This window comes from Lysinibacillus sp. NPDC095746, from assembly GCF_044763535.1.
Lineage (GTDB): Bacteria > Bacillota > Bacilli > Bacillales_A > Planococcaceae > Lysinibacillus.
Window position 1 is genome coordinate 57,672 of sequence record NZ_JBIWGL010000015.1, and the last position, 57,671, is coordinate 115,342.

Here is a 57,671-nt window from a genome sequence, read left to right on the forward strand (position 1 = left end):
TTTACTATGAGCGTTTCCTGAATATAAAAATTTGAGTTTTGCATTGTTAGGCTTTGACTATAACGTAAGGTTGATTTCCGTTCCGGCTGCGCGCTTTGTAGCTGTCGCTTCACTTTCGCTACAGAGCAAAGCTTTCTGGGGGCGTCCGATGAGCCGCTTCACTCGCGATGTGATCTGACCCCGAGGAGCCGCCCAACCTCCACTCCAATCAACTTACATACAAGACATATGCTTTAAATAAATGCCATCCTCAACTTTCAGCGACCATATTTAAACTATATTTCAACACCGTATTGATAAACCCTAGTTAAACATGCTTATTTTTAATCTTTCTTCATTGTTATAAATTCAGTTGAAGCTGTAAATTCCATAACTTTTGTAAAGCCTAATTTTTCATACAGGTGAATTGCTCTAGTATTAAATGTAGCTACTGTTAAACGAAGAGGACTTTGATTTTCTTGTTGTAGCTGATTTAAAATAAATGAAAAAAATTCTGAACCATAACCTTTTCCTGTTAGCTCAGGCTTCATCCCAATCCCCACATCAATGTACTCGTCTAAATACGCACCATAATTACACCCTATAGGTACTTGTGCTGATGTTCCTATACAGAAAAAACCAACTAGCTCTTCTTTATCATTAACAATTGCATAATACGGACTTTCAAGAATTTCTTTTAAAGATTCATCGCATAGATCATTGTTATAAAAATCATATGGTTCCTCATATTTCCAACCTAAAATATCAGTCGCAAAAATTTCATTCATTTCCCGAATATAAAATTGCATTTGAAACACCTCTAATAGCTTTTAATCAATATCGTAGTGAGACAGCATGTCAAGCTTCCCGTTCCATTTCTTATTAAAATTGAATGCGTAGCTTCCTCAAACGTTCCAAATATGTTTATTGAAATTTGCACCTTTATAACAAAACTGTCTAAAAAGTATTAACTATACCTTTTAGACAGCTGATGTAATTCTTTATTATACTTGACTATTTTGATGCGTTTCTTCTGCTACGAGTTCTTGAATTCGCTTTAAAGCACCTGGCTCCATTTCTTCAACTGCCGTTCCAGCCTCTTCTAATGCCTTGGAATAACGGAATTGATTAAAGGATTTTTCTGCTTCTCTTAAACAACTATGCAATTTAGGATTTGTGGCACGATGACGATTACCGTACTGAATAATACGCTCAATCAGCATTACATTTTCAATCAATTCATGCGCCTTCGCTTTTACATCCTCTACACAAAGTGTTGCAGCATTTAAATTGTTATGAACTGTTCCCATATTGAGCGGGACTTCTTGAAGGCTTTGCATAACTACATAAATATGCTCTGCCGCCTCATCTAGACGAGCGTCCATCTCTTCGGGGATACCTGGAATATTCGCCTTATTCAATAGACGATCTGTTTCTTGTAATGTTTTCTTTAAGTTTTCTACTTGTGCACGGGCCTTGTTTTCATCAATTCGGAGCTTCTTCATCGTATTTGATAAGTGACCTTGCTCCTCATGAATACGTTCAAGTTCCTCGTTAATTTCAATCAATTCTTCCTGCAAACTTGAGTATGCAGATTTTTCCTCCCTAACACGCATCGCTAATAAATCATAGCGACGTTGTAAAGCCTCTAATTGCTTTAATGCAGCTTTTGGAATTTCGGCATCTTTTTCATTTAAACGATAGCTTTGCTGCACAAACGTTGCTTCATCACTTACTAATCTTGTTGAACTTATAACATTAGTAATTGAGCTTAATAAACGATCACAATTTTGGTCAACGTAATTTTTAGCAATAACTTCTTTTTCAAGTAGATCGTAAAAGTGATCAATCTCTTCATTTATTTCAGCTACACGTGGTTTAACAACGCTTAAATTAAGCTCTGCTAATTCATTTTTTAATGTTTCAAATTCTTCATCAAATTTATCGAGCCCCTTAGTTAGCTCTAAATGCTGTAAATAGTAGGATTGCTCCTCCATTTCACGCTGGCCACTACGCAATTCTTGTACCGCTCCTGGTAGCTTTACTTGCAATTCAGTCAAAATTGTTGGGACATCATTAATATATTCAAATGTCTGTTGTGATTCTTGGTTCAATCCAATAACAATTTCTCGTGCCTGCAAATAATTCCCTTCGCTAGTAAGGACATCGAATTCCTCAAACTTTTGAACAAACATCTCCAGCTTTTTCTCCAGAGCCGGTAATGCTACACCAAATGAATGTTGGTGAGCTAACAATGTTTTACGTGCAGAGCGATAGTATTCTTTTAATTGTTCAATTTCAATACGATTTTTTTCTTCGCTGCCAATTAATTCATTTAGTTCTTCTAAGATTTTATCTTTATCTTGTTCACATTTTTGAATATAATCTTCTATCTCACGTTCAATTAATGTTGCTTTCTTAAAACGAAGTCTATTGATTTGATCCTCTGCATCAAATAAAAGTGAATCAATTTTTGTCATATGTACATCGATGACTTCATCCCAGCTATTACGCCATCGTTCAAACATCTCTTCCGTTTCACCGTTCATGTTCAAAGATTTAACTTTTGAAATTTCCTCATTTATGGGATTGTTTTGTATTTGTGATTTTTCATTTTCAAGTTTAGCAATGATTGTTGTATGTTTTCGTCGCATCATAAATCCTACTATCGCTAAAATTAATAGTAGGATAACCGGAATGATGATATACTCCATCGTAAGCCTCCTATTCTACAATAAACGAATTGGCTAGTTGTATTTATTATATACTATGTTATCGCCTTTTGTACTAAAATTTGAGTGTTTTTTATGTATTTACGCCTTTCTAGAATAACATCTGCTTAAATTTTGAACAATTTGCGCAAATAAAAGTGTTTGGTCCAAAATCTAAAGGAGTGGTAATTTTATGAAATGTGACGGCCATGTTCATAGTCCTTATTGTCCACACGGTACTTCTAATTCATTTAAGCAATACATTGAAAAAGCAATTTCTCACAACTTTACTGATATCACCTTTGCAGAACATGCACCATTACCATTGAATTTTACTGACCCTACACCTCAGCAAGATAGTGGTATGAATCCGGAATTTTTAATGCCTTATTTTGAAGATTTACAACGCCTTCAAGAGGAGTATGCGCAAGACATTCGCATTCATATCGGTCTTGAGGTGGACTATATTCAAGGCTTTGAACAAGAAACTCGTCAATTTCTTGATACATATGGACACTTTTTAGATGACTCTATTTTATCCGTCCATTTTTTACAATGGCAAAATACCTTTGCATGCATAGACTTTTCTCCAGAAAGCTTTATGTCTTTTTCAAAAAAAGTGGGTTCTATTGAACAAGTGTATAATTTATATTATGATACCGTCCTACAATCCATTAAAGCAGATTTAGGGCAATACAAGCCTAAGCGCATTGGACATCCTTCACTTATTCACAAATTTCAATTAGCACATAAGATGAAAATTGATGATTCTACGCGAATTCGGGAAGTTTTAGATTTAATGAAGGAAGAAGGCTATGAGCTAGATTTAAATAGTGCTGGTTTAAGTAAAACATATTGTCAGGAACCTTATCCACCTTTACCCTTTATCGATTATAGTAAATCGATTGGGCTACCAATTGTTTTTGGTTCAGATGCTCATTGTGTTGCTGATTTACATCAACACTATAATGTTATATTTCCAAAATAAATAACTTTCAAACGAGGTGTTATTATGTTTACACAAATTAATTATGAAGGACCCATTGCCGAGCAATATAATACATTAGCCAAACAGTTAGATGCCTTACTTACGGGAGAAAGCGATCGCATTGCCAATTTAAGCAACGCCTCTGCTTTACTAAATCAATTCCTACCAAACATTAACTGGGTTGGTTTTTATGTATTACAGGGGGATGAACTTGTATTAGGGCCATTCCAAGGCTTACCTGCCTGCGTCAGAATACCAATTGGACGCGGAGTTTGTGGAACAGCTGTAGACAAAGCAGAAACAATAGTAGTAAAAGACGTACATGACTTTCCTGGACATATTGCCTGTGATGCTGCATCCCAATCCGAAATTGTTATTCCCTTAATAAAAGAAGAACAGGTCATCGGTGTTCTTGATATCGATAGTCCAATCGTAAACCGCTTTTCAAAGGAAGATCAAGAAGGGTTAGAGATATTCGTTAAAACCTTACTTCTCCATTTATAAAAAAATACCCTGAAATGATGTATTGTCATTTCAGGGCATTTCAGCACATAAGGCTGACGTTTTCTTTATTTCACATTATAAATTGTTTTGATAAGATCGATCATGAACACAAAATCGATTTTTGCCACTGTTTTTCGCTTCATATAGCGCTGTATCTGCATGGAGGAAAACAGACTGAAAAGCTGGATGGTACTGTTCGTCCCATGTTATGAGACCTGCTGAAATAGTCACCTGAGGATCTGTTGTATCTGGAATTTTTGCAACGATTGTGGCTGCTAATTCGATTGCTTCTTTCTCATCAATATTTGGGATATACACAGACATTTCTTCTCCACCCCAGCGTGCACAGATACCACGAGCTCCAATCGTTTCTTTTAACTGTACCGCAATTTGCATAAGAATCTTATCACCAATTTGGTGACCATACGTATCATTAATACGTTTGAAATTATCAATATCAATAAGTAAAAACATCCCTGATTGATCATTTTTAAGAGATTTTTCTACATACTGATCTAAATAACTTCTTGCATATAATTTTGTTAAATGGTCCAAATCTACCATTTCTTGAAGTTGATTACGTAGTATAGAGTTTGCAATTGCTAAAGAAGAGTGATGGATTAATGATTGCATTAGTTTAAAGCTATCGAATGAAAAGAAATATGGCTCCTTGTGTAACACAATACTAAAGCCGTTAATTTTTTCTTCCATTAAAATCGGGATTGCCATAATTGAACGATATTCAATTTGATTAGGGGTTAATCGACTGAAATCGGCAATAAATAGTGGATCGTTAGTATGTTCAAAATGATGCTCAACATGTTTGATATATGTTTGACCCTTCTCTGCATTGAATAAGGCTGTACTAGCATCCGTCACTTTAAAGGTATCATTATGTTTAAAAGCGAAACCAACTTCCATTGGTTGAAAAGATTTCATTAACTGTTTTTGAAGGAAAAGTAACATTTCATTTATGTCAATCCTCATATTTAAACGATGCGATGTTTCATTGATGAGTTGTAAATCACTTACAAGGCGATGTGATTGATGATATAATTTCGCATTTTCTAGCGCATTTCCAGATGTTTGTGCTAGCATTCGTACAAAATCTTTTTCAGTCGTTGAAAAAAGATATGTTGTAGGTGCACTTACTTGTAAAATACCATAAATTGCTTGTCTTCCTTTTATAGGGGCGTTTAATAATCGACAATTCAAATCGCTTGCTAGCTCCGTCGTCAGCTCTCCTGAGACAAAAGCCTCAATTGTTGCAGGTCTTTCAGATAAGTAATCAAATAGCTTAATATCGATCGTCGTATGGCGGTCTTGATCATTCGATAGTATAAGCTCCACATTAAACTCTGGAAAATTATCCTTAATATTTTTCAAGACATTTTCTAAAATTAAATCAATATCCATAGTGGAATGAAATAAATCTGTCATATTGTACAATTTTCTATATTGATCTTCATTCACTTTTACTTGAAGATTTTCTCTAATTATCTGAAAGAACTTCGTGAGCGTTTCAACAAACTCTTCCCCATAATCCGAAGCCATAAAGTCTGTCCAGGCATCGGTTGCCTCAACGAGCAGCACACCAATTGGATTTTTGCCATCTGCTTGGAAAAGCACCATATCTGTCATCATCATATATGCTTCTTTTTCTTTTAATATATAAGGGACTTTTACCAACTTCTGTTGATAAAAGTTAGCTTCAATCATTAACCATGACACAGCATTTAGTTTTGTTTCAATTGTTAAAGTTGCCATTTCTTCAACAGGTATTAAAGAATTACCTTCAAAACCAAGAAATGCCATTTTTACAATTCCAAAGCGCTTCTTTAGACACTGTTTTAATGAGCAAAAATACTCATTAAAACCGGCTTGTTCCTTAGAACTCACCCAAATGCTCAAAACATCTGATTTTATATATTTTAGCGTTTGTAAATGGTCTGTCATGAAATCACCTTTTCTATATAACGTCCAAATCAATACTATTAACTTATAGTATAGTATACATAATTTGTGTCATTTTGACTATGTTATTCTATTTTACTTTTACATTTCACATTCCACACTGTACCATTAACTACTCTTGTGTTCAGAAATATGTATAAAGAGGAAATTTATACTATTACCCTTTTTTCGAAAATAGTTAGTCTAATAATTGACGTCTATGTAATAAGCCGTTACAATGGAGTTTGTGTAAAATAAACGCAGCAGTGGTATGAGCTTATTACTGTATTTTATTCCTCTATTCTATTTAGTATAACTAAACAGATTCTAAACAAATAGATGGTGTATTGCGTAACCTAAAGGCTGCATAGGCGAAAATACATGAAAATAAAATGCGTATAAGAATGGGTACTACTGGTTTTTGTTTTACAACAAAAAAACCAAATTTAAAGGAGGAGACAACAATATGTCTCGTTATACAGGTCCATCTTGGAAATTATCACGTCGTCTTGGTATCTCACTAAGCGGTACAGGTAAAGAAATCGAAAAACGCCCTTACGCACCAGGTCAACACGGTCCAAACCAACGTAAAAAATTATCAGAATACGGTTTACAACTTCAAGAAAAACAAAAACTTCGTCACATGTACGGCATGAACGAACGTCAATTCCGTACTCTATTTGACCGCGCTGGTAAAATGAAAGGTGTACACGGTGAAAACTTCATGATCCTTCTTGAAACTCGCCTTGACAACCTAGTTTACCGTTTAGGTTTATCTCGTACTCGTCGTGGATCTCGTCAATTAGTAAACCACGGCCACATCTTAGTAGATGGCAAACGCGTTGATATTCCTTCATACAGCGTAAAACCAGGTCAAACGATTTCTCTTCGTGAAAAATCTCAAAACCTTGCTGTAGTAGCAGAAGCAATCGAAGTAAACAACTTCGTACCTGACTACTTAACATTTGATGCTGACAAAAAAGAAGGTACATTCACTCGTCTTCCAGAGCGTTCTGAATTATCAGCTGAAATCAACGAAGCATTCATCGTAGAGTACTACTCACGTTAATTAAATTGCTCTGCAAAGAGTAGTTTAGAAAACCCTAGAAAGCCTTTTATATTAAGGTTCTCTAGGGTTTTTGCTTTTTATCGACGATGCTAAATATTATGGTTGCTCCTTTATAAACAACTTATATTCATCCACAAATCTCTCAGATTCCTCCAAGAACGGATAATGGTTACTTTTTCCAAAAATAACTAATTTTGAGTTCGGTATTTTATCATTCATTTCAATAGAATATATTACAGGACACTGTACATCATATCTACCACACATTATTAAAGTTGGCGTTACTATAAATCCTAACTTTTTCGACACATCATATACTTGCAATTCTCGACTAAAAAAGTTCAAACGAATTGCGGATATTTCCTTCCTTATACTTTGAGAAAAAAGTTCATCATATTTATCAGGCTCAAATAAAGATAGCTTCGTCCTTTCTGCTTTTAGTTTATTTCTTTTTTCTGTTAGTAAATCTGGGCGTTTTAAAATTTCAATCAGTTCTTGCATTCTGTTGAATTTTGGGTGTTCAGGATTATAAATACAATCTTTTGAAAATGTCATATATTCTCTTGCAGCTGCTCCGACAATTACATTGAAATCTAGACTATTTGAAAAATATATTCCGTAAATTATTCCTAACATACCTCCAGTTGAATGCCCCGCAAATCCCCATTTAACAAATCCTAATTTTTCACGTATAGCTTCTAAATCGAATATCGATTCCAACATACTCAGTTGATAAGGCTCTACTGCTTTTTCTGAATGTCCTGCCTCTCTTAAATTTACTAAAAATACTTTGTTTGTTTTTGTAAATGTCTCCGCAAAATAATCTCCTGTCTGATTAAATACAGAGTAATGATGGGTCATACAAAGTGGTTTCCCTTCTCCCTTGATAAATATTTCAAAGGTCCCACGTGATGTATTAAGTAATTCCTTTTCCCAATATCCCACTGTTATCTCCCTTTCTTATTAACTCACCTGCATCTGCATCGTTAGTTTAATAATAATCATATTAAACCAATTTGGAAATTTTTATCTGTTTCACCATTTCAACAGCTCTGAGCGAAAACGTAGTTCTAACGTAGTGGTAGCAACAATAAATTCAAATTTTCACGATAACAGCCGTAGTTGATTTTGATACAATTTCCCTCTCCAGCTTTTTTCGTTTAATTCGCAATAAAAGCCCTACCATTAGGTAAAGAATTGTAGTAATAATGCCTGCCGTTGGAGAAACAAGGAATTCTTTCCCTTGAGCAATTTTAATATAGCCATCAAGAATAAGCGGATTTACAAGCGCATCTTCTGTCATATGCATAAGGACAAGTGGCCATATACTTTTCGTCATTAAATAAATTTCTGTATACATTACTGTCCAGCAAATCATCGTCACAATACCTATTAACGCAAATAGCCATCTATCTACAGGAAGTACACTGAAGATATCACTTTCTGATAGGAACACTAAAAAGTACGGAATATGCCACGCTCCCCAAACACCACCAACAATACAATATAACCGAAAATCACTTACTTTTAACGTTAAAAGTTTACTTGTCAAATACCCTCTCCAAACGGATTCCTCAAAAAAGTTTTTAATAAATTGAATAAGTAAACCACCAACGAAAACTGAAACTAGTGCATCTAAATTAAAATCCGAAAAATCCATCCAGCCAAATAGATCGCTTACTAACAATACTATAGAAGTGACGCCAGGAAAGACTAGGAGCGAGACAATATACCATTTTATGTTACCTTTCAAATTAGGTAATAAGCCAATATCTCGCCAACCATCTCCCGCAAAGGCACGTAATAGTATAATTGTCAGCAGCGGAAACACTAGCCAAATGCCCATTCCAAGCGTGTCACCTCTAGGCTGTTCAGGGATGAAGCGATCTACAAAAACACCAAGCCAACCACATAGCAAAACAACAACTATAAAAATTATTAAGTTGCGTTTTATTTTCATTTTTCAATCCACCTCCCTGTTTTCAAGGATTGAAATAACCCACATCGTATTTGGACAAGGAGTTTCGGGATGCAGCGCAATGTATTGAGCGATTCCTTGAATAGAACACCAAAATGCTACGGCAAGGGCTTCAGCTTTACCCTGTTTAATTTCACCTAGCATTTGCCCTTTCTCTATTAATGGAACACTCTTTCTTATTACTTTATCTGCCTCCATAAGCATTTCTTTTAAATCTTCCGACAAGGAATCAAGATGTTGTGCATTTTCCATTAGGACAAACATTTTTGCTGCAGATGGGTTTGTACGAATCATGTCAAACAATTCCTCAGCAGCAGCTGTAAAAATAGCTAATGGGGATTCATTCATAAAATTAAAATCCATTTGAAGTCTTTCACACCCTGTGCGAATTAGCTCTTCATAAAGCTTTTCCTTAGAGTCAAAATAATGAAAAAGCAACCCCATGCTCATATTAGCAGCTTTAGCAATATCAGCAACTTTCGTTTCACCATACCCCTTCCGAATAAACAAATCTAATGCAGATTGTAAAATCAATGCCCTTCGTTGTTCTTTTTGTTTATGTCTAATTGACATCTCCCCCACCCCTTTATTGAATATACTTTCATTGAAATAATATTCAATAAAATGGCAAATATTCCTAAAAAGTGCCCAGAAAATAAAAACTTTAATAAGATTAATTAATATATACCAATGTAAAAGGAATTCTTTTATCTTTACGGAAGTCTAAATAGGAAAGATTAAAAATTCAAAGGAGGAAATATTGGGGGTTTCTGAACTTACTGTGCTCGTTTTAGTTTATGATTTTTTTCCTAGAAAAGCATTAAAGCATCCAATTAAGCTATTTGGTTCGGTTATAAGCAGGAGGTTATCTTTTAATAATCACAGCGGTTATCCTCCTATCAGTTTAGATTCAACGGCAATTTTCTATATATGCACATTACTCGGATATACGGTTTATTCTTTATGTAACTCTCGCATTATGGATTTCCTTAAACAATTTAAAAAGGAGGGTCAAATAATTTTGAATATACCTATAAATTATGACCATTTTATGTACTTTAAAATAGTAATTACACAATAAAAAACAACTTAACCACTACTATTATAGTAAAAACAAATTATCAATTATTTACTATTCTATTCTCCTTTAAAATAGAACACATTTCCAAAAAATATATTTTATTTTCATAGGAAAACAATTTTCGATCCTTTTTAAAATCAACACTTCTAGGCAATTAAACCTTCTGTCACCCCAAAAATAAAGATAACTTTTTTGTAAAATAATAACACAATCAAAATTAACAATTTTAATAAAAATACGAGTTGAACTTTTACAAATAATAGAATACTATGAATTTCGAAAGGTGGTTCGCCATCATTCAAGCAATAACAATTTTTTTAAAGGGGTTGGAAATATGTCAGACGTTCTAAAGCAATTTGTTATGCCGAAAACAAACTTATTTGGACCTGGAGCAATTCAAGAAGTTGGTAAACGCTTAAATGATTTAGAAGTGAAAAAGACATTAATCGTAACAGATGAGGGCTTACACAAACTAGGTCTCTCTGAACAAATTGCTAACATTATTATAGCTGCTGGAATTGATGTAGCAATTTTCCCGAAAGCAGAACCAAATCCAACAGATCAAAACATTGAAGATGGGATTACAGTGTATCACGCTGAAAACTGTGACTCGATCGTTTCTCTTGGAGGAGGTAGCGCACACGATGCAGCGAAAGGTATCGGACTTATTGCTTCGAATGGTGGACGCATTCATGATTACGAGGGCGTTGACAAATCACAAAACCCATTAGTGCCATTAATCGCTATTAACACAACTGCTGGTACAGCAAGTGAAATGACTCGCTTCACGATTATCACGGATACAGCTCGTAAAGTGAAGATGGCTATTGTGGACAAACATGTTACACCACTACTATCAATTAATGACCCAGAGCTAATGATTGGCTTACCTCCTACTCTAACAGCGGCAACTGGTTTAGATGCATTAACACATGCAATCGAATCATTTGTATCGACAAACGCAACACCAATTACTGACGCTTGCGCTGAAAAGGTACTTCAGTTAGTTCCTGAATATTTACCACGTGCCTATGCAAACGGTGCTGATTTAGAAGCACGTGAGCAAATGGTTTACGCACAATTTTTAGCAGGCATGGCGTTTAATAACGCTTCACTTGGCTACGTACATGCAATTGCTCATCAATTAGGTGGCTTCTATAATCTACCACATGGTGTATGTAATGCTATTTTATTGCCTCATGTTTGCCGCTTTAACTTAACAGCACGTACTGAGCGTTTTGCAAAAATTGCTGAATTGTTAGGTGAAAACGTTGAAGGATTAAGTAAACGTGATGCTGCGGAGAAGGCAATTGTAGCAATCGAAAAACTTTCTAGCGATTTGAACATTCCAAGCGGCTTCCGCGAACTAGGTGCGAAGGATGAGGATATTGAAATCTTAGCGAAAAATGCAATGTTAGATGTATGTGCTGCAACAAACCCACGTAAAGCAATTTTAGAAGACATTAAACAAATTATTACAAATGCGATGGGCCCTGTAGCGAAAGAAGAAAAATCACTCGAAGCTATCGCACTTACTTAATAAGTCAGAAGGCATGTCTCTTGGCATGCCTTTTTTTATTGAGAAAAACATTCTGTCATTGTATGTGATTCCAACACTAGCTATACTTTTCTTAAAAAGAATTGGAGATAAGAAGATGCGTTTAATATCAATTTGTCCTAGTAATACCGAGCTTGTTGCTTATTTAGGCCTGACTGATCAGCTTGTTGGAGTCGATGATTTTTCGGATTGGCCAATAGCAGCAAAAAACTTACCTCAGCTTGGCCCAGATTTATCAATTGATATGGATGCATTAGAGGCGTTGCAGCCTGATCTTGTACTCGCATCCTTAAGTGTCCCTGGCATGGAAAAAAATATTGAAGCGTTACAAGCTAGAAATATTCCCCATATTGTTTTTAATGCTAATTCATTAGAGGAAATCGCACAGGATCTCCATACTTTAGGTAAAGCCTGCGGAGTTGAAGGACGTGCACAAGAAATTTCTGAGGAATATTTACAATGTATCGATTGTCTTCGCACAGTTGCTCAAACGATTCCTAAAAAACCAACTCTCTATTGGGAGTGGTGGCCAAACCCTATCTTTACACCAGGTAACGTAAATTGGCTAACTGAAATAAGTGCCATTGCAGGTGGGCAAAATCTGTTTCAAGATGTAGAGCTAACAAGCGTGCAAACTGATTGGGCTGATGTTGTAAGGCTCGACCCAGACTATATTATGATGGCTTGGGTAGGGGTTGCATTTGAGCGTATTCAACCGGCTAATTTATTAAAGCGTGCACAAGCGCAGGAGCTGCAAGCTGTTAAAATGAAACAGCTTCACGTAATGGAGGAATGGCTTTATTGTCGCCCATCACCACGCCTCCTAGAGGGTGCATTAAAGCTAGCGAATATGCTCCACCCCGAAGAATATAAGCACGTAAAGCTTCCTAGTTTTTTTAATAGCTAAAACTAACAATTTGTCAGTGGCATTGTCTTACTAAATACAGTGTGGCTGTTCAGCAAAGTAAGGGGGTTATTTAGCGTGTATTTTCTGGCATGTTACTTATTTAAGTGAGAAAACGCAGCATCAGCGCATGCAAAGCTAAGATAGCAGCTAAATGTTCGCCATAGGAGAGCGCTCCTTGACCATTTTTCAACAAAAAGAAAGAAACATCCCCTCAAATTTCGAGGGGATGTTTGACATGTTTGTTCGGATTAAACAAATTTCACCATATGGTATTTTTTCTTGCCGCGACGAACAATGCTGAATGCATCTTCTAAACGATCTTTGCCGTCAATTACATATTCTAATGCAGTGACTTTTTCACCATTCACGCTAATCGCACCATTTGTTACGTCTTCACGAGCTTGACGTTTGGAAGGTGAAATACCCGCTTCCACTAATAATTCCACAATGTTTTTATCTTCTTTCGCCAATTCAATAGAAGGAACATCTTTAAACGCATCCTTCATTTCATCAGCAGAAAGTGCTTTTAAGTCTCCAGAGAATAAAGCAGCTGTAATGCGGATTGCTTGGTCTAAAGCTTCTTGACCATGAATTAAGCGAGTCATTTCTTCGGCTAGTGCTTTTTGCGCCTTACGTAAATGTGGTTCCTCTTCTACAGATACTGCTAAAGCTTCAATTTCTTCACGAGAAAGGAATGTGAAGATTTTTAAGTATTTTACAACGTCAGCATCTGCAGCATTAATCCAGAATTGGTAGAACTCGTATGGAGATGTTTTCTTACTATCTAACCATACAGCACCACCTGCTGTTTTACCAAATTTCGTACCGTCTGCTTTCGTTACTAAAGGAATTGTTATACCAAAAGCTTTCGTTTCTTCCTCATGTGTTTTACGAATAACTTCTAAACCTGTTGTAATATTCCCCCACTGGTCAGAGCCACCTACTTGAATACGACAGTTGTAATGGTTGTATAAATGATTGTAATCAATACCTTGAATTAAAGTATACGCAAACTCAGTAAATGAAATCCCTGTATCAAGGCGTGATGCAATCGTATCCTTTGCTAACATGTAATTCACGTTAATTAATTTCCCATAATCACGTAAAAACTCAATCGTATTTATATTGCCAATCCAGTCACGGTTATTCACTAATTGTGCACCATTACCATCTTCTGCAAAGTCAAAAATACGCTCTAATTGACTACGGATACCTTGAACATTTTTATCAATTTGCTCAACAGTTTGTAATTGGCGTTCTTCCGAGCGACCAGATGGATCTCCAATCATACCAGTCGCACCACCAACTAACAAAATCGGACGGTGGCCTGCTTTTTGGAATCGGCGTAGCGTTAAAAGAGGCACAATATGCCCAATATGCATAGAATCCGCAGTTGGATCAACACCGCAGTATAAAGATACAGATTGTTCATCTAATATTTTTTTCATACCTTCAGCATCAGTTTGTTGGTATAACAATCCGCGCCATTCTAAGTCTTGTAATAATTCGTTCGTCATTTTTATTCCTCCTAAGTGTTTAATATTCCGTGTAGGGAGAAACAAAAAAGTCCCTACACGCAAAAACATTGCATGCAGGGACGTTAATAACTAACGCGGTACCACCCGGCTTGAAGATGTCATCCATCTTCCTCTTCATTCAACCGCCTTTATCGCAGGCGCGCACGTCTAAGCTCCAAGCACGTAATTCGTTTCTACATTATGACCAGCTTTCACCAACCGCTGGCTCTCTAAACAGGGAATGTAGACACTACTGCAAGCTCTTCATCACTAGAAAACTATAAGCATTATTCTAAACGATTCTTTTTCATTGTCAATAACTATGTTCGACCTAAATCAATATGTGCTATAATAGACAAGATTTTAGGAGGTCGATACATTGAAAGATTGGATTGAGAAAATCAATGCAAAGATCGATGATTTAATTCAACAAAAATGGATGAAGAAATTACGTATTTCAGGAAGTGTTACCTGGAACTTATTTTTACTATTTTTAGTCTTTGCATTGGTTGGCACTGTATTTGCCGGGTCAGTGGGCGCTGGATATTTTGCTTCACTTGTAAAAGAAGAGCCACTTCGCTCAAAGGAAGAATTAAGGAATGAAATTTTCAACTATGATTCAACAAGTGAGATTTATTTTGCCAATGATATTTATATCGGAAAATTACGGACAGATTTAGACCGTCGAGTAACAACATTAGACCAGGTCGCACCTAATGTTATTAATGCAGTTTTAGCAACAGAGGACGAGTATTTCCGTGAACATAACGGAATAGTTCCAAAGGCTGTTGTCCGTGGGCTACTTCAAGACGTCACAAACTCTTCTACTCAAACTGGTGGTTCTACACTAACACAACAGCTTATTAAAAACCAAGTATTAACAAACGAAGTATCTTATGAACGAAAAGCAAAAGAAATTTTACTTGCTATGCGTTTAGAGCATTTTATGAAAAAGGAAGAAATTTTAGAGGCCTATTTAAACATAATACCTTATGGCCGTAACGCTTCCGGTCGAAACATTGCAGGGGTTGAAACAGCTGCTGAAGGTATTTTCAATGTAAAAGCAAAGGACTTATCGCTTCCTCAAGCAGCATATATAGCTGGTATACCCCAATCACCTTTTGCTTACACCCCATTTACAAATACAGGTGTACTTAAAAGTAAAGAAGCTCTTCAACCGGGTATTGATCGTATGAAAACTGTACTTTATCGTATGAAAGACGCAGGGTATATTAACGAAGCTCAATATAAAGAAGCACTTGCTTACGATATCACTGCTGACTTCCGTTCACCGGAAATGCGCGCAGAAGATCGCTACCCTTGGCTAACGTATGAGCTTGAAAGTCGGGCGAAAGACATTATTGCGGAAAAACTAGCAGAAGAAGATGGTATTGATCCAGAACGCTTAAAAAGTGAGAAAAAATTAAAAGATAAGTATACGATTCTAGCAGATCGCGATGTTCGCTCAAAAGGTTATCGTATCTATTCAACTATTAATAAAGATATGTACGATTCAATGCAAAAAGCAGCGGACAACTTTAAAAATTACGGTCATACTTATACCGTTAAAGACAAGGACCCTGCAACAGGTGAAGAAGTGGATACTGAAATGCCTGTACAGGTCGGCAGTATTTTAATTGAAAATAATACTGGACGTATTTTAAGCTTTGTCGGTGGTCGTGATTTTGAATTAAAAAGTTATAACTACGCTACACAGGCAAAACGCTCAAATGGCTCAACAATGAAGCCTTTACTCGTATATGCACCTGCAATAGAATACGGTGTAATCGGTGCAGGTAGCCCATTAGTTGACGTAAAATTCTCTGTTGGCAGTTGGAGTCCGAGCAACTATATTACTAGTGATGAACGAGGACTTATACCTGCACGTGAAGCTTTAGCTAGTTCACAAAACTTATCTGCTTTACGTCTATATTATGATATTCTTAACAGACGTCCTGCCGATTATTTAGTAAAAATGGGTATTTCAACTTTACAACCTGATGACTTTACAAACCTTGCAGCTGGGATTGGGGGAGTAAAAGATGGTATTACTGTTGAAGAGAACACCAATGCCTATGCAACCTTCGCAAACGGCGGTCAATTCATTGACGCTTATATGATTGATAGAATTGAAGACCAAAATGGAAATATCATCTATAAACACGAAGTTAAACCTGAACAAGTGTTTAGTCCTGAAACTTCTTATATCGTTACAGATATGTTACGAGATGTGTTAACAAAAGGAACAGGTACAGTTGCAAGAAATTCACTTAAATTCTCTGCTGACTTTGCTGCTAAGACAGGTACTTCACAAAATTATAAAGACGTTTGGCTAGTTGGCTATAACCCGAATGTTTCTCTTGGTGTATGGATGGGTTATGATAACAATCAATCACTGTATACTTTTAATAATACGTATCAACAGCCTAGTGTGCGAATTAACAAGCTGTGGGGAACATTAATGAATTCTGTGTATGATGTCGATCCACAATTAATTGCCCCTAAAACTAGATTTAAGCAACCGAAAAACGTTGTCACTGCATCATTCTGTGGTATTTCTGGTTTAGCACCTTCAGCAGCATGCGCTAATGCTGGTCTCGTACGCTCTGATTTGTTTAACGCGAAAGTATTTTTACCTTCGCAGCCTGATGATAGCTTAGCTTCCTCAAAGGTTGTGACGATTAAAGGTAAAACGTATAATGCACTCCCTAACACACCACCAGAATTTGTAAAACCAGGTGGCGCAGGTATTAATCAAGCATTTATTAAACGAATGTTAGGCAGACTTGGCGGTAACCCAGCAAGCCTATTACCAAAAAATTCGACATTATCGAATTCATCGGTATCAGCTGTTGATTTCCCGGCAGATCACAATTCGCCAGCAGCAGTAACTGCTTCAGTTAATGGCAATACATTATCTTGGACAGGCTCTTCAAATGATGTTGTCGGTTATCGAATATATAAAGTAACAAACGGTGGTAAAACACTTGTCGGATCAGTGCTTGAGTCATCACAAAGTATGACAGTAGCAAGTGGTCAAGCCTATGTTGTTGTCGCTGTCGATATTACAGGTTTAACTTCAGCGCAATCTAATGTCGTTTCTACTGGTGGTAGTGCGAATGAAAACCAGCCTGAAAAAGACAAGGAAGAAAAAGATCCCTCAACGACCCCACCTACTAACGGGAATGACCCGAACCAAAATGGAAACGGTTCGGAAAATGGCAATGGGTCAGATGGTAGTAACAGCAACGGCTCAAACAACGGCAACAGCTCGAATAACGGCAATGGTTCTGGAAATACCGGAAACGGCTCGAATAACGGCAGTGGTTCCGGAAATAACGGCAATGGCTCAAATAACGGCAGTGGTTCCGGAAATAACGGTAATGGCTCAAATAACGGGAATGGTTCCGGAAACACCGGGAATGGCTCAAATAACGGGAATGGCTCTAACGGAGGAGACAACGGAAAACCAACTCCACCGACTAATCCACCAACTACCCAATAATCATCTTACACGGCATACTACAATTAAAAGTAATTGTAGTATGCCTGTTTTTTTGTCATTATAAAGGGGACTACTAATTTGAAGGGGTGGAAATAATTGAACATTTTAGTTTTAGGAGGCACTCGTTTTTTTGGTAAAAAGCTTGTTGAACTCTTTATTCAAAACGGTCATAGCGTAACTATTTTAACACGTGGACAAAGCGGGAATCCTTTTGGCACAAAGGTGAAGCAGCTAATCGTTAATCGAGATGATGCCGATTCGTTGTCACAGGCACTATCCAATACAACATGGGATATTGTCTATGATAATATTTGCTATTCTCCTAACGAAGCTCATAAAATATGTAAAATTTTAGAAAGTAAAACAAAAAAGTTCGTTTTTACATCTACTCTATCAACCTACGAAATAGACGGCATTGTCAAAACAGAAGAAGATTTTAATCCATATGATTATGAAGTTCGGATGGGGAACCGTGAAGATTTCTCATATGGAGAAGGTAAGCGTCAAGCAGAGGCAGTGCTTTTCAAAGAAGCCACATTCCCTGTTGTCGCTGTACGTTTCCCGATTGTTATGGGGGAGAACGACTATACACGCCGTTTACATTTTCATGTTGAACGAGTTTTACAGGAACAGCCTATTTCATTACCAAATATCGAAGCAAAAATGAGCTTTATCACGGATGATGAAGCAGCTGCATTTTTATATTTTGCTGGCATTACACCAATTGAAGGACCTTATAATGCCACAGCTGCAGGTGCAATTTCGTTAAAGGATTTGCTTGGGCTTATTGAAGAAACGACTGGAAAGTCTGCGAAAATTTCTCTGGTAGGTAACGATGAAATGTCGCAGTCACCATATGGAGTTCCGGCAGATTGGTATATGTCAACTACAAAGGCAGAAGCTGCAGGCTTTACATTTAGTCAACTTCATGATTGGCTCCCTACCCTAGTGAAAACTTTAGTAAAAGAGCTACAATAGGATTTTACTAAACTACCCAAAAGTTGCGGATGCCATTTTTAAAAACGTATTCTGATTGGAGTGGAGGCTGGGCGACTCCTTGGGGATTAGCTGAGACTTTGGAGCGATGAAGCGCCCCAGGAAGCGTTGCTCTGTGTGAAAGCGCAGCGGCAGCAACAACAAAGCGCCCAGCCAGAACGGAAATCAACCTCATGTTATGATGTTAAGTCTTTTTTGATAAGCATTAAAACAATCTGCTAGAATTCTTACAAAGAAATTCTAGCAGATTCATTTCCATCGTATTCCAGATACTAAAACAGTATCGTTTTTAAAATCGCAATTGCCTCATCTATTTCCTCTGTTGAAACGGTCAATGGTGGTAGTAGACGAATAACATTTGGTCCTGCCCCTACTAATAATAAGCCATTTTTCTCTGCTGCAGCTATATACGGGGTTACCTCATTATCGCCACAACCAATGCCAAGAAGTAAACCTTGGCCTTGTACCGTATATGTAGACGGTAGATTCTCCTTCAACTGCTTAACAAAATACGAAGATCGCTCCTGCACATTTTGTAAAAAAGCAGGCTCAAAAACATGATTAAGCACGGTTTCAGCAACACTCATCGCAAGTGGGTTTCCACCGAATGTTGTCCCATGTGTGCCAGGACTAAATGTATCAAATAGCTCGGCTGTTCCTAGCATTCCACCAACCGGGAATCCTCCACCTAGCCCTTTTGCCAATGTCACGATATTTGGCTTTAAAATCGTTTGCTCATAGGCATATCTTGTCCCTGTTCGTCCAATACCTGTTTGAACTTCATCGATAATTAGTAATATTCCTTTGTCGTCACAGGCTTTAGCGATTGCTGCAGCAAATTCTGGTGATACACTATTAACTCCGCCCTCACCTTGAATCATTTCAAGCATAATTGCTGCCACAGACTCGTCAATCGTTGCTTCAAGTGCTGCCACATCATTAAAAGGAAGAATCGTAAATTTTTCAACAAGCGGTCCGAAGCCATTATGTACACTGTCCTGACCTGTTGCGGACATCGCTCCAAAAGTTCGCCCATGAAAGGATTTTTCAAAAGTAATAATATGATTTTTTCCGGTATGCTTGCGTGCGAGTTTGATGGCAGCTTCATTTGCTTCCGCCCCACTATTACAGAAAAATGCATAAGAAAAGTGTGTATCTGCTATTAATTTTTGTGCAACCTTTTCCTGACCGGGAATATCAAATAAATTAGAAATATGCCAAAGTTTTTTACTTTGATCATGAATAGCCTTCACGATTGCAGGATGTGCATGACCAAGACTTACTACAGCGATTCCACTTGTAAAATCTAAATATTTTTTCCCAGCCGAATCTTCTACAACAGTTCCTTGCCCTTTGACAATTTGGGCGCGGCGCTTGCCATAGTTTCCAAATAAAGCACTCATTTTATCAACTCCTACTAAGTTTGCTATAACAATCATTTTCCCTAAACAACTATATTGTTCCTTTTATACCATTAGAATGCCCACCCTATCTATGAAGAAGAAGAATGACTGTTACTGGTGAGGATGAAGGGAAACTTTACTTATTCGAGTTTTCTTCAACTCCCGGATAAAATCGTCGTACCCACTAAGGATTCTCCAACAATTTGCACGGATGGAATACCTGCACTTAAGCATTCGAGAGCTCCTTGAACTTTAGGTATCATCCCACCATAAATATGCCCCTCCTCAATCCATTGATTGATAGAGGAGCGTGTTGCTTTCGGTTGATATTCATCATTAATTCGAATACCACTTACATCGGTTACTAGTAATAGGCTATCCGCATCTATCGCTAATGCTATTTCACTTGCTATCGTATCTCCATTAATATTTAATGCCTGACCATGTTCATCTGATCCCACGCAAGCAATAACCGGTACAACCCCGGCACTCATTATTGCTTCTAGCAAAGATGTATTGATGGCTTTCACTTCACCAACAAAGCCGTATACATCTTTATCAAGAAAATCTGCTAAAATTAACTGACCATCAAAGCCGTTTAATCCAATTGCAGCAATGCCAGAAGTTGTTAATTCATGAACAAGCGCAGGATTGACCTTCCCTATTAACGTTGACTGTACAATATCCATTGCAGCTTTGCTCGTGACACGAATACCATTTAATGCATGTGATTCTATTCCGCGCACCGCTAGTTCACGGTTAATGGCTGGGCCACCACCATGGGTAATAATAAGCTCTATGCCGCTTTCTTGGAGTTTTTTAAAATTCTCAAAAAACGACTCATTTAAGCCATCTAACGTACTTCCACCAAGCTTAATGACCATTCGTTTACGAGCGGTATGAGGCATTGATTTGAACGTAGTCATAAGTGAGATCACATCCCCAAGCATGCCCTTTGCCTTCCCCAATATCAAGAGACACATAAATTTTCACTTCATGCATTTTTAAAATTTGAATTAACTCATCTTCCGAAAATGGCACTGGTTCACCATTTTCAACCATTGTTACACCGCCAATTTGAATCGTAATTTTTTCCGAATCAACCGTTGCACCACTATAGCCTACAGCGGCAATAATACGTCCCCAGTTTGCATCACAGCCAAATACAGCCGTTTTCACAAGTGGTGAACCAACTACTGTTTTAGCAATTTTACGTCCTTCTTCATCCGAAAATGCCCCTTCAACTTCAACCTCAATCAGCTTCGTAGCACCCTCACCATCTTTAGCAATCATTTTCGCTAAGTCCTCAGCTACTGTTTTCAATGTATAGTAGAAGTTTTGCCAATCTGGATGGTCAGGAGTTAAAGCAGCGTTTCCTGCTAAGCCGTTTGCCATGACAACTACTGTGTCATTTGTAGATGTATCCCCATCCACTGTAATTGCATTAAACGTCATATTTGTTATATCAGCTAATGTAGCCTGTAGAACATCTGATTCAATATTTGCATCTGTCGTAATAAAACCTAGCATTGTTGCCATATTCGGTTCAATCATACCTGACCCTTTTGCTACACCAGCGATAATAATCTCTTTATCATCAACAATAGTACTGTAACTTGTGTTTTTCATAACCGTATCTGTTGTCATAATCGCTTGTGCAAAATCAATAGCACTTTCTAAATTATCCTTTGGCTCTAACTGATTAATCCCATTTGCCAGTGGCTCCATATTCATCATTTCACCGATGACACCAGTTGAGCAAACACCCACTAAATTTGCCCCAATACCTAGCTTTTCTGCTATGAGGGCCTGCATTGTTTGGGCGTCTTTTACACCTTGCTTTCCTGTACATGCATTAGCATTTCCGGAGTTGACAATCATCGCCTGCATTTTCTTCGTTGTGTAGACAACCTCTTTCGTTACTTTTAATGGTGCTGCCTGTACAGCGTTCGTTGTAAAGACACCTGCTACACTTGCGGGTACTTTACTAACTAACACAGCTAAATCTTTTTTCTTATGCTTTAAACCACAATGTAAACCCGCAGCTTTAAAGCCCTTTGGTGAAACAATATTTTTACTCGATAATTTTTTCATAATACTTGTGGATGCTACTAATGTCATAAAATCTCCCCCTTAGTTAATCAATTTTACAAAAATTCACTCCAAATAAGTTACAAAAAGAACGGCACCACATCTAATCCTGTTGTTTGTGGTAAATCAAATTGTACGTTCATATTTTGAATGGCTTGCCCTGCAGCACCTTTGACTAAATTATCGATGACGCCAACAATTGTGGCACGATTCGTACGGCTATCAACCTTCACCAAAATGTCGCAATAGTTCGAACCTTTTACACGGTTTGTTCCTAGACTATTTACATCTGTAACGATCCGTACAAACGGATGCTTTTCATAGGCATGCTGTAAACAAGCTACTAGCTGATGCTCTGTAACACCAGACATAACAGGTGCATAAGAAGTAGATAAAATCCCCCTAGTCATTGGCACTAAATGAGTATTAAAAGAAATAGTTGTATTAACCCCTGCAAACATCGAAATGGCCAGCTCGATTTCCGGTATATGCTGATGTGTATTCATTTTATAGATTGAAAAGTTTTCGTTTACCTCACTAAAATGCGTTGTTTGCGATGGTTTATTTCCAGCCCCTGAAATCCCACTTTTCGCATCAATCACTAAAAAGCTTGAATCAATCAATCGTTCTTTTAGCAATGGTAACAACGAAAGTAAAACGGCTGTTGGATAACATCCTGGATTTGCGATAAGAAGAGCATGTTGAATATTTTCTGCATTCCATTCAGTTAAGCCATAAACACTTTGTTGAATAAATTTTAATGGCGCCGCTTTTTTACCGTACCATGCTTCATAGCATGCTGGATCTTGTAAACGAAAGTCACCAGACAAGTCTATTAATTTAGGACCTTTCCCCACCAATGGCGGTAATAGCTCACTTGTTACTCCTGAAGGTGTACTTGTAAAAACAACATCAAATTCCTCCAAAGTCCTATAATCAATTTTTTGTAAAGGTGTATCGGCAATATGGACGAGATGACCAAACTTAGAAGAAAAAATAACGCCTTCTTCTGAAGATGTGAATAAATCGATCCGTTCCACCGCTTTATGATTATGTAAAAATCGAATAAGCTCTAATCCACCGTATCCGGTTGCACCAACAATCCCTACTTTCAATGCACTCACCTCTGAATTAAGTTAAAATTAGTATACGTCTGCATATTTATTAAGTCAACTGAATTTTTATTTATTTATTTAATTTTCACAAACTTCATTCAATGAATGATTTTAAAAAAGTTTGGATAACTACACGCTATAAAACAAAGAGAATACTCAAAAAAAAGCTTATCTTTTATAAAGTATTGGGGGCGTCCGATGAGCCGCTTCACTCACGTTGTGATCGCTCCAAGGTCTCGGGCAAACACGATGTTGGTCACGAAGGCGTTATCACAGGATGTGATGCTTTTAGCCTTCGTTCCTCTATTGCTGATCCCCAAGGAGTCGCCCAGCCTCCACTCCAATCAACTAATATACAAGGCATACGATTTAACAAATGTGATTTCCTACTTTTGATGATATGCTCCAAGTAAATTTACTTACTTGAATCAATTTCATAAATCATATTTTCCAAGAGTTTAGACTACTCCTATTAAGAAAACTTACGTTTATAAAAATTATGCTGCTTGAGTTTGTGTCTGTAATAAAGCATTCAGACGATCTACTGCCAACTTGCAGGCATTATAGATAAAAGTCACCAGATTGAAGTGAAGTTTCGCCTTTCTTCTTGTTCTTTGACGGACATTGTTTAACTGAAAATATTGCTTTAGGTATGCATTTACACGTTCAACGGCTGTGCGCTCTTTATACAGTTGTTTCCATAGTTCAGGGCCACGTGCTGGATACGTAAATTTCCGTAAATCATTGTTACACTTGATTTTGAAAACCTTCTGACAGAGTGAATCATCACGTAACGGACAGGTTGCACATTCCTTTGGCATTGTGAATTTTAATGTTCAGTACTTTTCATCGAAGTTGTGGTAACAGTAGCTGTGTTTACGTACACATGTCGGTCTGAAATGCTCATCAAATCCAAGATACTCGCCTTCGTTGCGGATATTCCGTCGCTCTGGCTCTACTTTCCGTCACTTCGCCTATTCCTTCCGTCGCTTTGACTCTTCCTTCCGTCGCTTTGACTCTTCCTTCCGTCGCTTCGACTAAAAACTATTCTTAAAAAAGATCCTCAAGCAGATATTTTACAAAATGATCAATTAATCTATATAAAAGCATCCGATCAAGAATCTCTAAAAAAGGGTGATTTTATAAAAGAAGACAAAATTGGAGAAATAAAAAAACGAGGACATCCACTCTATTTTTCAAAGATTTTTATGCTACTAAACTGCCAGTTGGATCTGAAATTTTCGCTACAAATGCTCATGACACTTACACGATTATTGTCGAAATAGATGGTAAGTAAACATTATATACGGCGCTAGTAGAGGGCTAATGCTCCCCTACATATAACTGGCAGTAAAAAAAACAAAGCAGGAATTTTTCGTCGGCCGAACAAATTCCTGCTTCTTATAATTAATCTTCCATCGTAGATAAATCACCAGTTGGTAAATTTAACTCCCACGCCTTTAACACACGACGCATAATCTTACCACTGCGTGTTTTTGGTAGCTTATCCTTAAATTCAATTTCACGTGGTGCTGCATGTGCAGATAAACCTTTCTTAACAAAATTACGAATATCCTCTATCAATGTATCTGAAGGTTCAACACCTTCACGTAATGATACAAAAGCTTTAATAATTTCACCTCGGACAGGATCTGGCTTTCCAATCACCCCTGCCTCTACTATATCGGGATGCTCTAGTAGCTTACTTTCTACCTCGAAAGGACCTACCCGCTCACCAGCTGTCATAATCACATCATCAACACGCCCCTGGAACCAGAAGTAACCATCATCATCCATATAGGCAGAGTCCCCAGACACATACCATTCACCTTTTAAGAAATAGGATTCATAACGCTCTGGATTTCCCCAAATTTGACGCATCATTGCAGGCCAACCACGTCGAACGGCTAAATTCCCCATTGTAAAAGGTGGTACTTCATTACCAGCATCATCAACAATTGTCGCATGAACACCTGGTAATGGTTTACCCATTGAGCCTGGCTTAATATCCATAGAAGGATAGTTACAAATCATATGCGCACCGGTTTCTGTCATCCACCACGTATCATGTATACGGTGACCTAGCTCATCTGTCCCCCAACGAATTACCTCTGGATTTAACGGCTCACCAACAGATAAAATATGGCGTACCGAAGATAGATCATAATTCTCAAGCATACCACTACCAGCACCCATTAACATTCTGAAAGCAGTTGGTGCACTATACCAAACTGTTACACTATAATCTTCAATAGCTTGGTACCAAGCTTGTGGTGAAAATCTCCCACCAACAATTAGCATTGTGACACCATTTAACCATGGACCAAAAATGCCATATGCTGTACCTGTCACCCATCCTGGATCGGCCGTACACCAGTAAATATCATCCTCACGCAAATCTAATACCCATTGTGTAGATTGATATTGTTGAAGCATTGCATTATGAACATGCAATACGCCCTTTGGAGCTCCAGTTGATCCAGAAGTATAATGAAGAATCATACCGTCCTCTCTGTCCACCCATTCAATATCAAATTGAGAAGGTGCTTCTTTCAAGCGTCTATTGAAATCTAAAATTTGTGGTGTTTCCTCTACATCAGATCCTACTAAAAAGACGTACTGCAAATGCGGTAGCTTCGCTAAAGGTACACGTTCAAGTAACTCTGGTGTTGTCACTAATACTTTAGCTTCGCTATCTACAAGTCTGTCATAAACTGCACCTTCCATAAATGCCTCGAATAGTGGACCTACAATTACACCCATTTTCAATGCGCCTAATAAAGAAAAATAAAGCTCCGGTGAACGCGGCATAAAAATAAATAATCGATCACCTTTTTCTAAATTTGTTGCTGCTTTAAAAACATTGGCTGCTTTATTCGTCAGCTTTTTCATTTCATTGAAAGAATAAGTCTCTTTACGCTTTCCATCATTAAAATAAAGTGCAACTTTGTTTTTTCGATGTGTTTCTGTATGACGATCAATTGCCTCATATGCCATATTTACAAGCCCTGTTTCATACCAACTAAATCCCTTTTCTGTCTCTTTCCAATCATGAGTTGCCGCAGCTTTCTCATAATCAAGTAAATTATATTGCCCAGGTAAAGCATTCAACTTCTCCAACATTTTCATCCCCATGAAAATACCCCTCTCTTTGCTATTGCCTTAGTACATTAGTAAGCAAATTTCAAATCGTCGTAATGTCATTATTTTTCCCTTCAAAATTCACCACCTTCTCCAAAGACAACTACGTTATGTAGCATTTGTTATACAACAGTTTAAGCAGTGTAAAAATAGTGAATGCCTATTCACACTATATTCATCTGTTGAATAACAGATGCGATATACAACTATTTTACACGAATTCATTAATAATGTCTTAATATTTATATTTTTCCGAAAATGCAGGTATATTTTGCAAAAGATAGCGTTTTTCCGCAGGAAATCAGCTATAATGAAACTATTAAACTCAGGTGGTGTCATTATGGAACACAAAAAAACTTTTTTTTCTGTCACAAAGGAAACAAAGCATGGTACTGTGTATGTGGAAGGACCTGTTCCTCCAGAAAAATTAGCTACATATTCATTCCACGAAGGCTTGGTTGCTTTTAGACCTCCAAAGCAACAGCAGCAAGCCATTATAGAAATTGCAGGACTTCCTGAAGGACGAATTATTATTATTCGAAATGAAAACATTATTGTAGGCTACGTCACTTATCTATATCCCGATCCACTCGAACGTTGGGCGGAGGATCGAATTGATAACATGATTGAACTAGGTGCTATTGAAGTCATTCCAGACTATCGTGGTACAGGTGCTGGTAAAGCACTACTAGCCGTATCTTTTATGGGAGATGAAATGGAAGACTATCTTGTTATCACTACCGAGTATTATTGGCATTGGGACTTAAAAGGGACTGGTTTAAACGTTTGGGATTATCGAAAAATGATGGAGAAAATGATGGGCTCTGCCAACTTCGAATATTTTGCGACAGATGACCCTGAAATTACATCACATCCCGCTAACTGCCTGATGGCACGTGAAGGCAAACGCGTGCCTCCTGAGACAATGGAAAGATTCGATAGACTTCGCTTTAGAAATCGCTTCATGTATTAAAACCAACACAAAGGGGATGAGTATATGATCGTAGAAGAAATTATGAATGATGAGCCATACACGCTGGCTCCGACAAACACAGTGGTTGAAGCGCTGAAGTTCATGCGTGAGAAAAAAGTACGTCATTTACCAGTTGTAGATGAGGAGTATCATGTTCTTGGGGTGATCACTGAAAGAGATATTAAAGAGGCATTGCCTTCCTCGTTACGGGATGAGCCTAATTCTCCAGTTTTTAATGCAAAAGTGGAAGAGATTATGATTAAAAATCCAATTGTCGGTCATCCACTTGATTTCGTGGAGGAAGTAGCTCTTACTTTTTATGAATCTAAAATAGGCTGTTTACCAATTGTCTCCGGAGGAAAATTAGTTGGGATTGTCACTACTACCGATTTACTCTATACATACTTAGAGTTAACAGGTGCCACTGAACCTGGCTCAAAAATAGAAATTCGTGTATCCGATACACCAGGAATATTATTTGAGATTACTAAAATTTTTCGTAAACACCATGCAAATGTCCAAAGCGTCTTAGTTTATCCCGACTCTGAAAATACGCAAAATAAAATTTTAAGTATCCGAGTAAAAACTCTCAATCCATTAGCTATGATTGAAGAACTTCGTAAAGAGGGCTTTGATGTATTATGGCCTAATTTGCCAGGTGTTTCATTACAATGAAAAAAGCAGTATTTATATACTCACCAGAGCAACTCGGATATAAATTTTCAGATACCCATCCTTTCAATCATAAACGCTTGACGCTTACAATGGATTTGTTAAAGAATATTGATGCTCTTGATGATTTAAATATCGTGCCAGCTCGTGTCGCAACAGAGGAAGAACTTTTACTTGCACATGATCCAAAATATATTGAAATCGTTAAAAGAGCAGGACATGGTGAGCTTTCAGAGGCACAATGTGAAAGCTATGGCATAGGCACCGAAGATACACCCATTTTTGAAAATATGCACGAAGCAAGTGCACAGCTTGTCGGTGGAACATTAACAGCTGTCGATTATGTTATGGAAGGAAAAGCCGAGCACGCTCTCAATTTAGGGGGAGGGCTACACCACGGCTTCCGTGGCCGTGCATCAGGTTTTTGTATTTATAACGATAGTACAGTAGCTATTCGCTATTTGCAGGAAAAATACAATGCTCGTGTACTTTATGTAGATACCGATGCCCATCATGGAGATGGGGTGCAATGGAGTTTTTACGAGGATCCAGATGTTTGTACATTATCTATTCATGAAACAGGGCGCTACCTTTTCCCCGGAACTGGGAATATTACGGAACGCGGAAATGGACAGGGCTATGGCACTTCTTTTAATTTTCCAATTGATGCTTTTACAGAAGATGAGAGTTTTCTAGAAATCTATGAAAAAGCTATGCGAGAAGTCTTTGAATTTTTCAAGCCGGATGTTGTGTTAACGCAAAACGGCGCAGATGCACATTATTTTGATCCACTAACACATTTATATGGAACAATGAACATTTATAGAGAAATTCCAAAACTTGCGCATAAATTAGCACATGAATATTGTGGGGGGAAATGGATTGCCGTTGGCGGTGGAGGCTATGACATTTGGCGTGTTGTGCCTCGAGCATGGTCGATGCTATGGCTTGAAATGACAGATCAGCAATTACCAACAGGGCCTCTACCTCAAGCTTGGTTAGATCGTTGGCAGCCTGAAGCACCAGTGCCTTTTATTCCAACTTGGGAGGATCCAAATCCATTGTATGAGCCAATCCCTCGAAAGGCCGAGATTGAAGAGAAAAATGCGCAAATGCTAACCAAAGCGCTTCATGTTATTCGCAATGAAAAACACGGTTAACACTATGCCTCACGACAATCGTGAGGCTTTTTATTTTTACTTTAGTCCTCTATCTTCTGGCGTTCTAGCCATCATTTTCGGCTTTCAATCCGTCTATAAAAAAACACGCAAATCCATTATCAGATTTACGTGTTAATTACTGTTATTTACTTTTGACAGACTGTCGATGTTCAATACGATGAGGCAAAATAACCGCTTCGTCCTCAACAGGCTCTTTGTTCATCAATTTAGTCAGCAAACGCATTGCAACAGCTCCGATATCGTACAGTGGTAATGCGACACTTGTTAGCTGTGGACGAACCATGCGTGCTAATTTTGAATTTTCAAAGCTGATTACTTCGATATCCTCAGGTACATCTTTACCTGCATCCTGTGCACCATGAATCAAGCCAATTGCTAATTCATCACTACCTGCAAAATAAGCAGTTGGAGGATTTTCAAGTGAGGATAATGATTCCCACGCCTCTAAGCCCATATCATAGCTCGATTCTTCAGCAGCGATAAGTGATTCATCTATAGGTAAACCTGCGTCTTGTAAAGCTTTTTTATAAGCTTCAAGTTTGAATTTTCCATTAATAGTATACGTAAGTGGACCTGTTACGAAAGCGATTCGCTTATGGCCATTTTGAATAAGTAATGTAATCGCCTCATAAGCTGCTTGGAAATAATCAATGTTAACAGTCGCAATTGTTTGCGATTCATCTACTGAACCTGCAAGCACAATTGGTACAGGTGAATGATCCATAGTTTGTTGCATTTTTTCAGTTACTTCATCACTCATCATAACAATACCGTCAACCTGTTTTCCTAGCATTGTATCCAGTAACTGAAGCTCTTTATCTTCATGTTGGTCTGAGTTGGCTAAAATAATATTGTAACGATACATTGTTGCAATATCCTCTACACCACGTGCCAGCTCCGCATAAACATTGTTTGCAATATCCGGGATAATCACGCCAACTGTTGTTGTTTTCTTACTTGCTAATCCACGCGCTACTGCGTTTGGACGGTACTCTAATCGTTCAATTACTTCTAATACTTTTTTCCGTGTTGCCGGTTTTACGTTTTGATTACCATTGACTACACGAGAGACCGTTGCCATCGAAACATTTGCTTCTCTTGCAACATCATAAATTGTAACAGTCATCGTACGTGCCTCCCTTTTTTCCTTTTATAGCCTTATCATACGATAATTTTCATATTCTTTTCAAGAAGCAGTATGTACATGAAAAGAAAAACCAAGTACAAATAGTACTTTTCTAGTCATTATTTTGTCACTATATAGTAAACACCGCCTGCCGATTAAGGCAAGCGGTGTTTATCAACACATCAATTATGCCCCGGCATAATTGCGTCTGACATCGGCTTTGTGCTTAAGCCTGCTGATGTTTTTTGCGCGAAAGCGTAGTGCTAACGCAGCGGCACAGCAACGTGTTTTTTTCCTGCGCGAAAGCGAAGCGGCAGCGACAACAACACCGATGTTGGTCACTCAGTCGTTGCCACAGGACGTGGCGTTGTTAGACTGAGTTTCTCTATTTCAGCGAGTGTGTTTGGACACCCGCTGAAAGAAGTTAAGCATTGATTTCATGGCTCTTCATGAATTTTTGTAATGTTTCGTAGAAAGCATCAAATGTTGGGATATCCATTTGTTGTTGTGAATCAGAAAGTGCTACAGATGGATCTGGATGCACCTCTGCCATTACGCCATCAGCTCCAATAGCAATTGCTGCCTTAGCACATGGTAATAGTAAATCACGACGACCTGTTGAATGTGTTACGTCTACAAGTACTGGTAAATGCGTTTCTTGTTTTAAAATTGGTACAGCAGAAATATCTAATGTGTTACGAGTTGCTTTTTCGTAAGTACGAATACCACGCTCACAAAGAATGATGTTCTCATTTCCTTTAGACATAATATATTCTGCTGCGTGAATGAATTCATCAATTGTCGCCGCTAAGCCTCTTTTTAAAAGTACAGGTTTATTTGTTGCACCCGCTGCTTTTAATAATTCGAAGTTTTGCATATTACGTGCTCCAATTTGGATAACATCAATGTAATCTAAAGCTTCCTCTAAATGACCTGGTGTAACGATTTCCGTAATAACGCCTAAACCATATTCCTCTGACACACGTTTCAAAATTTTAAGTCCTTCTAATCCAAGACCTTGGAAGTCATATGGGGAAGTACGTGGTTTATAAGCGCCGCCACGAATTAACTTTTCACCTTTTGCTTTAATAGATGCTGCTACTGCTGCTACTTGCTCGTATGATTCTACAGCACAAGGTCCAAATACGAAAGATGGTTTTCCTTGGCCAATTAGCTCACCATTCACATTAATGACAGTATCTTCTGATTTTTTCTTACGAGAAACAAGTAATTCTTTTTTCTTATCCGCTTCAAGTTGTTTTAAAGCAGTTTTAAAGATTTGCTTAAATATATAGTCAACCGTCATTTGGTTTAACGGACCTTGATTGTGCTCTTTAATAAGATCAAGCATATGGCGTTCACGTAATGGATCATAGCGATTTACACCTTGTTTTTCTTTAATCTTACCGATTTCATCAACTACTGCTGCACGTTCGTTAATTAGACGAAGAATTTCTAAGTTTAAACCGTCTATTTGACTACGTAAGCTTTCTAAATCTTTTTGGCTCATGTTTCTTGCTCCTCTCCTCACGACAGACACTTTCAGAACTCTGAAATGTATGTTACATTTTTAGATATTAGCAACATTATAATCAATGTTGCACTGAATGTCACGCATTTTTAATTTAGCGCTTCAACTCGCTAAATTATATTAACATATTACGAGAAAGGAAGCGAGTACAAAGACTCCTTTCCGCTTCGTGACATCCACCGGAGGCTTTATGCCAACAAGATATTGGTCACTCAGGCGTTTTCACAGGATGTGTTTTTAGCCTGAGTTCCTCTATGCCAGCTGTATTTGCTGAAAGCAAGTTAATATATTACGAGAAAGGAAGCGAGTACATTGTGTTCAAAATTATTTGCACTTGATATCGGTACACGTTCTGTAGTAGGCATTATTTTAGCTGAAGATAATGACCGTTTTCACGTGGAAGACATCTTGGTAAAAGAACATAAAGAACGGGCCATGGTTGATGGTCAAATACATAATGTCATGTATGTGGCAGATTTAATCAATGAAATTAAACATGAACTTGAAGAGAAGCATGGTCCTTTAAAAAAAGTGAGCGTCGCTGCGGCTGGTCGCTCCTTAAAAACAGAACAAGCAAGCGTGACGATCAATATACGTAATCGACCAATCTTTACGGAGGAAGATATAAGTCGTTTAGAACTGCAAGCTGTTCAACAGGCACAGCAACAGCTTCTTCAACATAAAGAAGACGCTAAAATAAGCCACTATTATTGCGTTGGTTATTCAGTTTTATACTACCGTTTAGATGGCGAAGAAATTGGTAGCCTACTCGATCAGCAAGGTGATGAAGCACAAATTGAAGTTATTGCTACGTTCTTGCCACGAGTTGTCGTAGAATCACTTATCGCGGCTCTTAAACGCGCGGAATTAGAGATGGATGCACTAACTTTAGAACCTATTGCAGCTATTAATGTACTTATTCCCCCAACAATGCGTCGTTTAAATGTGGCACTTGTTGATATTGGTGCTGGTACATCTGATATTGCCATTACCGATAAAAGCACTGTTGTCGCATATGGCATGGTACCAACAGCTGGTGATGAAATAACAGAGGCTTTAAGTGACCATTACTTACTCGACTTCCCTGTTGCTGAAGAAGCGAAGCGTCAACTGCAAACAGAAGAAAACATTTTAATTCAAGATATTTTAGGCTTTGATCAATATTATCCGAAACAAGAGGTTCTTCAAGCAATCGAACCTGCTGTTAAGCAACTCGCAAAAGCTATTGGAGAAGAAATTTTACGCCTGAATAATCAGACTGCTCCTAAGGCGGTAATGCTAGTCGGTGGAGGTAGCTTAACGCCAAATCTTACAACTGAACTTGGACTAGTACTAGATTTACCTGCCAATCGCATTGCCGTTCGAGGGATTGACGCCATTCAAAACTTAACGAGGGAAGATCATATTAAAGCATCTCCTGAATTGGTGACCCCAATCGGTATTGCCATTGCAGCAAAAAAAATGCCTATTCAATATATGAGTCTAACTGTCAATGAACAAGTAGTTCGCCTTTTTGAATTAAAGGAAATGACCGTTGCAGATGCATTTTTAGCAGCCAATATTCGAGCAAAGCAATTATATGGAAAACCCGGTCATGGATTATCAGTGAATGTTAATGGACAAGATATTTTCATCCCTGGCGGTCACGGTCAACCGGCAGAAATTTTAGTGAATAGTCATCCGGCATCCACAAAAACGATGATTAAAACAGGCGATGCCATCCAGCTAATTGAAGGCCAAGACGGTCAGCCAGCTAATGCTACGGTGAGAGATATTGTAGATGATGCTGCCATTAAAACAATTACAATTCAACATACGAAATATGTCATCGAACCACAAATAACTGTTAATGGTTCTCCGACATCACTCGATAGCGCATTAAATGATCGAGATGTTGTGATGTTTGAAATAGCTGAAACAGTCGAGGATGTATTTAAGCTCACAAATAATTTGGAGTTATTAAAACAATTTGAGTCATTTTATATTCAAGTGGACGGAAAACCACTGTATTTACCAGAGTTTTCAGCTCAATTAATGATTAATGGTAAACCAGCTAAAATGTCATATGCTGTCCAAGACGGTGATGTACTTACATTTCAGCAACAAACATTCCCTACTGTTCAACGGATTGCTGACCAAATGAATGTTTTACTTGAGGATAAAATTGTCATCCATTTTCAAAACGAGGTGTTAGAGCTGAAAAGGATGGCCAACGAAGTTCTCGTTAATCATGTAGTGGTTTCACCTCTTTCAACTGTTCCAAATGGAGCAATAATTTCGTTTAAAGAAAAAGATCGAAGTCGTTGGATATACCAGGATGTGTTCCGTTTTTCTAATTGGCAACTACCTACTACATTTAAAGGTAATTTTACAATTTTACGAAATGGCCAACCGGCAAGCTTTGATATGGAGATTTTCGGCGGGGATAAATTAGAGATTTTACTAGAAAATGCGCCAATATCTTAAAAAAAGGGATACGTTACATCTTATCTACGATGTAACGTATCCCTTTTAGCTATTAAGCGCGAACTTCTTCACTTTTTTCTTCAGCTTGTTCCTTTTTTTCACTAGCATCCTCTGCTTTAGGTTCTTCACTAGAAATGAAATCTTCCAGTGGTTCTTCACCCTCAAAAGAAACAGTACCATCGTCAAAAACAGTTGGTGCTTTTGCTGATTTTAATGTTTTTACTTTCTCTACTAATTGTGTAGATTGTTCTTGAATTTGTTTAGATAATTGAACCGTTTTATCTTTAGCAGTTGTCGAGAAATCTGCACTCTTATCTTTTAAGTTAACAGCTTGTACTGCTACATCGCTACGTAAATCTTTTCCTGATTTTGGAGCTAGCAATAAGCCTGCAGCTGCCCCTACTATACCCCCAACTAATGCGCCAATAACAAAATCCTTCATGTTCACTCGCTCCTCTTCATAGATCGACTCTTGCGGTTGATAAAGCTGTGGCAATGAACTTTCAAGTTGTTGTTCCTTCACTTCATTATAATTTGGCTTTTGAGTTGTCATGCAACAATTCCTCCCCATCTTATTATCTAATTTGTTTAGACTAGTTGTCCATCTGCTTTCGCGGATGCATTCTACAACATATGCCTAAATTTTATTTTTATTCCGGTGACATGTAATGCCTACCGAATAATTATTATTTTTTACGGCCCCATTTTCTTCTCGATTTTTCCGACTGCTCTGATTCAGAAGAATAAACATCTTCTTGAATCACCTCATTGGCCTGATCAATAATTTTGCGTTTCTTCCACTTATCTGCAATGCCCATTGCAACATTACTCCATTGAACAACTTGTGCAATTTTTTCTTCATTTTGTTCCACAGTTTTAGAAATTGAAGAAGTAATTTGCTGTACAGATGTATTTAATCCATTCACAGAGTCGCCAATTCCTTTAACTGCATGAACAACGGAATTTAACTGTTCAGATTTTTCTTGAATATCCTCTGCCAAGCTATTTGTTTTGGATAGTAAGGAAGTTGTTTCACGTGTAATACCTTCCATTTGTCCTTCAATACCTGATAATGTTCCAGCTAAACTGTTAAGAATTGGTTTGAGCGAAAATAATGTCATCCCAACGCTCACACAAAAAATTAAAAAACCAATTGCTGCAATGATTGCTGCAATATACAAAATAACTTCCATAACTAGACCTCCTGCAAGTAAAAATTCTTTTTACTATTACTTTCCTTATATTCGACAAAAAAAACTGAATTCCTCCTCATTTTGAGAAAAACAGCTTATTCCTTGCGGATTAAGCTGTTTCGTTATTCTTTAGCACGTCTTCAAAAGCATCTTGGAATTTGTGAACATCGCCAGCGCCCATAAATAAAAATACTGCGTCCTTATGCTTTGTTAACACTTCAATTCCTTCAGTGGTAATCACTGCACTGCCTTCAATTAAAGACGCTAAATCTTGGATTGAAAGTGCGCCTTGTGTTTCCCTTGCAGAGCCAAAAATATCACATAAATATGCTGTATCCGCAAGACTTAGACTATCTGCAAAATCCTGTAAAAAAGCTTGTGTACGTGTAAATGTATGTGGTTGGAAAATAGCTACTAGCTCACGATCCGGAAACTTTTGTCGTGCTGATTGAATCGTTGCACGGATTTCAGTTGGATGATGCGCATAGTCATCTATTAAAACATTATTCCCAATATTCGTTTCTGTAAAACGTCTTTTTACACCTTTGTATGTGTTTAAACGTTCTTGAACGATGTCTGGTGAAATACCTTCATATTGGCAAAGTGTAATAACAGATAACGTATTTAATACCGCATGATCCCCAAATAATGGGATAAAGAATGTGCTATAAAATTCATTGCGGACAAATACATCAAATTTTGTACCCTTAGTTGTTTTTTCAACATTACGAGCCTCAAAATCATTTTCAGCCCCAAAACCGTAATAAACAACAGGCACCTTCGCTTGAATACGTTGTAGATGTTCATCATCACCGCAAGCAATAATTGCTTTTTTAACCTGTAGTGCTAATGATTGAAATGCTGAATAAACATCCTCTATGTTTGCAAAGTAGTCTGGATGGTCAAAATCAATATTTGTCATTACAGCGTAATCGGGATTATACGCTAAAAAGTGTCGACGGTATTCACATGCTTCCATCACAAAGAAGTCAGCATTTTCATGTCCAGCTCCTGTTCCATCACCGATTAAATAAGAAGTTGGTTTATACCCACCTACAACATGAGCCATCAAGCCTGTTGTAGATGTTTTACCATGTGCACCAGTAATAGCAATCGACGTATAATTACCGATATATTCACCTAAAAATTTATGGTAGCGAATAACCTCTACACCGATTTCACGAGCACGCTCTAATTCAGGATGGTCATCAGGAAATGCGTTCCCTGCAATAACTGTCATACCTTCTTTAATATTATCTGCATTAAATATAAAAATTGGAATATTACGATCACGTAACGGCTGTTCCGTGAAAAAATATTTATCAACATCTGAGCCCTGTACTTGTTCACCAGCATCAAATAAGATTTGTGCAAGTGAACTCATGCCAGAACCTTTAATGCCTGTGAAATGAAAAACTGTCATCAATTAAACCCCCCGGGAATTCAATATCCCTTCTATCATCTATTAGGTGTATCGTATTTTCCACCAATTATTAGGTATTAATACCTTTGTAAGTACTAAAAAATACGTACTAATCTTCATATCTCGTCTATTATAGCACTATTTATGCATAAGGATAAATGTGTAACTTTTCTAAAAATACTAATTTCGACGTGAATAAGATAATCTATACGAAAACAATGTAATTCTTATTCAAACATAGCAATTAAATCTTCTTCTGTAATATAACTTTCTCGTGGTTTACTGCCCCGTGCCTCGGACACAAAGCCATGTGATTCCAACATATCGATTAAACGAGCAGCACGATTATAGCCAATATGGTATTTACGCTGAATTAAGGAAGTAGAGGCTCCTCCTTGCTCATAAACAAATCTACATACATCCTCGAACAGTTCATCTTGCTCAGCGGAAACCTCAGTCTTCTTTAAAAGTTCCTCTTGATCGAATATATAATCAGGCTCTCCTTGCTCACGAACATGCTCAATAATTGCTTCAATTTCATCATCTGTCACAAATGTCCCCTGCAAACGAACAGGAGCAGACATACCATTACCTAAATATAACATATCGCCTCGTCCAAGCAATCTTTCTGCACCTTGTGCATCTAAAATTGTACGTGAATCGATTTGTGAAGATACCGCAAAAGCAATACGTGTAGGAATATTTGATTTAATAAGCCCTGTAATAACGTCAACAGACGGTCTTTGCGTTGCAACTATTAAATGGATACCACAAGCACGTGCCTTTTGGGCAATACGACAAATCGCCTCCTCTACATCTGCAGGAGACATCATCATTAAATCTGCTAATTCATCAATGACAATTAGAATATACGGTAATTTTAAGCTATGTTCATTATTTTTATCCGCAATTGCATTATAACGTGTAATATCACGTGCGCCCGCATGCGCAAATAACTGATAACGACGTTCCATTTCCTCCACTGCCCATTTCAGTGCAGCAGTAGCAGCCTTTACATCAGTGATAACCGGGCTAACTAAATGCGGAATATGATTAAAAGGTGCTAATTCTACCATTTTAGGATCGATAAGCATCAGCTTTAATTCATGTGGTGCAGCTTTATATAATAAACTAACCAAAATGGAATTGATACAAACCGATTTACCAGAACCTGTGGCTCCGGCAATTAATCCATGTGGCATTTTTCGTAAATCAATAGTTACAGGCTTCCCTGTTAAATCCAGACCCAATGCTGCTTCTAACGGTGAATCTGATTCGAGGAAAGAAGCACTATTTGTCACTTCCGATAATCGAACAGCGCGAGATACACGGTTCGGTATCTCAATGCCAATTGAGCTCTTCCCAGGAATCGGTGCTTGGATGCGGATGTCTTTCGCTGCCAATGCAAGCTTCAAATCATCTGAAAGATTGCGGATTTTGCTAACCTTTGTACCATGACTCACAGTTATTTCAAATTGTGTCACGGCAGGCCCTTGCATAATGGATTCTATTTGAGCAGAGACTTGGAAATAAGACAAAGCTTCGACCAATGTATCTCCCTGTTGCTCCATCCACTCAGTATCTTGTGTTTTTTCCTCAGGTGGCTCTAAAAACTCATCATCTGGCTTTTGATACACATGAACAGGCTTCCGAGGCGTTTCCTGTACTTGATCTTCCACAAATGTTTCAGCTAAAATGGAAGGTTGCTCTAAATACTTCTCATTATCAATAGAATGTTCCTCAGGAATATCTAAATTCTCAGTAGTAACCTTCTGTTCAGTAGCCGTTGCTACTTCCATTTCGGTAGTCGCTGAAATTTCATCGAAGCTCTCTACATCAATCACTGTTTTTTCTAATGTCGAAACGTTAGACATTGATGTGACTGGTGCCATTGTAATGACTGATACACTCTCTGTTGCAGCATTGAATGGAACAGTATTTTCAATAGAAACCTCGTTTTCTTCTGTCGACTGTGTAGCTGTTTTTTTGTCCATCTCTAACTCACTAATTTCTAAACCTATAGATTGTGAATTTTGTGCTTTTTCGGATGCAATAATATTTTCAATAGAAACCTCGTGTTCCTTCGTCAACTGTGTAGCTGTTTTATTGTCCATCTCTACCTCGCTAATCCCTAAATCTATAGATTGTGGAATTTGTGCTTTTTCGGATGGAGTAGTATTTTCAATAGAAACCTCGTGTTCCTTCGTCAACTGTGTAGCTGTATTATTGTCCATCTCTAACTCACTAATTTCTAAACCTATAGATTGTGGATTTTGTGCTTTTTCGGATGTCACTATGTGCTGTTCTACTTCCGAATGATTAAGCTCAGATGAAGGCTCCTGTTTTTCTTGATTTTTGTCAACAATTGTTGATGTCGACTTCATATTTTTAAATTGCTGTTGGATTCTCCATTTCTCTTTATCAGTTTTTAGCATTAAAACATTAAATGGAATGCCACTTTTTTCTTTCTTTTCTACCGATTGCTCTTCTAAAGGTAGTTCTTCTATAGACTGTTCTTGCAACACGTCTTGCTTTTCATCTTCCTTCATTGGTGGCTGGACTACTGTAACTTCACCAATGTGGATGGTCGAATTTTCGATTTGTACTTGTTCTACAACTACTTCTTTCACATGGATTTCTGATTGGTCAGATGAAAGTTGTTCAATATTCAGCTCCTGTTGAACGGCTTCTTTCATTTGATTTTCAAATTCTACAGCAAAAGAAGTTGTTTGCGGTACAGGTAATTCCGTCGTCGTTTTATTATGATGATTTGTTTCGTCTGTTAATTTATCTTCAAAAGTAATCGGTTGCTTAGCAGGTACTTCGATTTTTTCATTGATGTCAAGCTGTTCAGATTCATCTTTCAGAACTGCGCTAATAGGCTCTTTTTCTTCTAGTATATTTTCAATAGCCTCATTTGTTGTCGTTTCTTTTAAAGCCTTAGAAGCTGTAGGTATTGCTAACTCCTTCTTGTCGTGCTCTTCCTTCCGTTTCTCTAATAATTGCTCAATTGGACTTGGCCTAGAAAAACCATAAACCGGTGACGGAACATCACTTGGTACAAAACGCTTGCGATTTTCAATTAAAGCACTTTCATCTGCTTTTTCTAATTGATAATTCGTAACTTTAGGTGAAGTCGGTAAATCATTTTGCGCATCTCGAAAAACAAGACTTGCTTTTGAACGATTCTCCTGTTCAGGCCGACTTCGTGTAATCGTTGTTCTACCAGTTCTCTTCGTCCGATTTGCTAATAAATCTCGAATACCTGAAACCTCAACATCGTAAACACTCGAATCCACAATATGATTATTTAAATGCTTCGGTAGCGATAAATCTTCAATTTGTCCGGAGTAAGCATCATCCATTTGATTAAATGCTGCCTTTGATGATGGTGAAGGTGAAGCTGAAAATTCCTCATCCTCAATTAACGGAAAACGAAAAGTTTTTTGTTTTGCTATGGGTGTTTCTTTATATGAATCCAACTGCTGTGATTGTTCTTCTTCATAGTCTTCATAAAACTCTTCATATTCGTAATCATTGTCATCTTTATTTAAAAATTTATTCATTTGTTTTTTTAACCAATTCACATTGTTCACTCATTTCTCTTACACTTCATTTATAGCATTAACTAAATCAATTATGCCTCGGCATAATTGCGGCCGGAGGCTTTGTTGCGCGAAAGCGTAGTGTTAACGTTTAGCGTCTGCCGCATGATGTTTGTCACTCGGTCGTTGCCACAGGACGTGGCGTTCCTAGACTGAGGTCTTCTATTTCAGCGGATATTTAGACCCCTGCTGAAAAGTAGCCTAAATCTGCTTCATCTCACCACCTATAAAGGTAGAAGACTTCTGTAGCTGACGCTTTGCTTTCGGTATAAAAAAACAATTGTTGCTGTCGCTACAGAAAATACTTGCTGAAAAAAGTTAAATGTCTATAACAAAAAGCATACCATAAAAGTGTAATAGAAACTTGCATTAAGAGGCTCATTCTAGATAAAAAAATCGTTATGTTACTAGCATAATAGTAGCATAACGATTTTAAGTACATATAATCAATTTTCACTTAGCAAATTGTTGCTGTCGCTGCGCTTTCGCACAGAAAACATTTGTTGCTGTCGCACAGCTAAACAGCTTTCGAAGGCTTTATCTTGTTGGTGCCTCAAACGCACTACCAGTTATCGCATCTTCCGGTAATACTAAAATTCCTTTTTCAGAAGGTGCATTTGGTATTGCTAATTCGCGTGCTGAACATAACATACCGTATGATTCAACACCACGTAAATTACCTTCTTTAATAAGCATTCCAGAAGGCATTACTGCACCAATTTTTGCAACAACAACCTTTTGACCTGCTTCCACATTTGGCGCGCCACATACAATTTGTAATGTTTCTTCACCTACGTTTACAGAACAAATACTTAATTTATCAGCATTTGGATGCTTGTCCTTCGTTTCTACATAACCTACAACAAATTTTGGAGAAAAATCTACATCAAGGCTGATTACAGCTCCATTTTTTGATATAGCTGCCTCTAGTTGCTCTACTAATTCTGGCGTAACTTCAACTAGACCTTTTGCATCAGTTTGAATATAGTTGCTAGCATTAAATAAATTAAATGCTTTAATTTCTCCCGTTTGTGCTTCCTTTAAAATAGCGATATCACCCGCACGTTCTAACTCTGTCTTCACGATCGATTCTGTTGCTAATTGTACTAGCAATACATCTCCTACATGCTCTTTGTTGTAAAATACATTCATTGTTTCTCTTGCTCCTTTTTAACTCTGTTTTTTGCTAATATAAAGATCGGTTCTAGCTCCCCGTCTTCATAAATAAAAGATAATGACGTAATCGGTACAGTACCGACAGCGAAGAAATGCATTGTCATCTGCGCTAATACATCATACCCTGTTTCATTACGAATATCACCTACTATTAATACATCCTGATGTGGTACAGATAACGTCATGTCACCTTCAATGTTAGTCTGCATTTCTTTCAAAAAGCTTTCATTTAAAATACGACTTGCATCGTAGCCATCATTAGCATTAACAAAATAAAAAATATTCCCTGCAACTTCATCTTTTTTATAAACGGTTGGCAGTTGCTTTACAGAAAATCGTGCCATTTCACGAATTTGCTCTACTGTTAATTGTAGTACCTCTAACATAGATTCATCAATAAAACGATAGGTTTTTCCTAAATCAAGCGCATAAAAAATACGTGTTTCGGCTGTATGTTCAGTAGTAATGAATGCATGCCCCTCCTTCGAGGCTTTAGGGTAGGATGTTGCGCGAATAACTGGATAAATTTTTGTAATAGCTTGGAATCCTTGTTCCATTTCTTGTTCCATTGCATTAAAGGTTTGCTCGATTGTATAAACAACTTCATCGATTGCAGCCCCTTGCTTATCGTTATATTTTGCTAAAATGCCTGGTAAAGATAGCTCCATCCCTTTACCAATTTTTTTATGGTTAAGGCGTAATTTATCGTGCTTTTTATCAAATTCAAAATCAAACTTTCCCTCATTCAAATGTTGTTTTAATAGGGTCACAAGTTGTTCTGATTTAATTTGTTTCACCTAGCTCACATCCTTTCTTTTAAATTAATTTATTTTTGCGTAATGACCGCTGTCGCGCAGAAATAAATTGTCACAGGTTGTGACGTTTACTCCAGCCAATCTGGGTATCCTTTCCCCTTATTAGCTTTTGAGTACAGAAAAAAATTGCTGCAAGAAGTTTAATGAAGAGAAAACGGCTCACATGTTTGTGAACCGTTCTGTTCAAAACTATCCAATTATTTAATCTTAACCGAATGAACGATTTTCGTCATCTCATGTAAATTATCTTATATTTTTCTATTTTTAAAAAATTATTTTAAAGTTGCAACTTCACCATTCCAGTATCACTAATTAACAGAAACTAGTCATGTGCTAATGTGAATAAATATTGGCCAATAAGAAGAGAAACTATATGCTCGAACATCATCTGACGACTTACTAATCCTTGTGTGAAAACACCTACAGCTCCCGCACCTTGTCGGATATCTCGACGTTGTGTATAGTGCTCCATTACAGGACCAAGTTCCTTCCCAGCTCTTATTTCCTGGGCAATTTCTTCTGGTAATATAATTTGTGCGCCAGCAGCTGTATAAGTTATGCCATTTGATACTGTAAGTGCTCCCCAGTTACAAACGTACATAACACCATCAATTTCAGTCACTCCACCCTCTAATCCAAACGATAATTGGGCACCCGTCTCTTTGATTGCGTTTTTCGAACGGTTTATTGCTCCTAATCGTGTTTCTTCATGAGTCATCGGTTGATCGGATACTTGTGAAGCAGCCTTTACGCAAGTAAAATTTGGTTTATCAAAATATTTTCTAGCAATAACTTCAACTGCCTCTGTTTTTGCTTTGTTTGTTGTTCCAATAGTTATGTTCATTTTCTAATCCCTCTTTCTTCGCATAGAAAAAGATGCCCCTAAAGGCATCTTTTAACTTCTTTCAGCGGAATCACTTTACACATTAGCGCGAATCGTTGCTAATGTCGAACGATCTGCTTTTTTCACTAGTTCCACAATTAAAGCTTTTGCAGCTGCATAGTCATCAATATGAATAATTGAAGCTGATGTATGAATATAGCGTGAGCAAACACCAATTACTGCACTAGGAATGCCGTCATTTGCCGTGTGTACACGTCCTGCATCTGTACCACCTTGTGATACAAAATATTGATAAGGGATATTATTCGTTTCCGCAGTATCTAAGATGAATTCACGCATGCCTCTATGTGTAACCATCGTACGGTCAAGAATACGTAATAATGTCCCTTTTCCAAGCTGACCAAATTGATTTTTTTCTCCTGACATATCATTTGCAGGTGAAGCATCTAGAGCAAAGAATAAATCCGGTTTAATCATATTTGCGGACACTTGAGCACCTCGCAGACCAACCTCTTCCATTACATTGGCACCTGAATATAAATGCGAGGCTAACTTTTCACCTTTCACTTCTTTCATCAATTCAATTGCCAATCCACAGCCATAGCGGTTATCCCAAGCTTTGGCCATAATTTTTTTCGGATTTGCCATTGTTGTAAATGGGCAGACAGGGATAATTGATTGACCTGGACGAACGCCAAGTGCAATAGCATCTTCTTTATTGTCTGCACCAACATCTATTAGCATATTTTTAATATCCATCGGTTTAGAACGTTCAGCATCTGTTAATAAGTGTGGTGGTATTGATGAAATTACGCCAGGAATGGCACCGTTTTTAGTAAATACTTCAACTCGTTGCGCAAGCATTACCTGATTCCACCAGCCACCTAATGTTTGAAAGCGGATCATCCCGTTATCAGTAATAGAAGTAACCATAAATGCCACTTCATCCATATGACCAGCAACTAACACTTTTGGTGCATCAGCAACTTCACTATGCTTCACACCGAAAATACCCCCTAAATTATCCTGAACAATCTCATCCGAGTACTTTTCCAACTCAGAACGCATGAACGCACGTACCGCATGTTCATTACCCGGTGCGCCTGGTAATTCTGTTAGTGTTTTAAATAATTGTAATGTTTCCTCATTCATGATGACTCTCTCTCCCCACGAAGTAGAATATTCTTCCTTGCCATTGTAACATATTTATCTATATTCATCAGAAAACTTCCATTTTTCAATGAATAGCATGATAAATGAGAGTTATCGTTCATCTTCAAAGCTTACCCAAAACTTGCTCTGTGCAAAAGCGAGGCACCAGCGTAATTTCCAAGTTCGTCATATTGATACATTTCCTAAAAAGTGCTAAAGTGTGAACGTGCATTCACTCTGTATGCTATGTTAAAATGGAGCTATAGAAAAAGGAGGAAAGAAGCATGAAATTACGTGATTTTTTAATTGGTGTTGCTACTGGCTTAGCTGCCGCAGTCATTGTTAAAGAAGCAAGCGAAAAGGTTTCTCCGTATGTACCTGCAGGACAAGTACTCGAAAACATAAAAAAGGAATTTAAAAAGGATTCACCGATTGACGGTTCTTGGATTTTTATGAAAACAGACAATTTCTCTAACGGCATTATGACTATCCCTGTATACCGCGGAGGTATCTCTCGTATGCATGAGGGCGAAATGCAAACATTTGAATTTGCTGCTGACGCTCGCTCAGGTGTAGTAGTAGAGCTAACAGAAGTATAACCTTACTCCGTAATACACGAACAAATATTATAGAACCCTACAAAAAAAGCCATCTCATTATTTGAGATGGTTTCTTTCTTGTTATAGAAAAACTTTTATTTCCATCAAATTAAAGTGTGGTTCTTCAACAAAACGAGAGGTTGTTTTCCGTTCCGACTGGGCGCTTTGCCGCTGCCGCTTCGTTAAAACTCCGCTTTCGCGCAGAGCAGAGCTTCCTGGGGGGCGTCCGATGAGCCGCTTCACTCGCGTTGCTCGCTCCAGGGTCTCATCTGTGACGCTAGTCCCCAAGGAGTCGCCCAGTCTCCACTCCAATCAACCACTTAACATAAGTGTACTTCTGGCATCTTACTATAGTTTATAGTGATTAAACAAAACTTTAGCAGATTTTTTTGTGTGAAAGCGAAGCGGCAGCATCAATGTATCTGTGCGAAAGCTCAATGATAATGTAGCGATAGTAACAAATACTTATTTAAATAACTACAATTATTATATACTTATAATTGCGTCACTGTTATAAATCTATTCTGTTCGATTATAGTGAGTAGCCATATCGTTCACTTTTAAAATGAATAAATTTATACGCTACTGCTGATTGGAGTGGAAGGCTACTCGACTCCCGTGGGAAAGCGAGACAGGCGAGACCCTGCACGGAGCGTAAGCGGAGGAAGCGGCTCGACGCTCGCCCACAGGAAAGCGAGTAGCCTGGAACGGAAATCACCCACATTTAAAAAAGTACAATTTTAACAAATTTCCCCTCAATCATTTTGTTTTCGATTCTATGAAAAAACCATCTCAGTTATTCGAGATGGCTTCTTTGTTTTACTCAGACAATCCTTTATTGTTGAAGTATTTTTTGTATTTACGATAATAATTTAAATTATTTAACGTTAGCTTCACCCAACGTTTCGCATTCATATCTTGATTAAAGTAAAGAGAGTTTGTATATTTCCCTTCACGAATTAATTTTTTAGCTTCTAACTTAAGCTTTTCATTTGATGCATATTTGAATAGCACGCCTTTAGGAATGATCATCCATAAATGCTTGTCCTGAACATAAGTTACTTCCTGTTCAATATTTAACATATGGTCATCCGCTACATATTTCATTAAATTATGACCACTTGCCGTTACATAATAACTAGAACGACCATTACGTAAGTTAATTTCAAACAACTTATACTGTTTGTCACGCATATCATATTTCATATCGAAGTTAGCAAAGCCTGTATAACCGATATCCTCTAAGAAGAAACGTACTTGATCCATTAATTCTTTATCGTATGTTGTAACAATTGCTGCATAACTACCGATTCCTTCAGGTGAATGCTCTTCTAAGATTGGGTTTCCTAGACACATTAGCTTCACTTTGCCATCCTTCCCTACATACGCATTTAGTACACGCATATACGAATCATCACCTGGAATGAATTCTTGAATAATCATTGTATCCTGATAAGTTGAGCTATAAATTGCTTTTAAAATAGCTGTTTTTTCCGCTTCATCATTCGCAACGAAAACTTTTTTCTTACCCGGGAATTTACATGCCCAATATTCCACCGAGTTCGATGCCTTTAAAATAATTGGGTAATCAAATGGTGGTGTAAAGTTTTCGTAATTGTCTGCTGTTACAGTCGTCGTACCAGGATATTTAAAATCGTACTTATCACACATTTTATAGAAATTTTCTTTTAATAAAATTTCATCCATAAGTGATTCATCAATGTATGGTACTGTAAAATGCTCCTGCAATGCTGGCTTATTTTTGATAATAAGCTTTGCATAATCATCACCACAAGCTAACAACAGTAGTTTTTTATCTGAATATTTTTTTGCGACCTTTGCAAGTGCAGGTGCAAATACATCCTGTTCATTTAAGCGATCAATCTCTTCGAAGTTTATGATATGACTATCTTGCGTTGCCGTTAAATGTGAACGTCCTAATACAAGTGGTTTAATACCATAAGCCTCATAAAATGCACGTGCCATACCATATGCATTCATATCTGATCCTAGTAATACTGGTAAAAATGGTTGCTCAGTTGCCATGTATATTTCAACTCTCTTTTGTGTTTTAGTATAGCTTTTAGTGTATCATATTTTCCAAGATGTTCACGAAAAAAGTGTCAAAAAAATGGGGTATAGACAATTAGGCTCATCAACGTAACGTGAAGTTGATTTCCGTTCCGGCCGAGCGCTTTGTAGCTGTCGCTACAGAAAACATTTGTTGCTGTCGCTTCGCTTTCGCTACAGAAAACATTTGTTGCTGTCGCTTCGCTTTCACACAGAGCAAAGCTTCCTGGGGGCGTACGATGAGCCGCTTCACTCGCGTTGCTCGCTCCAGGGTCTCGGGCCAACAGATGTTTTTTGCGCGAAAGCGTGAGTGCAACGTAGCGACAGCAGCACGATGTTTGTCACGAAGGCGTTATCACAGGATGTGATGCTTTTAGCCTTCGTTCCTCTATTGTTGATCCCCAAGGAGTCGCCCAGCCTCCACTCATAATCAACTTATATACATCGCATACGTTTTAATTAAATTAAACCTCCATTTTTGTAAAACCTAAAAATACCCACCCGTAATACAGGAAGTTCCCTTTAAATGTACCATGTCAGAGGTGAAAGTCTTCACGGTTGCACTTTCGTTTCAAAGAGCATTTGCTAAATAAAGATAAAAAAACGTGCGAACACAAAAGGTTCACACGTTTTTTGATTAAAATGTAATAACAGCTTGTCTGCTGCGTTCTAATTTATCTACAACTTCTTTACCTGTTTCATCCCATTTAATCATGCGGTAATACGCATCATGGTAGAAGATAAAGCCGTAGCCATTTGCAAGTGCTTCTTTCATTAGACGTTCCTTGGCAAAGACACTCGTCATTGGATAATCATCATACGCTAAAACCCATAATGGATTTTGGTGTGCGTGTGTTGGCATAATATCTGCCATATGCAATAATACCTCGCCATTTTGAGTTAATTTTAAAATGGCATGTCCATCACTATGACCACCCGTATGAATCATTTCAATACCCGGAGCTACTTCCAACGTACCTTCATACGTTTCTACTAAGTGCTGAACTGGCTCCCAGTTTTCTTTCCAATACGTATTTTTCGAGCGAATATTTGGCTCACGCATTTCGTCCCACTCGATTTTCGTTACGAAGATTTTGGCATTCGGGAATGTTGGTACAAGGATATCATCTTCCCATTGCGTTAAACCCCCAGCGTGGTCAAAATGTAGATGCGTCATTAATACTGCATCAATATCAGCTGTTGTTAGTCCTAACTCCTGTAAGCTAGCCGCTAATGTTGATTCTTCAGTTACCCCAAAGTTTCGTAGTTGTTTTTCATTTAATTTGTTAAAGCCAACACCTGCATCAACAAGATAGTTTTTGCCACCATATTGAATTAAAATCGGCTCAGTTGGTAGCTCGATTTGATTTTTTTCGTTGACTGGATATTTGCGTGACCAAAGTGGTTTTGGTACAACGCCAAACATAGCACCGCCATCAAGGCAAGTGACACCCCCGTTTAGCCATGATAATGACATATTGTGAAACGTTAACTGATCCATCCATACTCCCCCTATTTAGTAAAGAATTGCGATTCTAGACGATAAATCGGCTGTCCTTTAGCAGAAAATTTCTGCTCATATTCAGTCATAACGTTATCCTCAGGCATATTCGCATGTAGGTCGAGTGATACATACTTAAGTAACATACCATATTCAGACATACTAATTAATGAATACTCAAACAAACCACGGTTATCCGTTTTAAAATGGATTTCCCCCTCATCCACTAAAATCGACTCATATAATTTCAAAAAATCCCCGTGCGTTAAACGTCGCTTAGCATGGCGCGTTTTTGGCCAAGGATCTGAGAAATTCAGATACACACGGTCTACATCATTTTTTGCAAAAAATTTATTTAAATCTGCGCCATTTACTTTTAATAGTCGTAAATTCGCTGGAGATTTAGCCTCTATAATTTTTTCTAATGCACAAACAATGACACTGTCATAAAGCTCAATGCCAATATAATTTATATCCGGATTTTGTAAGGCCATACCTGTGACAAATTGTCCTTTCCCAGTACCTACTTCAATATGTAGTGGGTTGTCATTTCCGAAAACAGCCTGCCAATTCCCTTTAAAGTCTTCAGGATTTGGAACAATCACCTCTGGATGACTCGTAATCATTTCCTCCGCCCAAGGCTTATTTCTTAATCTCAATTTTTTTCCTCATTTCTTTCTCATGAAATTATTGATTTTTTATAGTATAACGTATAACTATAAAATTCGCATGAAATTATTGCGAAATGATATTTTAGTGATGGGCCATCTTTCAATGTTCCTTTGCTATAACCTGCCAAGCATTACGTTGCACTGTACAAGGGATATTCGTTCCCTCTCTAATTTCTCCAATATAGTTACCATCTGTATGACAATCAATGTTATTTGCTTGCACGAAAATGTTAAATTGATTGCCTTGCAAAAAAGTAATCTCTTTAAATTTTGTATGCTTTTCAAAAAACACAGTCACAAATACTAGTAGCAATTTAAGTCGTGAAATACCGTGAACGATTGTCAGTTCGATTCGTCCATCATTAGGTTTAGAAGATGGGGAAATTTTCATCCCCCCTCCGAAATAAGGTTGATTGCTCATCGCTACAAACCACGCCTGCTTAAATTGCCATTCTTGATCGTTTGTCCGAATAGTTACATCAAAGGATTTAAAGCTAAATAGCCCTCTTACAACAGCCGCAGCATAGGATAATTTGCCGAGCCCAATTTTATTGAGGTAAAGCTTCAAACGGGATTTATTAATACGTTTTGTGACAAATGCATCGAAGCCCACACCAGCATTATTGACAAATATTTCGTGCTGTTGATCTCCAAATTGAACGACACCAACATCCATTGGGAGATTAGCCATTTCATTATTTTGAATATAGCTTTCAATTTGAAAAGCATTTTGAAATGTAGTAAAGTATCGTGCGAAATCATTTCCGGAACCAGCACGGACTACACCAATAACGATAAATTTATTATGTACAACGCCACTAACAATCTCATGTATTGTGCCGTCACCGCCAACAATAACAATTAATTGTTTGGTTTGAGCATTTTGCGCCCAATTTTTTGCAAGTTCCTTTCCATGCCCCTCATATTCTGTAAAGGCGACTTCATAATTCATTGATAATTGTCGTTGCAGGTGATGCCAGACTTTCTTACCTTTGCCGTGCCCTGCTGCTTCATTCACAATAAATAATACTCGCATTCACTAATCCCCGGCTGGTTGAGAAGATTGCTTCCAAATATCTCGATTAAAAGATGTTGTTTGTACGTTGTTTAAAATCGTTTGAGAAGCACGAATTTGCATATGTTTCATAGGAGAGGATACTTTCTTTAAATGCTCCATCCACTCTCCATAATTTCGACGATCCACAAATTGAATTCCGTAAGGTGATCCTGGATAATCGAAATAGCCATTCTGTGTTAATATGACTTTACGAATTGGCATATTTATATCGTCCTGCGTAAATAATTGCGTTAATACAGACTCCATACGATTTAAACTTATCATTGGATTAAGGACTTTTGAATCCTTCGTTCCTACTTTTTTTATCCAGAATCGCTCACTGCCTCCTACATAAACAGCTTGATTTTCTGCTTCCAGCACAGTTATACAAATACATTCTGTCGGTGACATTAATACGACATCAAGCTCTATGGGTGCTTTTCTAATTTGTAAAATAGGATAGTAAAAAAGCAAATAATTGTCCGGTAATTTTTGCAATAAATTTCGTAGTAATGGATCACGCATAAAACGAGGATCTACATACGACTTTTCACGTAATGTTGAACTTGCCCATTTCATTTGAAAATGGAAAAATTGATCGATAAACATTCGTTTTAATTCATGAATTGATTGCGGTGCATAGACAATTTTCGGTTCAAATGTTAAAGTCGTTTCTTCTTCAGGTATGATATCTTCATCACTTATTAGTTCATTCGATATTTCTATCTGTTCAACGTCCACATTTTCTTCCTTCTGACGACCTGCAAATATCTTTTTGAATAAAGAGAATCTCTCTTTTTCTGTAAAAGAATCATTTTCTGAGTCGTCGTCGGTATGTTGCCACTCACTAATTTCTTCTCCTAACTCCCACTGTCGCTTAACACGCTCCCATTGACTTTTCTTTAAGCGTACAAATTGAGTTGGATATCTTGCTAAATCAATTTGATAGCGTGAAATATAATCTTGTATTTTCACCAATTGTGCCATGTGTTTTGGTCACTCCAATCTTACTCTCGCCCTATATCTAATTTGCTAATTTCCCTACTACTGCTTGGAAGGCAAATCGAAGTATCAATTTTCTCCTTGGCATAATGTAGTTGTAACGGTCGCTACATAAAAAATTACTCAATGAAGAGAAATAGACATTTGCATTCATTACATCGACATTTGCTCTTTAACCTTAAATTCCGATAGCAATCATTCTACAACTGCTTTCATCCTTTTTATTTTACATGACGTTTCACGATAAAACATCCATAATTTGTTCTATAGAAAAAGAGAACTACCCAAGTTTAGGTAGTTCTCTTAAAGGATTTATTTATTTTGCATTAATAGAAAGTGGTAATTTTGCTTCGAATGCTTGCTGTAATTTACGAGTCCATTCCCCAGGAACTCCAGCTCCAATTTTGTTACCATCCACATCGATAACAGGTGTTACTTCCGAAGATACAGATGACACAATTACCTCATCCATTGTTAATACATCAGCCTTCGTCATCGGTTCTTCAACAACTGGTAAATTAATTTCCTCAGCACATTTTAAAATAACTTGGCGTGTAATACCGTTTAAAATGAAGTTATTAGCAGGGTGTGTATAAAGCTTACCATCTTTAATGCCGTAAACATTTGCTGATGAACATTCTGTTACGATGTCACCGCGATGTAAAATAGCTTCATAGCAGCCTTTTTCAGATGCTTCCTGTTTCGCCAGTACAGCACCTAATAAATTTAATGATTTAATATCACAACGTAACCAGCGAATATCCTCAACAAAGGTAGCCTTAACACCTTTTTCAAAGTTTTCATATGAACGCTCGCCAGCTTTAACATTCCCTGTTAATACAGCTGGAACACTTGCATCTGGGAAAATATGATTACGAGATGTTGTACCTCGTGTAATTTGGAAATAAATATGGCCCGTTTCCAAATTATTTTTTTCAATAAGATCATGTAATAATTTGTGCAATACGTCTTTAGTATACGGAATGACAAGACGAATTTTTTCGGCACTCGCATAGAAACGATCAATATGTTCTTGTGCTGTGAACATGTTTCCGTTATAAACTTTAATTACTTCATAAATGCCGTCACCAAATTGGTAACCTCTGTCTTCTGGAGATACTGTAATTGATCCTTCTTCAACGATTTGATCATTCCATAATGAATATGCCATGCTTCGTTCATCCTTTTCATATTTAATTTATTTGTTTCCCGCAAGTTCAACAATTGCTTCAGCATAGATTGCTGTTGCTTTTATGAGATTTTCAATGACGACAAACTCATCCGCACGATGCGCTACATCAGGTTCACCCGGGAACAGCATGCCAAATGCCACACCTTTTTTCATCACACGTGCATACGTACCACCACCTGTAGAAAGTAAAGGCGTTTCATAATCTCCTGTTTGACGTCTATAAATATTTGCTAGCGTCTGGATAAATGCATCGTCCTCGCTTACATAATGAGGCTTTGAGTCATCCTGAATATCCAATGAAAATCCTTTTGCCACAGCTAAGCGTTGTGCTTCTGTGATTTTTTCATCAAATGGATATGTAACAGAATAGCGCATGCTAATAACCATGCTACCACCTTTCGCCACATCATAAGTTACAATACCTGGATTCAATGTAGTTTTACCAGACATTTCGTCCTCAAATTGTAAATTAAGCTTGTGACCATAATGGTCTTGATAAAAAACATCTGCGATAAAGTCGACAAATTGTTTACTTGCCTCTGTCGTCAACTCTTGTTGTAAAAATGCTGTAAGATAAACAGCTGCATTGACACCTTTTTCCGGCTCCATTGCATGAGCTGCTTTACCTTTGATAGTTATTATATAGCGAGAACCCTCGATTAATAAAGAGCCTTCTAGCTGATTTTCGCTTAAAAATGTGTGAAAATTCTGTGCAAATTGTGGGGAAACAAACTGCACTGTTGCTTTTGCAAAATCAGGTACCATATTTGGTCGCTTTCCAGCATTAAATAGTAATAGCTGTTCTTTCGAAGCATCACCTGTTTTATTTTGAGAGAACACTAGCTCTGCAATGCCTTTTTCAGCATTGATGAGCGGGAAATCCGCATCTGGTGCAAATCCAATCGTCGGCATTTCCTCATGTTTAAAATAGTGGTCGACACAGCGGAAGCCTGTTTCTTCATCCGTACCAATTATCATACGTACTCTTTTATGAAGCTTAATGCCTGCATCTTTGACAAGTTTCATGGCCATCCATGCCGCAATTGTTGGGCCTTTATCATCTATTGCGCCACGAGCAAATAGCTTACCATCTGCTACAGTGCCGCTAAAGGGTGGGTATGTCCAATCTGTTTCATCACCAACCGGTACTACGTCAACATGACATAAAATACCTAATAAATCATCGCCTTCACCCATCTGTATATGACCTGCATAATTATCAATATTTTTCGTTTGCAGCCCTTCAACTTGGCCTTTTGCTAATAACCATTCAAGAGCCTTTAGTGGACCATCACCAAAAGGTACTTCAGTAGTGATCGTATTCTCATCGAGAACACTATTTATTTGCACAAGCTCCTGTAACTCTTGTATCAATTCATCTTGCCTTTCCTTTGCAGCTTGTAACCAATCCATACGATGTACCTCCTTCAATGTATTAACATTATTCTACTCTTTACAACATAAATTACAATCATCTTTCTTACAACCTTTTCAAAATCTTACTTCGGACAATACCACATATAGCACGTTTTTCACTTATTCCCACAAAATACAGTGAAAATTTTATGTCTTAATTGTAAATTTCCCTTGCATTCACTAGAAAATTGACTAGCTTTTCTATATAATGAATTTATCAGAATGATTTTTCTGAATATAAAATTAGAAAAGGGGATGTCTAAGGCAGCTACTTATTAGCCTAAGTGCACTCCGCACATATTGTCGTCCGCTAGTCTTTGCCAAGAGAATTAAGATGAAGGAGTGGTTCATTTATGAAACCAACTACTGATCGAATGCTTAATCGTATTAAAGACGTGTACATGTTTATTTTAGACAAAGGAACCGTGTCTACACAGGATTTAGTCGAAGAGTTTAGTATCACTCCTCGCACCGTTCAAAGAGATTTGAACGTGTTAGCCTTTAACGATTTGGTAATGAGTCCAAGTCGAGGCAAATGGACAACGACGAAGAAAAAAGTAAAATTGACGTCTTAGTTTTTACGTGTAACACGTAAAGCATCTTGTATGGAAAAAGAATGACCTTTCGTCGTGGTCATTCTTTTTTTGTTTGGCTCTAAAAGATTTACAAAATGTTATGTAGCGAATCCAATTTTATGCGAAGCACCCTGTTAGCGAATAAGACAACTGCACTTCTTCAATTACCCATCTATTTATCGCTTTTTAATTTTTCTTAGTCATTTCTTTAAGTAAAGAAATAATTTCTTTGTTTTGTTCAATTTGAATTTCACTATTCACTCGAATGATTCTAACCCATCTTAATACTAAAGCTACTAACAAAATAGGTATTAACGCAAACAACGCTCCTACCATACCTACCGCATCCCCTGAAAAATTCATTTTGACAGCCCTCCCTTTCAATCAATTTTACCATAATAATACAACCGCTTTTATTTAACTATCCTTGCCCATTAGCTATCCATGGAGCGCAAAAACCAGCGATACACTACAGAGAATGAAAGATTATTTCGTCTTTTCATGGGAGTTGAATAGCACACTGTAATACGAAAACAGCCTTTTGTTTTCTATCATCTATCAAAAAAAACACCATGCCTATATCTTTAAAAAATAAAATAATAAATATTCACAAATTCCGAAATTTCATGCACTTCACTATTAACATAGCATTTAATAATTTTTATAGATGTTCCTGAACATCAGATGTTTTCTGTTCAAACCACCACTCTAAAAATTACTGTATTTTTATAAAATTTGTTTCCTTGGCGTTATCTCTGAATATTTTCCCACTATTTACAATTGTTTAACAATCCGTTAAAATCGAAACATTCTTCATTTCGAGAGGACGATTCTATGAAACTTCCCAAACTGTTTCACCCACTAGTTTGGATTATTTTAGGAGGAACTATTTTCACACGTATTGCAAGTTTTATGGCAATGCCCTTTTTAGCAATTTACCTACATAATGAGATAGAAGCATCCCCTTTACAAATAGGTTTAACGGTTGGTATTGCACCGTTAATCTCCACTGTAGGCGGGTTCTTCGGTGGTTATTTAACAGACCGCTTTGGTAGAAAAAACGTCATTTTACTTACGATTATTGTTTGGAGTATTGTGTTCTTTGGCTTTGCAACAGCACAAACGATTTGGTTCTTTGTAGCATTGAACGCCCTTAATGGCTTATGTCGCTCCTTCTTTGAACCCTCAACACAGGCATTAATGATTGATTTTACTCCTGCAGATAAACGGAAAAGATTATATTCGTTTCGTTACACAGCCATTAACATAGCGGCTGTAATCGGCCCTATTATTGGTGTTTATATTTCTCAATTGTCCAGCCCAAGTATTCCATTCATGCTGACAGGGACTATGTATATTATTTACGCCGTATTTTTATTTTTCGTGTTAAATCGCTATAAAATGCAACAACCAAAAGCTTCAACACCAACTAAAATACTGCAAACCTTTACGATTCTATTAACGAATCGTGTATTACTAAGCTTTATTTTAGGGGCAATTTTAATAAATATCGGTTATTCTCAATTTGATTCAACACTGCCACAAATCATTGAACTTAAAATTGAAGATGGAACTAAGCTCTATTCTCTACTAATCTCACTAAATGCAGCAGTTGTGTTATTACTACAATTACCGATTAGCATACTTTCGGAACGTTTTTCATCCACAGCTACTCTATTAGTAGGGATTTTGTTTTTGGCATTTGGTCTTTTATTATTCGGCTTCTCAACTAACTATTCGTTATATATTATCGCTATGATTATATTCACGATTGGTGAAATTTTCGCCTTTCCAACGATGAGTGTCATGATTGATGAAATTGCGCCTGATACACAAAAGGGAACCTATTTAGGAGCAGCTCAATTTAAAAATTTAGGTGGATTTATTGGACCAATTATTGGTGGGTGGCTGTTAACACATTATATGAATGCAATGTTTGCAGTCATTGCTTTCCTAGTTTTATGCAGTTGTATATTTTATAGATCAAAGCTTAAGACGCACCATGAATAAAGTGCTCATCCCAACTAATATACATGGCATCTGTTTTAACTAATATCATCCACAGCTTTTGGTGATGAGCCAATATAATGTAACCTTTTACGGACTTTAACGGCAAAAAATCGCTCCATTTCTAAAGTGAATCTCAAGCCCATCAATTATGCCTCGGCAAATGGCGTTCGGAGGCTTTAACTTCTTGCTTGGACTCACTAATAAAAATGGAGCGAGTATATTATGTTATCCTTAAAAATTCGAAGTGGCATTAGCTTTCTTTATTAGCAGGAGCTTCTTCATAACTGGTGTATTGGTCTTTACCAGCATTTTTCGATTGATACAACGCATTATCTGCACGCTCAAATAAGCTTCTTTCTGACTCATCTGGATGAATGCAAATAGCTCCGCCCATACTTACTGAAAGTACAGACCATCTATCAATAGAAACATTATCCTCATACTTCAAGTGATGAATTTTCTCCAAAATGGAATTTGCTAATTTCCCCATACTTTCATCCTTCGTATCATATAAAACAATTGCAAATTCATCGCCACCAAATCTTACAACAAAGCCATTTTTCCCTACTTCTTGCTTTAATGTTCTTGCTGTTTCAATCAGAATTTTATCACCTTCAACATGTCCAAACCGATCATTTACTTGTTTAAAATTATCTAAATCTAACAGCAATAAACCAGGTTGATTCGTCTTCCTTTGTCTTAATAACTTATCCATTTTACTAACATAGGTAGCACGATTATAAACATTTGTTAAAGGATCATATGTTGCAAGATGAATCGTTTTGGAAAGGAGTTTGTTGATGACTAGTAACATGATGAACGAAGTTACTAAAGCAATACAAAGCAATACTCGAAACTGCTTTATATTTTTAGTTAGCGCTCTTATTTCTGTGAAATTACCATATTTCACATATACAACTCTTCT

47 protein-coding genes, 1 pseudogene and 1 other annotated feature (1 of these 49 only partly in view) are annotated in these 57,671 nt (G+C 37.5%); of the genes and pseudogenes, 15 read left to right on the forward strand and 33 right to left on the reverse strand.

Annotated features, from left to right (window positions below; genetic code table 11):
• Positions 1–323: 323 nt before the first annotated feature.
• Complete coding sequence (locus tag ACIQ7N_RS12705) at positions 324–788, reverse strand: GNAT family N-acetyltransferase (protein ID WP_402932545.1); 465 nt, start codon at positions 786–788, stop codon at positions 324–326.
• Between the two features lie 195 nt (positions 789–983).
• Complete coding sequence (gene ezrA, locus ACIQ7N_RS12710) at positions 984–2,693, reverse strand: septation ring formation regulator EzrA (protein ID WP_402932548.1); 1,710 nt, start codon at positions 2,691–2,693, stop codon at positions 984–986.
• Positions 2,694–2,883: 190 nt separating this feature from the next.
• On the opposite strand from ezrA, the gene hisJ reads away from it, so the two are divergent.
• A complete protein-coding gene (hisJ, locus tag ACIQ7N_RS12715) occupies positions 2,884–3,678 on the forward strand; it encodes a histidinol-phosphatase HisJ (protein WP_402932551.1) in 795 nt (264 codons plus the stop codon).
• Positions 3,679–3,702: 24 nt separating this feature from the next.
• Positions 3,703–4,182 carry a GAF domain-containing protein gene (locus tag ACIQ7N_RS12720; RefSeq protein WP_132357220.1) on the forward strand — a complete coding sequence of 160 codons (480 nt, stop codon included), beginning with the start codon at positions 3,703–3,705 and terminating at the stop codon, positions 4,180–4,182.
• 75 nt (positions 4,183–4,257) lie between these two features.
• Here ACIQ7N_RS12720 and ACIQ7N_RS12725 read toward each other — a convergent pair whose 3' ends face one another.
• Complete coding sequence (locus tag ACIQ7N_RS12725; protein ID WP_402932554.1) at positions 4,258–6,138, reverse strand: sensor domain-containing diguanylate cyclase; 1,881 nt, start codon at positions 6,136–6,138, stop codon at positions 4,258–4,260.
• Between the two features lie 463 nt (positions 6,139–6,601).
• Between ACIQ7N_RS12725 and rpsD the strand changes: the two genes are divergently transcribed.
• On the forward strand, positions 6,602–7,204 hold the full coding sequence (gene rpsD / locus ACIQ7N_RS12730) for a 30S ribosomal protein S4 (RefSeq protein WP_142508770.1): 603 nt from the start codon (positions 6,602–6,604) through the stop codon (positions 7,202–7,204).
• A 96-nt stretch (positions 7,205–7,300) separates the two neighbouring features.
• Here the strand turns inward: rpsD and ACIQ7N_RS12735 are convergent, their stop codons facing one another.
• The 3 genes from ACIQ7N_RS12735 to ACIQ7N_RS12745 all read right to left on the reverse strand — a co-directional run bounded on the left by ACIQ7N_RS12735 (position 7,301) and on the right by ACIQ7N_RS12745 (position 9,755).
• Entirely contained in the window at positions 7,301–8,149 is an 849-nt protein-coding gene (locus tag ACIQ7N_RS12735; protein WP_402932557.1) for an alpha/beta fold hydrolase, read from the reverse strand.
• A 151-nt stretch (positions 8,150–8,300) separates the two neighbouring features.
• Positions 8,301–9,164 (reverse strand): CPBP family glutamic-type intramembrane protease, encoded by an 864-nt coding sequence (locus ACIQ7N_RS12740; RefSeq protein ID WP_402932560.1) that lies wholly within the window; start codon positions 9,162–9,164, stop codon positions 8,301–8,303.
• Between the two features lie 3 nt (positions 9,165–9,167).
• Positions 9,168–9,755 carry a TetR/AcrR family transcriptional regulator gene (locus ACIQ7N_RS12745; protein WP_402932563.1) on the reverse strand — a complete coding sequence of 196 codons (588 nt, stop codon included), beginning with the start codon at positions 9,753–9,755 and terminating at the stop codon, positions 9,168–9,170.
• A 187-nt stretch (positions 9,756–9,942) separates the two neighbouring features.
• Here ACIQ7N_RS12745 and ACIQ7N_RS12750 point away from each other — a divergent pair, with 187 nt between their 5' ends.
• The 3 genes from ACIQ7N_RS12750 to ACIQ7N_RS12760 all read left to right on the forward strand — a co-directional run bounded on the left by ACIQ7N_RS12750 (position 9,943) and on the right by ACIQ7N_RS12760 (position 12,728).
• Positions 9,943–10,263, forward strand: a complete 321-nt coding sequence (locus ACIQ7N_RS12750; protein ID WP_402932566.1) for a hypothetical protein — start codon at positions 9,943–9,945, stop codon at positions 10,261–10,263.
• Between the two features lie 334 nt (positions 10,264–10,597).
• Positions 10,598–11,803 (forward strand): iron-containing alcohol dehydrogenase, encoded by a 1,206-nt coding sequence (locus ACIQ7N_RS12755; protein WP_402932569.1) that lies wholly within the window; start codon positions 10,598–10,600, stop codon positions 11,801–11,803.
• A gap of 115 nt (positions 11,804–11,918) precedes the next feature.
• On the forward strand, positions 11,919–12,728 hold the full coding sequence (locus ACIQ7N_RS12760) for a cobalamin-binding protein (protein WP_402932572.1): 810 nt from the start codon (positions 11,919–11,921) through the stop codon (positions 12,726–12,728).
• Positions 12,729–12,976: 248 nt separating this feature from the next.
• On the opposite strand, the gene tyrS is transcribed toward ACIQ7N_RS12760, so the two are convergent.
• Positions 12,977–14,245, reverse strand: coding sequence for a tyrosine--tRNA ligase (tyrS, locus tag ACIQ7N_RS12765; RefSeq protein WP_402932575.1), 1,269 nt, complete (start codon positions 14,243–14,245; stop codon positions 12,977–12,979).
• Between the two features lie 73 nt (positions 14,246–14,318).
• Positions 14,319–14,522 (reverse strand) — a binding site (T-box leader).
• Positions 14,523–14,624: 102 nt separating this feature from the next.
• Between tyrS and ACIQ7N_RS12770 the strand changes: the two genes are divergently transcribed.
• Entirely contained in the window at positions 14,625–17,750 is a 3,126-nt protein-coding gene (locus tag ACIQ7N_RS12770) for a transglycosylase domain-containing protein (RefSeq protein ID WP_402932578.1), read from the forward strand.
• A gap of 96 nt (positions 17,751–17,846) precedes the next feature.
• Positions 17,847–18,728 carry an NAD-dependent epimerase/dehydratase family protein gene (locus ACIQ7N_RS12775; RefSeq protein WP_402932581.1) on the forward strand — a complete coding sequence of 294 codons (882 nt, stop codon included), beginning with the start codon at positions 17,847–17,849 and terminating at the stop codon, positions 18,726–18,728.
• Positions 18,729–19,018: 290 nt separating this feature from the next.
• Here ACIQ7N_RS12775 and ACIQ7N_RS12780 read toward each other — a convergent pair whose 3' ends face one another.
• From ACIQ7N_RS12780 to acsA, 6 genes and pseudogenes are all read right to left on the reverse strand, one after another.
• Positions 19,019–20,149, reverse strand: coding sequence for an acetylornithine transaminase (locus tag ACIQ7N_RS12780; protein ID WP_402932584.1), 1,131 nt, complete (start codon positions 20,147–20,149; stop codon positions 19,019–19,021).
• Positions 20,150–20,304: 155 nt separating this feature from the next.
• Positions 20,305–21,075, reverse strand: coding sequence for an acetylglutamate kinase (gene argB, locus ACIQ7N_RS12785; RefSeq protein ID WP_402932587.1), 771 nt, complete (start codon positions 21,073–21,075; stop codon positions 20,305–20,307).
• Positions 21,038–22,270 (reverse strand): bifunctional glutamate N-acetyltransferase/amino-acid acetyltransferase ArgJ, encoded by a 1,233-nt coding sequence (argJ, locus tag ACIQ7N_RS12790; RefSeq protein WP_402932590.1) that lies wholly within the window; start codon positions 22,268–22,270, stop codon positions 21,038–21,040. The genes argB and argJ overlap by 38 nt, the downstream gene beginning before the upstream one ends.
• 50 nt (positions 22,271–22,320) lie before the next feature.
• Positions 22,321–23,355 carry an N-acetyl-gamma-glutamyl-phosphate reductase gene (argC, locus tag ACIQ7N_RS12795; protein WP_402932593.1) on the reverse strand — a complete coding sequence of 345 codons (1,035 nt, stop codon included), beginning with the start codon at positions 23,353–23,355 and terminating at the stop codon, positions 22,321–22,323.
• 497 nt (positions 23,356–23,852) lie between these two features.
• Positions 23,853–24,296: pseudogene (locus ACIQ7N_RS12800) on the reverse strand (transposase); the annotation flags it as partial.
• Between the two features lie 466 nt (positions 24,297–24,762).
• Positions 24,763–26,490, reverse strand: a complete 1,728-nt coding sequence (acsA, locus tag ACIQ7N_RS12805; RefSeq protein WP_402932596.1) for an acetate--CoA ligase — start codon at positions 26,488–26,490, stop codon at positions 24,763–24,765.
• Between the two features lie 346 nt (positions 26,491–26,836).
• Here acsA and ACIQ7N_RS12810 point away from each other — a divergent pair, with 346 nt between their 5' ends.
• The 3 genes from ACIQ7N_RS12810 to ACIQ7N_RS12820 are packed head-to-tail and all read left to right on the forward strand — an operon-like array spanning position 26,837 to position 29,301.
• The gene (locus tag ACIQ7N_RS12810; protein ID WP_100542416.1) at positions 26,837–27,469 is read left to right on the forward strand and encodes a GNAT family N-acetyltransferase; all 633 of its coding nucleotides are present in this window, start codon (positions 26,837–26,839) and stop codon (positions 27,467–27,469) included.
• A gap of 24 nt (positions 27,470–27,493) precedes the next feature.
• Positions 27,494–28,144 carry an acetoin utilization AcuB family protein gene (locus ACIQ7N_RS12815; RefSeq protein WP_132357235.1) on the forward strand — a complete coding sequence of 217 codons (651 nt, stop codon included), beginning with the start codon at positions 27,494–27,496 and terminating at the stop codon, positions 28,142–28,144.
• Positions 28,141–29,301 carry an acetoin utilization protein AcuC gene (locus ACIQ7N_RS12820; protein ID WP_402932599.1) on the forward strand — a complete coding sequence of 387 codons (1,161 nt, stop codon included), beginning with the start codon at positions 28,141–28,143 and terminating at the stop codon, positions 29,299–29,301. The genes ACIQ7N_RS12815 and ACIQ7N_RS12820 overlap by 4 nt, the downstream gene beginning before the upstream one ends.
• A gap of 142 nt (positions 29,302–29,443) precedes the next feature.
• On the opposite strand, the gene ccpA is transcribed toward ACIQ7N_RS12820, so the two are convergent.
• Both ccpA and ACIQ7N_RS12830 read right to left on the reverse strand, forming a co-directional pair.
• Positions 29,444–30,448 carry a catabolite control protein A gene (ccpA, locus tag ACIQ7N_RS12825; protein WP_132357237.1) on the reverse strand — a complete coding sequence of 335 codons (1,005 nt, stop codon included), beginning with the start codon at positions 30,446–30,448 and terminating at the stop codon, positions 29,444–29,446.
• A gap of 424 nt (positions 30,449–30,872) precedes the next feature.
• Entirely contained in the window at positions 30,873–31,958 is a 1,086-nt protein-coding gene (locus tag ACIQ7N_RS12830) for a bifunctional 3-deoxy-7-phosphoheptulonate synthase/chorismate mutase (protein ID WP_248716910.1), read from the reverse strand.
• Between the two features lie 333 nt (positions 31,959–32,291).
• Here ACIQ7N_RS12830 and ACIQ7N_RS12835 point away from each other — a divergent pair, with 333 nt between their 5' ends.
• Positions 32,292–34,445, forward strand: coding sequence for a cell division FtsA domain-containing protein (locus tag ACIQ7N_RS12835; protein WP_402932603.1), 2,154 nt, complete (start codon positions 32,292–32,294; stop codon positions 34,443–34,445).
• A gap of 52 nt (positions 34,446–34,497) precedes the next feature.
• Here ACIQ7N_RS12835 and ACIQ7N_RS12840 read toward each other — a convergent pair whose 3' ends face one another.
• The 8 genes from ACIQ7N_RS12840 to ACIQ7N_RS12875 all read right to left on the reverse strand — a co-directional run bounded on the left by ACIQ7N_RS12840 (position 34,498) and on the right by ACIQ7N_RS12875 (position 44,653).
• Positions 34,498–34,998, reverse strand: coding sequence for a YtxH domain-containing protein (locus ACIQ7N_RS12840; protein ID WP_402932606.1), 501 nt, complete (start codon positions 34,996–34,998; stop codon positions 34,498–34,500).
• A 133-nt stretch (positions 34,999–35,131) separates the two neighbouring features.
• Positions 35,132–35,638, reverse strand: coding sequence for a DUF948 domain-containing protein (locus ACIQ7N_RS12845; protein WP_132357241.1), 507 nt, complete (start codon positions 35,636–35,638; stop codon positions 35,132–35,134).
• Between the two features lie 109 nt (positions 35,639–35,747).
• Positions 35,748–37,061, reverse strand: coding sequence for a UDP-N-acetylmuramate--L-alanine ligase (murC, locus tag ACIQ7N_RS12850; protein ID WP_402932609.1), 1,314 nt, complete (start codon positions 37,059–37,061; stop codon positions 35,748–35,750).
• A gap of 227 nt (positions 37,062–37,288) precedes the next feature.
• Positions 37,289–40,648 carry a DNA translocase FtsK gene (locus tag ACIQ7N_RS12855; protein ID WP_402932612.1) on the reverse strand — a complete coding sequence of 1,120 codons (3,360 nt, stop codon included), beginning with the start codon at positions 40,646–40,648 and terminating at the stop codon, positions 37,289–37,291.
• 555 nt (positions 40,649–41,203) lie between these two features.
• Entirely contained in the window at positions 41,204–41,818 is a 615-nt protein-coding gene (gene ytpR, locus ACIQ7N_RS12860) for a YtpR family tRNA-binding protein (RefSeq protein ID WP_402932615.1), read from the reverse strand.
• Positions 41,815–42,639, reverse strand: a complete 825-nt coding sequence (locus ACIQ7N_RS12865; RefSeq protein ID WP_402932618.1) for a DUF1444 domain-containing protein — start codon at positions 42,637–42,639, stop codon at positions 41,815–41,817. Before ACIQ7N_RS12865 ends, ytpR begins: the two co-directional genes overlap by 4 nt.
• A 340-nt stretch (positions 42,640–42,979) precedes the next feature.
• Positions 42,980–43,501, reverse strand: coding sequence for a DUF84 family protein (locus ACIQ7N_RS12870; RefSeq protein ID WP_402932621.1), 522 nt, complete (start codon positions 43,499–43,501; stop codon positions 42,980–42,982).
• Positions 43,502–43,576: 75 nt separating this feature from the next.
• Positions 43,577–44,653 (reverse strand): M42 family metallopeptidase, encoded by a 1,077-nt coding sequence (locus ACIQ7N_RS12875; protein WP_402932623.1) that lies wholly within the window; start codon positions 44,651–44,653, stop codon positions 43,577–43,579.
• Between the two features lie 284 nt (positions 44,654–44,937).
• Between ACIQ7N_RS12875 and ACIQ7N_RS12880 the strand changes: the two genes are divergently transcribed.
• Complete coding sequence (locus ACIQ7N_RS12880; RefSeq protein ID WP_132357247.1) at positions 44,938–45,252, forward strand: hypothetical protein; 315 nt, start codon at positions 44,938–44,940, stop codon at positions 45,250–45,252.
• Between the two features lie 819 nt (positions 45,253–46,071).
• Here ACIQ7N_RS12880 and ACIQ7N_RS12885 read toward each other — a convergent pair.
• The 8 genes from ACIQ7N_RS12885 to pepV all read right to left on the reverse strand — a co-directional run bounded on the left by ACIQ7N_RS12885 (position 46,072) and on the right by pepV (position 54,158).
• Positions 46,072–47,298 carry a carboxylate--amine ligase gene (locus ACIQ7N_RS12885; RefSeq protein ID WP_248716918.1) on the reverse strand — a complete coding sequence of 409 codons (1,227 nt, stop codon included), beginning with the start codon at positions 47,296–47,298 and terminating at the stop codon, positions 46,072–46,074.
• Between the two features lie 109 nt (positions 47,299–47,407).
• The gene (locus ACIQ7N_RS12890; protein ID WP_402932626.1) at positions 47,408–47,533 is read right to left on the reverse strand and encodes a hypothetical protein; all 126 of its coding nucleotides are present in this window, start codon (positions 47,531–47,533) and stop codon (positions 47,408–47,410) included.
• A gap of 426 nt (positions 47,534–47,959) precedes the next feature.
• A complete protein-coding gene (locus ACIQ7N_RS12895; RefSeq protein ID WP_402932629.1) occupies positions 47,960–48,823 on the reverse strand; it encodes a YtnP family quorum-quenching lactonase in 864 nt (287 codons plus the stop codon).
• An 11-nt stretch (positions 48,824–48,834) separates the two neighbouring features.
• Entirely contained in the window at positions 48,835–49,482 is a 648-nt protein-coding gene (gene trmB, locus ACIQ7N_RS12900; RefSeq protein ID WP_248716920.1) for a tRNA (guanosine(46)-N7)-methyltransferase TrmB, read from the reverse strand.
• A 112-nt stretch (positions 49,483–49,594) separates the two neighbouring features.
• Positions 49,595–50,530 carry a diacylglycerol/lipid kinase family protein gene (locus ACIQ7N_RS12905; protein WP_402932632.1) on the reverse strand — a complete coding sequence of 312 codons (936 nt, stop codon included), beginning with the start codon at positions 50,528–50,530 and terminating at the stop codon, positions 49,595–49,597.
• A 3-nt stretch (positions 50,531–50,533) separates the two neighbouring features.
• Positions 50,534–51,538, reverse strand: a complete 1,005-nt coding sequence (locus ACIQ7N_RS12910; RefSeq protein ID WP_402932635.1) for a nuclease-related domain-containing protein — start codon at positions 51,536–51,538, stop codon at positions 50,534–50,536.
• Between the two features lie 331 nt (positions 51,539–51,869).
• Entirely contained in the window at positions 51,870–52,724 is an 855-nt protein-coding gene (dat, locus tag ACIQ7N_RS12915) for a D-amino-acid transaminase (protein ID WP_402932638.1), read from the reverse strand.
• A gap of 27 nt (positions 52,725–52,751) precedes the next feature.
• Positions 52,752–54,158 carry a dipeptidase PepV gene (gene pepV, locus ACIQ7N_RS12920; RefSeq protein WP_402932641.1) on the reverse strand — a complete coding sequence of 469 codons (1,407 nt, stop codon included), beginning with the start codon at positions 54,156–54,158 and terminating at the stop codon, positions 52,752–52,754.
• A gap of 356 nt (positions 54,159–54,514) precedes the next feature.
• Between pepV and ACIQ7N_RS12925 the strand changes: the two genes are divergently transcribed.
• Positions 54,515–54,736 carry a DeoR family transcriptional regulator gene (locus tag ACIQ7N_RS12925; RefSeq protein WP_049667439.1) on the forward strand — a complete coding sequence of 74 codons (222 nt, stop codon included), beginning with the start codon at positions 54,515–54,517 and terminating at the stop codon, positions 54,734–54,736.
• 186 nt (positions 54,737–54,922) lie between these two features.
• On the opposite strand, the gene ACIQ7N_RS12930 is transcribed toward ACIQ7N_RS12925, so the two are convergent.
• Positions 54,923–55,099, reverse strand: a complete 177-nt coding sequence (locus tag ACIQ7N_RS12930) for a hypothetical protein (protein ID WP_402932644.1) — start codon at positions 55,097–55,099, stop codon at positions 54,923–54,925.
• 471 nt (positions 55,100–55,570) lie between these two features.
• Between ACIQ7N_RS12930 and ACIQ7N_RS12935 the strand changes: the two genes are divergently transcribed.
• On the forward strand, positions 55,571–56,746 hold the full coding sequence (locus ACIQ7N_RS12935; protein ID WP_402932647.1) for an MDR family MFS transporter: 1,176 nt from the start codon (positions 55,571–55,573) through the stop codon (positions 56,744–56,746).
• Between the two features lie 250 nt (positions 56,747–56,996).
• Here the strand turns inward: ACIQ7N_RS12935 and ACIQ7N_RS12940 are convergent, their stop codons facing one another.
• Positions 56,997–57,671 carry the end of a GGDEF domain-containing protein gene (locus ACIQ7N_RS12940; RefSeq protein ID WP_402932650.1) on the reverse strand. The gene runs 840 nt beyond the window's last position, so only the last 675 of its 1,515 coding nucleotides appear in the window; its start codon lies off the right edge, out of view; it ends in the stop codon at positions 56,997–56,999.

Bases quoted from the DNA above. Each gene is read 5' to 3' on its own strand.
- ACIQ7N_RS12705 (WP_402932545.1), bottom strand. From the start codon at position 788: ATGCAATTTTATATTCGGGAAATGAATGAAATTTTTGCGACTGATATT.
- ACIQ7N_RS12810 (WP_100542416.1), top strand. From the start codon at position 26,837: ATGGAACACAAAAAAACTTTTTTTTCTGTCACAAAGGAAACAAAGCAT.
- ccpA (WP_132357237.1), bottom strand. From the start codon at position 30,448: ATGACTGTTACAATTTATGATGTTGCAAGAGAAGCAAATGTTTCGATG.
- ACIQ7N_RS12745 (WP_402932563.1), bottom strand. From the start codon at position 9,755: ATGTCAATTAGACATAAACAAAAAGAACAACGAAGGGCATTGATTTTA.
- ACIQ7N_RS12740 (WP_402932560.1), bottom strand. From the start codon at position 9,164: ATGAAAATAAAACGCAACTTAATAATTTTTATAGTTGTTGTTTTGCTA.
- ACIQ7N_RS12880 (WP_132357247.1), top strand. From the start codon at position 44,938: ATGAAATTACGTGATTTTTTAATTGGTGTTGCTACTGGCTTAGCTGCC.
- pepV (WP_402932641.1), bottom strand. From the start codon at position 54,158: ATGGATTGGTTACAAGCTGCAAAGGAAAGGCAAGATGAATTGATACAA.
- ACIQ7N_RS12840 (WP_402932606.1), bottom strand. From the start codon at position 34,998: ATGACAACTCAAAAGCCAAATTATAATGAAGTGAAGGAACAACAACTT.
- ACIQ7N_RS12935 (WP_402932647.1), top strand. From the start codon at position 55,571: ATGAAACTTCCCAAACTGTTTCACCCACTAGTTTGGATTATTTTAGGA.
- hisJ (WP_402932551.1), top strand. From the start codon at position 2,884: ATGAAATGTGACGGCCATGTTCATAGTCCTTATTGTCCACACGGTACT.
- acsA (WP_402932596.1), bottom strand. From the start codon at position 26,490: ATGGGGATGAAAATGTTGGAGAAGTTGAATGCTTTACCTGGGCAATAT.
- ACIQ7N_RS12725 (WP_402932554.1), bottom strand. From the start codon at position 6,138: ATGACAGACCATTTACAAACGCTAAAATATATAAAATCAGATGTTTTG.
- tyrS (WP_402932575.1), bottom strand. From the start codon at position 14,245: ATGACGAACGAATTATTACAAGACTTAGAATGGCGCGGATTGTTATAC.
- ACIQ7N_RS12910 (WP_402932635.1), bottom strand. From the start codon at position 51,538: ATGGCACAATTGGTGAAAATACAAGATTATATTTCACGCTATCAAATT.
- rpsD (WP_142508770.1), top strand. From the start codon at position 6,602: ATGTCTCGTTATACAGGTCCATCTTGGAAATTATCACGTCGTCTTGGT.
- ACIQ7N_RS12930 (WP_402932644.1), bottom strand. From the start codon at position 55,099: ATGAATTTTTCAGGGGATGCGGTAGGTATGGTAGGAGCGTTGTTTGCG.
- dat (WP_402932638.1), bottom strand. From the start codon at position 52,724: ATGGCATATTCATTATGGAATGATCAAATCGTTGAAGAAGGATCAATT.
- argB (WP_402932587.1), bottom strand. From the start codon at position 21,075: ATGACTACGTTCAAATCAATGCCTCATACCGCTCGTAAACGAATGGTC.
- ACIQ7N_RS12720 (WP_132357220.1), top strand. From the start codon at position 3,703: ATGTTTACACAAATTAATTATGAAGGACCCATTGCCGAGCAATATAAT.
- murC (WP_402932609.1), bottom strand. From the start codon at position 37,061: ATGACAGTTTTTCATTTCACAGGCATTAAAGGTTCTGGCATGAGTTCA.
- ACIQ7N_RS12885 (WP_248716918.1), bottom strand. From the start codon at position 47,298: ATGGCAACTGAGCAACCATTTTTACCAGTATTACTAGGATCAGATATG.
- ACIQ7N_RS12830 (WP_248716910.1), bottom strand. From the start codon at position 31,958: ATGAGCCAAAAAGATTTAGAAAGCTTACGTAGTCAAATAGACGGTTTA.
- ezrA (WP_402932548.1), bottom strand. From the start codon at position 2,693: ATGGAGTATATCATCATTCCGGTTATCCTACTATTAATTTTAGCGATA.
- ACIQ7N_RS12780 (WP_402932584.1), bottom strand. From the start codon at position 20,149: ATGAGTGCTTTATTTGGAAACTATGGCAAGCGCCGCGCCCAAATTGTC.
- ytpR (WP_402932615.1), bottom strand. From the start codon at position 41,818: ATGAATGTATTTTACAACAAAGAGCATGTAGGAGATGTATTGCTAGTA.
- ACIQ7N_RS12875 (WP_402932623.1), bottom strand. From the start codon at position 44,653: ATGAATGAGGAAACATTACAATTATTTAAAACACTAACAGAATTACCA.
- argJ (WP_402932590.1), bottom strand. From the start codon at position 22,270: ATGACATTAGTAGCATCCACAAGTATTATGAAAAAATTATCGAGTAAA.
- ACIQ7N_RS12760 (WP_402932572.1), top strand. From the start codon at position 11,919: ATGCGTTTAATATCAATTTGTCCTAGTAATACCGAGCTTGTTGCTTAT.
- ACIQ7N_RS12845 (WP_132357241.1), bottom strand. From the start codon at position 35,638: ATGGAAGTTATTTTGTATATTGCAGCAATCATTGCAGCAATTGGTTTT.
- ACIQ7N_RS12870 (WP_402932621.1), bottom strand. From the start codon at position 43,501: ATGAACATAACTATTGGAACAACAAACAAAGCAAAAACAGAGGCAGTT.
- ACIQ7N_RS12905 (WP_402932632.1), bottom strand. From the start codon at position 50,530: ATGCGAGTATTATTTATTGTGAATGAAGCAGCAGGGCACGGCAAAGGT.
- ACIQ7N_RS12895 (WP_402932629.1), bottom strand. From the start codon at position 48,823: ATGGATCAGTTAACGTTTCACAATATGTCATTATCATGGCTAAACGGG.
- ACIQ7N_RS12820 (WP_402932599.1), top strand. From the start codon at position 28,141: ATGAAAAAAGCAGTATTTATATACTCACCAGAGCAACTCGGATATAAA.
- ACIQ7N_RS12755 (WP_402932569.1), top strand. From the start codon at position 10,598: ATGTCAGACGTTCTAAAGCAATTTGTTATGCCGAAAACAAACTTATTT.
- ACIQ7N_RS12815 (WP_132357235.1), top strand. From the start codon at position 27,494: ATGATCGTAGAAGAAATTATGAATGATGAGCCATACACGCTGGCTCCG.
- ACIQ7N_RS12925 (WP_049667439.1), top strand. From the start codon at position 54,515: ATGAAACCAACTACTGATCGAATGCTTAATCGTATTAAAGACGTGTAC.